Annotated in this window: 55 protein-coding genes (2 of these 55 cut by a window edge); 14 read left to right on the top strand and 41 right to left on the bottom strand. The window is 71.1% G+C overall.

The annotated features are described in order from the left end of the window. The 7 genes from AC3RX0_RS16450 to AC3RX0_RS16420 form a co-directional block, all read right to left on the bottom strand. Nucleotides 1-563 carry the 5' portion of a dienelactone hydrolase family protein gene (locus tag AC3RX0_RS16450; RefSeq protein WP_491507090.1) on the bottom strand. 190 nt of this gene lie to the left of the window's left edge, so only the first 563 of its 753 coding nucleotides appear in the window; its start codon is at nt 561-563; its stop codon lies beyond the left edge, outside the window. Between the two features lie 67 nt (nt 564-630). Beyond that, complete coding sequence (locus AC3RX0_RS16445) at nt 631-2,214, bottom strand: hypothetical protein (RefSeq protein WP_491507089.1); 1,584 nt, start codon at nt 2,212-2,214, stop codon at nt 631-633. Then, the gene (locus AC3RX0_RS16440; RefSeq protein WP_491507088.1) at nt 2,196-2,963 is read right to left on the bottom strand and encodes an ABC transporter ATP-binding protein; all 768 of its coding nucleotides are present in this window, start codon (nt 2,961-2,963) and stop codon (nt 2,196-2,198) included. Before AC3RX0_RS16440 ends, AC3RX0_RS16445 begins: the two co-directional genes overlap by 19 nt. Nucleotides 2,964-3,005: 42 nt before the next feature. Further along, nucleotides 3,006-5,567, bottom strand: a complete 2,562-nt coding sequence (gene pheT, locus AC3RX0_RS16435; RefSeq protein WP_491507087.1) for a phenylalanine--tRNA ligase subunit beta — start codon at nt 5,565-5,567, stop codon at nt 3,006-3,008. After that, nucleotides 5,567-6,652 (bottom strand): phenylalanine--tRNA ligase subunit alpha, encoded by a 1,086-nt coding sequence (gene pheS, locus AC3RX0_RS16430; RefSeq protein WP_491507086.1) that lies wholly within the window; start codon nt 6,650-6,652, stop codon nt 5,567-5,569. Before pheS ends, pheT begins: the two co-directional genes overlap by 1 nt. Beyond that, nucleotides 6,652-7,374, bottom strand: a complete 723-nt coding sequence (locus AC3RX0_RS16425; RefSeq protein WP_491507085.1) for a response regulator — start codon at nt 7,372-7,374, stop codon at nt 6,652-6,654. The genes pheS and AC3RX0_RS16425 overlap by 1 nt, the downstream gene beginning before the upstream one ends. Continuing rightward, nucleotides 7,371-9,020: a sensor histidine kinase gene (locus AC3RX0_RS16420; RefSeq protein WP_491507084.1), complete on the bottom strand. Its 1,650-nt coding sequence runs from the start codon at nt 9,018-9,020 to the stop codon at nt 7,371-7,373. The genes AC3RX0_RS16425 and AC3RX0_RS16420 overlap by 4 nt, the downstream gene beginning before the upstream one ends. 186 nt (nt 9,021-9,206) lie before the next feature. Between AC3RX0_RS16420 and AC3RX0_RS16415 the strand changes: the two genes are divergently transcribed. From AC3RX0_RS16415 to AC3RX0_RS16405, 3 genes are all read left to right on the top strand, one after another. After that, nucleotides 9,207-10,073: an ABC transporter ATP-binding protein gene (locus AC3RX0_RS16415; protein WP_491507083.1), complete on the top strand. Its 867-nt coding sequence runs from the start codon at nt 9,207-9,209 to the stop codon at nt 10,071-10,073. After that, complete coding sequence (locus tag AC3RX0_RS16410) at nt 10,070-11,017, top strand: ABC transporter permease (RefSeq protein ID WP_491507082.1); 948 nt, start codon at nt 10,070-10,072, stop codon at nt 11,015-11,017. Before AC3RX0_RS16415 ends, AC3RX0_RS16410 begins: the two co-directional genes overlap by 4 nt. An 80-nt stretch (nt 11,018-11,097) precedes the next feature. Next, nucleotides 11,098-12,198, top strand: a complete 1,101-nt coding sequence (locus tag AC3RX0_RS16405) for an ABC transporter substrate-binding protein (protein ID WP_491507081.1) — start codon at nt 11,098-11,100, stop codon at nt 12,196-12,198. An 86-nt stretch (nt 12,199-12,284) separates the two neighbouring features. Here the strand turns inward: AC3RX0_RS16405 and AC3RX0_RS16400 are convergent, their stop codons facing one another. The 8 genes from AC3RX0_RS16400 to infC all read right to left on the bottom strand — a co-directional run bounded on the left by AC3RX0_RS16400 (nt 12,285) and on the right by infC (nt 17,983). Next, the gene (locus tag AC3RX0_RS16400) at nt 12,285-13,196 is read right to left on the bottom strand and encodes an amino acid ABC transporter permease (protein WP_491507080.1); all 912 of its coding nucleotides are present in this window, start codon (nt 13,194-13,196) and stop codon (nt 12,285-12,287) included. Then, on the bottom strand, nt 13,193-13,876 hold the full coding sequence (locus tag AC3RX0_RS16395) for an amino acid ABC transporter permease (protein ID WP_491507079.1): 684 nt from the start codon (nt 13,874-13,876) through the stop codon (nt 13,193-13,195). The genes AC3RX0_RS16400 and AC3RX0_RS16395 overlap by 4 nt, the downstream gene beginning before the upstream one ends. A gap of 81 nt (nt 13,877-13,957) precedes the next feature. Beyond that, on the bottom strand, nt 13,958-14,863 hold the full coding sequence (locus tag AC3RX0_RS16390) for a glutamate ABC transporter substrate-binding protein (protein ID WP_491507078.1): 906 nt from the start codon (nt 14,861-14,863) through the stop codon (nt 13,958-13,960). A 27-nt stretch (nt 14,864-14,890) separates the two neighbouring features. Continuing rightward, on the bottom strand, nt 14,891-15,682 hold the full coding sequence (locus tag AC3RX0_RS16385) for an amino acid ABC transporter ATP-binding protein (protein ID WP_491507077.1): 792 nt from the start codon (nt 15,680-15,682) through the stop codon (nt 14,891-14,893). Between the two features lie 82 nt (nt 15,683-15,764). Next, the gene (locus AC3RX0_RS16380) at nt 15,765-16,568 is read right to left on the bottom strand and encodes a TrmH family RNA methyltransferase (protein WP_491507076.1); all 804 of its coding nucleotides are present in this window, start codon (nt 16,566-16,568) and stop codon (nt 15,765-15,767) included. 119 nt (nt 16,569-16,687) lie between these two features. Further along, nucleotides 16,688-17,068 carry a 50S ribosomal protein L20 gene (gene rplT, locus AC3RX0_RS16375; protein ID WP_491507075.1) on the bottom strand — a complete coding sequence of 127 codons (381 nt, stop codon included), beginning with the start codon at nt 17,066-17,068 and terminating at the stop codon, nt 16,688-16,690. Between the two features lie 31 nt (nt 17,069-17,099). Next, complete coding sequence (rpmI, locus tag AC3RX0_RS16370; protein WP_349721542.1) at nt 17,100-17,294, bottom strand: 50S ribosomal protein L35; 195 nt, start codon at nt 17,292-17,294, stop codon at nt 17,100-17,102. Nucleotides 17,295-17,362: 68 nt separating this feature from the next. After that, nucleotides 17,363-17,983: a translation initiation factor IF-3 gene (infC, locus tag AC3RX0_RS16365; RefSeq protein WP_491507105.1), complete on the bottom strand. Its 621-nt coding sequence runs from the start codon at nt 17,981-17,983 to the stop codon at nt 17,363-17,365. A 228-nt stretch (nt 17,984-18,211) separates the two neighbouring features. On the opposite strand from infC, the gene AC3RX0_RS16360 reads away from it, so the two are divergent. Next, entirely contained in the window at nt 18,212-18,607 is a 396-nt protein-coding gene (locus AC3RX0_RS16360) for a DUF1844 domain-containing protein (RefSeq protein WP_491507074.1), read from the top strand. Between the two features lie 253 nt (nt 18,608-18,860). Here AC3RX0_RS16360 and AC3RX0_RS16355 read toward each other — a convergent pair whose 3' ends face one another. Genes AC3RX0_RS16355 through AC3RX0_RS16330 form a run of 6 tightly spaced genes read right to left on the bottom strand, consistent with a single transcriptional unit; the run spans nt 18,861 to nt 23,184 of the window. Further along, a complete protein-coding gene (locus tag AC3RX0_RS16355) occupies nt 18,861-19,694 on the bottom strand; it encodes an SseB family protein (RefSeq protein ID WP_491507073.1) in 834 nt (277 codons plus the stop codon). After that, nucleotides 19,678-20,427: a bifunctional 1-(5-phosphoribosyl)-5-((5-phosphoribosylamino)methylideneamino)imidazole-4-carboxamide isomerase/phosphoribosylanthranilate isomerase PriA gene (gene priA, locus AC3RX0_RS16350; protein ID WP_491507072.1), complete on the bottom strand. Its 750-nt coding sequence runs from the start codon at nt 20,425-20,427 to the stop codon at nt 19,678-19,680. The genes AC3RX0_RS16355 and priA overlap by 17 nt, the downstream gene beginning before the upstream one ends. Before the next feature lie 4 nt (nt 20,428-20,431). After that, nucleotides 20,432-21,082, bottom strand: a complete 651-nt coding sequence (gene hisH / locus AC3RX0_RS16345) for an imidazole glycerol phosphate synthase subunit HisH (RefSeq protein ID WP_491507071.1) — start codon at nt 21,080-21,082, stop codon at nt 20,432-20,434. Then, nucleotides 21,079-21,687: an imidazoleglycerol-phosphate dehydratase HisB gene (gene hisB / locus AC3RX0_RS16340; protein ID WP_491507070.1), complete on the bottom strand. Its 609-nt coding sequence runs from the start codon at nt 21,685-21,687 to the stop codon at nt 21,079-21,081. Before hisB ends, hisH begins: the two co-directional genes overlap by 4 nt. Next, nucleotides 21,684-22,778 carry a histidinol-phosphate transaminase gene (locus tag AC3RX0_RS16335; protein ID WP_491507069.1) on the bottom strand — a complete coding sequence of 365 codons (1,095 nt, stop codon included), beginning with the start codon at nt 22,776-22,778 and terminating at the stop codon, nt 21,684-21,686. Before AC3RX0_RS16335 ends, hisB begins: the two co-directional genes overlap by 4 nt. Nucleotides 22,779-22,824: 46 nt before the next feature. After that, the gene (locus AC3RX0_RS16330; protein WP_491507068.1) at nt 22,825-23,184 is read right to left on the bottom strand and encodes a LysM peptidoglycan-binding domain-containing protein; all 360 of its coding nucleotides are present in this window, start codon (nt 23,182-23,184) and stop codon (nt 22,825-22,827) included. Nucleotides 23,185-23,544: 360 nt separating this feature from the next. Between AC3RX0_RS16330 and lexA the strand changes: the two genes are divergently transcribed. Then, on the top strand, nt 23,545-24,159 hold the full coding sequence (gene lexA, locus AC3RX0_RS16325) for a transcriptional repressor LexA (protein ID WP_491507104.1): 615 nt from the start codon (nt 23,545-23,547) through the stop codon (nt 24,157-24,159). 78 nt (nt 24,160-24,237) lie between these two features. Here the strand turns inward: lexA and metE are convergent, their stop codons facing one another. Both metE and AC3RX0_RS16315 read right to left on the bottom strand, forming a co-directional pair. After that, a complete protein-coding gene (gene metE, locus AC3RX0_RS16320) occupies nt 24,238-26,571 on the bottom strand; it encodes a 5-methyltetrahydropteroyltriglutamate--homocysteine S-methyltransferase (RefSeq protein ID WP_491507067.1) in 2,334 nt (777 codons plus the stop codon). Beyond that, nucleotides 26,568-27,551, bottom strand: a complete 984-nt coding sequence (locus AC3RX0_RS16315) for a methylenetetrahydrofolate reductase (protein WP_491507066.1) — start codon at nt 27,549-27,551, stop codon at nt 26,568-26,570. Before AC3RX0_RS16315 ends, metE begins: the two co-directional genes overlap by 4 nt. A 269-nt stretch (nt 27,552-27,820) precedes the next feature. Between AC3RX0_RS16315 and AC3RX0_RS16310 the strand changes: the two genes are divergently transcribed. Further along, nucleotides 27,821-29,725: a prolyl oligopeptidase family serine peptidase gene (locus AC3RX0_RS16310; RefSeq protein ID WP_491507065.1), complete on the top strand. Its 1,905-nt coding sequence runs from the start codon at nt 27,821-27,823 to the stop codon at nt 29,723-29,725. Between the two features lie 6 nt (nt 29,726-29,731). On the opposite strand, the gene hflX is transcribed toward AC3RX0_RS16310, so the two are convergent. Then, the gene (gene hflX / locus AC3RX0_RS16305) at nt 29,732-31,234 is read right to left on the bottom strand and encodes a GTPase HflX (RefSeq protein WP_491507064.1); all 1,503 of its coding nucleotides are present in this window, start codon (nt 31,232-31,234) and stop codon (nt 29,732-29,734) included. Nucleotides 31,235-31,287: 53 nt separating this feature from the next. Here hflX and AC3RX0_RS16300 point away from each other — a divergent pair, with 53 nt between their 5' ends. The 3 genes from AC3RX0_RS16300 to AC3RX0_RS16290 all read left to right on the top strand — a co-directional run bounded on the left by AC3RX0_RS16300 (nt 31,288) and on the right by AC3RX0_RS16290 (nt 33,238). Beyond that, nucleotides 31,288-31,929 carry a class I SAM-dependent methyltransferase gene (locus tag AC3RX0_RS16300; protein ID WP_491507063.1) on the top strand — a complete coding sequence of 214 codons (642 nt, stop codon included), beginning with the start codon at nt 31,288-31,290 and terminating at the stop codon, nt 31,927-31,929. Between the two features lie 87 nt (nt 31,930-32,016). Then, entirely contained in the window at nt 32,017-32,637 is a 621-nt protein-coding gene (locus AC3RX0_RS16295) for a ClpP family protease (protein WP_491507062.1), read from the top strand. Between the two features lies 1 nt (nt 32,638). Further along, nucleotides 32,639-33,238: a ClpP family protease gene (locus tag AC3RX0_RS16290; RefSeq protein ID WP_491507061.1), complete on the top strand. Its 600-nt coding sequence runs from the start codon at nt 32,639-32,641 to the stop codon at nt 33,236-33,238. Nucleotides 33,239-33,310: 72 nt separating this feature from the next. Here the strand turns inward: AC3RX0_RS16290 and AC3RX0_RS16285 are convergent, their stop codons facing one another. The 6 genes from AC3RX0_RS16285 to miaB all read right to left on the bottom strand — a co-directional run bounded on the left by AC3RX0_RS16285 (nt 33,311) and on the right by miaB (nt 38,317). Beyond that, nucleotides 33,311-33,688, bottom strand: coding sequence for a helix-turn-helix domain-containing protein (locus AC3RX0_RS16285; RefSeq protein WP_491507060.1), 378 nt, complete (start codon nt 33,686-33,688; stop codon nt 33,311-33,313). A 213-nt stretch (nt 33,689-33,901) separates the two neighbouring features. Then, nucleotides 33,902-34,765 carry a diaminopimelate epimerase gene (dapF, locus tag AC3RX0_RS16280; protein WP_491507059.1) on the bottom strand — a complete coding sequence of 288 codons (864 nt, stop codon included), beginning with the start codon at nt 34,763-34,765 and terminating at the stop codon, nt 33,902-33,904. A 41-nt stretch (nt 34,766-34,806) separates the two neighbouring features. Continuing rightward, complete coding sequence (locus tag AC3RX0_RS16275) at nt 34,807-35,232, bottom strand: GNAT family acetyltransferase (RefSeq protein WP_491507058.1); 426 nt, start codon at nt 35,230-35,232, stop codon at nt 34,807-34,809. Next, entirely contained in the window at nt 35,229-35,780 is a 552-nt protein-coding gene (locus AC3RX0_RS16270; protein WP_491507057.1) for a dihydrofolate reductase family protein, read from the bottom strand. Before AC3RX0_RS16270 ends, AC3RX0_RS16275 begins: the two co-directional genes overlap by 4 nt. Nucleotides 35,781-35,810: 30 nt before the next feature. Next, a complete protein-coding gene (gene miaA / locus AC3RX0_RS16265) occupies nt 35,811-36,767 on the bottom strand; it encodes a tRNA (adenosine(37)-N6)-dimethylallyltransferase MiaA (protein WP_491507056.1) in 957 nt (318 codons plus the stop codon). Next, complete coding sequence (miaB, locus tag AC3RX0_RS16260; RefSeq protein WP_491507055.1) at nt 36,764-38,317, bottom strand: tRNA (N6-isopentenyl adenosine(37)-C2)-methylthiotransferase MiaB; 1,554 nt, start codon at nt 38,315-38,317, stop codon at nt 36,764-36,766. The genes miaA and miaB overlap by 4 nt, the downstream gene beginning before the upstream one ends. 178 nt (nt 38,318-38,495) lie before the next feature. Between miaB and AC3RX0_RS16255 the strand changes: the two genes are divergently transcribed. Genes AC3RX0_RS16255 through AC3RX0_RS16235 form a run of 5 tightly spaced genes read left to right on the top strand, consistent with a single transcriptional unit; the run spans nt 38,496 to nt 44,639 of the window. After that, entirely contained in the window at nt 38,496-39,800 is a 1,305-nt protein-coding gene (locus AC3RX0_RS16255) for an efflux RND transporter periplasmic adaptor subunit (RefSeq protein WP_491507054.1), read from the top strand. Further along, nucleotides 39,797-40,501, top strand: a complete 705-nt coding sequence (locus AC3RX0_RS16250; protein WP_491507053.1) for an ABC transporter ATP-binding protein — start codon at nt 39,797-39,799, stop codon at nt 40,499-40,501. The genes AC3RX0_RS16255 and AC3RX0_RS16250 overlap by 4 nt, the downstream gene beginning before the upstream one ends. Beyond that, nucleotides 40,498-41,730, top strand: a complete 1,233-nt coding sequence (locus AC3RX0_RS16245) for an ABC transporter permease (protein ID WP_491507052.1) — start codon at nt 40,498-40,500, stop codon at nt 41,728-41,730. Before AC3RX0_RS16250 ends, AC3RX0_RS16245 begins: the two co-directional genes overlap by 4 nt. Nucleotides 41,731-41,758: 28 nt before the next feature. Then, nucleotides 41,759-42,721: a hypothetical protein gene (locus tag AC3RX0_RS16240; protein ID WP_491507051.1), complete on the top strand. Its 963-nt coding sequence runs from the start codon at nt 41,759-41,761 to the stop codon at nt 42,719-42,721. Beyond that, nucleotides 42,714-44,639, top strand: a complete 1,926-nt coding sequence (locus AC3RX0_RS16235; RefSeq protein WP_491507050.1) for an efflux RND transporter periplasmic adaptor subunit — start codon at nt 42,714-42,716, stop codon at nt 44,637-44,639. The genes AC3RX0_RS16240 and AC3RX0_RS16235 overlap by 8 nt, the downstream gene beginning before the upstream one ends. A 53-nt stretch (nt 44,640-44,692) precedes the next feature. Here the strand turns inward: AC3RX0_RS16235 and AC3RX0_RS16230 are convergent, their stop codons facing one another. The 11 genes from AC3RX0_RS16230 to AC3RX0_RS16180 all read right to left on the bottom strand — a co-directional run. Next, nucleotides 44,693-45,334 (bottom strand): regulatory protein RecX, encoded by a 642-nt coding sequence (locus AC3RX0_RS16230; RefSeq protein WP_491507049.1) that lies wholly within the window; start codon nt 45,332-45,334, stop codon nt 44,693-44,695. A gap of 2 nt (nt 45,335-45,336) precedes the next feature. After that, a complete protein-coding gene (gene recA / locus AC3RX0_RS16225) occupies nt 45,337-46,389 on the bottom strand; it encodes a recombinase RecA (RefSeq protein WP_491507048.1) in 1,053 nt (350 codons plus the stop codon). 288 nt (nt 46,390-46,677) lie between these two features. Further along, nucleotides 46,678-46,902: a DUF3046 domain-containing protein gene (locus tag AC3RX0_RS16220; protein ID WP_491507047.1), complete on the bottom strand. Its 225-nt coding sequence runs from the start codon at nt 46,900-46,902 to the stop codon at nt 46,678-46,680. A gap of 3 nt (nt 46,903-46,905) precedes the next feature. Continuing rightward, on the bottom strand, nt 46,906-47,214 hold the full coding sequence (locus AC3RX0_RS16215) for a helix-turn-helix domain-containing protein (protein ID WP_491507046.1): 309 nt from the start codon (nt 47,212-47,214) through the stop codon (nt 46,906-46,908). 155 nt (nt 47,215-47,369) lie between these two features. After that, nucleotides 47,370-47,855, bottom strand: a complete 486-nt coding sequence (locus tag AC3RX0_RS16210; RefSeq protein ID WP_491507045.1) for a CinA family protein — start codon at nt 47,853-47,855, stop codon at nt 47,370-47,372. Then, the gene (gene pgsA, locus AC3RX0_RS16205; RefSeq protein ID WP_491507044.1) at nt 47,852-48,418 is read right to left on the bottom strand and encodes a CDP-diacylglycerol--glycerol-3-phosphate 3-phosphatidyltransferase; all 567 of its coding nucleotides are present in this window, start codon (nt 48,416-48,418) and stop codon (nt 47,852-47,854) included. Before pgsA ends, AC3RX0_RS16210 begins: the two co-directional genes overlap by 4 nt. 21 nt (nt 48,419-48,439) lie before the next feature. Next, entirely contained in the window at nt 48,440-51,136 is a 2,697-nt protein-coding gene (locus tag AC3RX0_RS16200; protein ID WP_491507043.1) for an FtsK/SpoIIIE family DNA translocase, read from the bottom strand. A gap of 58 nt (nt 51,137-51,194) precedes the next feature. Beyond that, complete coding sequence (locus tag AC3RX0_RS16195; RefSeq protein WP_491507042.1) at nt 51,195-52,874, bottom strand: ribonuclease J; 1,680 nt, start codon at nt 52,872-52,874, stop codon at nt 51,195-51,197. Continuing rightward, nucleotides 52,871-53,848, bottom strand: coding sequence for a 4-hydroxy-tetrahydrodipicolinate synthase (gene dapA / locus AC3RX0_RS16190; protein WP_491507041.1), 978 nt, complete (start codon nt 53,846-53,848; stop codon nt 52,871-52,873). Before dapA ends, AC3RX0_RS16195 begins: the two co-directional genes overlap by 4 nt. Before the next feature lie 38 nt (nt 53,849-53,886). After that, nucleotides 53,887-54,645 carry an SDR family NAD(P)-dependent oxidoreductase gene (locus AC3RX0_RS16185; RefSeq protein ID WP_491507040.1) on the bottom strand — a complete coding sequence of 253 codons (759 nt, stop codon included), beginning with the start codon at nt 54,643-54,645 and terminating at the stop codon, nt 53,887-53,889. Nucleotides 54,646-54,891: 246 nt separating this feature from the next. Next, nucleotides 54,892-55,113: the 3' portion of a dihydrofolate reductase gene (locus AC3RX0_RS16180; RefSeq protein ID WP_491507039.1), read on the bottom strand. The gene runs 294 nt beyond the window's last position; only the last 222 of its 516 coding nucleotides appear in the window; its start codon lies beyond the right edge, outside the window; its stop codon occupies nt 54,892-54,894.

The following is a 55,113-nucleotide window of genomic DNA, read 5'->3' as shown; positions in this document are numbered from 1 at the left end:
AGCGCCGGGTCGTGACCGCCGTACAGCGCCAGCACCGGCGCGTGGATGCGGGCGATGCGCCCGGCATCGGGCGCGGTGCCGTAGAACGGGGCGACCGCGCGGATGCGGTCGTCGGCCGTGGCGAGCAGGAACGCGTAGGTGCCGCCGAAGCAGAAGCCCACGACGCCGATGCGGCCACCCACCCCCGGTTCGGCGGCGAGCCGGTCGACGGCGGAGCGCAGCGCGCCGACGGCCCAGTCCGCGTACTCGGGGGCCCGGATCGCGGCCAGCGCGTCGCGCATGCGCGGCTGCGCGGCGGTGCGCGCCTCTTCGTCGGCCGAGTTCATCAGTGCGAACAGCTCGCTGCCCAGCGACGGCTCGACGCCGCCGTGGCTGAGGATGTCGGGGGCGATCACCACATACCCTTCGCCCGCGAACCGGTCGGCGACCGAGACGATGTGGTCCGTCAGCCCCCAGATCTCGTGGACCACCACGAGCCCGCCGCGCGGCTCGCCGCTCGGACGGACGAGATGTGCGGCGAAGGTCTCGCCGTCGGGGGCGGTCAGCGTGACGGTGTCGGGCATGTCTTCACGGTACGCCCGCAACGGCACTCGGCGCGCAGCGACCGACGAGGCGATCGCCCGGCCCGCGTCAACGGGTTGGGAAGGCCTTGATGCGCTGCAACAGGGCGGGTCCCGTGCGCTCGAGGATGCGCCCGCCGACGAGCACTCCCCCGGTCATCGCCGCCGCCCCCAGCACGAGCGCGACGATCAGCGCGATCCATCCCAGCTCGCCCCTGTCCAGGAGCAGGCCGCTGGCCGCCAGGACGAGGGACGGAGCCGAGATCACGAGCACCGCGGCCATCACCACGAACACGAACAGGCCGTTGACGAACGTCTGGCCCGGCACGGTCTTGAACGGGCTGTCACCGGCACGGGCGACGGGCGAGACGACCAGCGCGGACGACACGGCCGACACCCCGTAGCCGGCCAGGACCAGCGCAAGCCCTGCGGCAAGGACCGCCGGCAGCGCGTGCCAGTCCTCTCCGACGGCGGCCGTGATCAACGCCACGGCGCAGACGGCCGGCACGCCGACGCACGCCGACGCCAGCATCCGGCCCAGCCGGTCCTGCCATCCGCGCACCCCGGCGGAGAGCACGGAGGCGAACGCCGTGCCGTCGTACGAGACGTCGGTGTAGCCGACGATCGACAGCACGAAGCCCACGACCACCGCCGAGGCGGCGAACATGAACCCGTCCGTCCCGCTCGTGAACACGAACAGGATCGGCAGCAGCGGCACGATGATGAGCTGGCGCAGATAGCGCGGGTCGCGCGTCCATGCCGTCAGCGAGCGGGCCCAGGTCGCTCCCACCCCGCCGGTCGGCATCAGCCCGAACAGCCCGAGCGAACCCGTCTTGACGGTGCGGGCGGCGCGGCGCGGCGGCGAGGCCGTGGCCGCCGCGAGCGCGCGCGACCACGCGAACCACAGCGCCCCCAGCGTCGCACAGGCGAGGGCGAGCTTCGCGAGCGCGGGAATCCAGGCGCCGAGTGCCAGATCCGCCGGCACGGCCCACGCCGCGCCCAGAGGCGTCCAGCCGAGCACGTCGGCGGCCTGCACGAGACGGTCGAGGGACGCCCCGGCGGTGTCGAGCACTCCGACGACGGCCGTGAGGATCGGGCCGGCGAAGACGACCAGCACGATCAGGACGGTCCCCAGGATCTCGCGACCGCGTCGCCCGGCCCCGAACCCTGCCGACAGAGTCGCCAGCAGGCGGCTGGCGACGACGCACGTGCACACGCCCAGGACGACGCCCGCGAGCGAGGCCGCCGCGGCCGCCGGCCACCGCATCCACAGCACCGCCGTGCCGAGCGCGGCGATCGAGGTGACGATGCCCGGAATGCCGGTGAGCCCGGTCGCCGCGAGCGCGACCATGGTCTGACGGGACGTGAGGGGGAACGGGGCGAGCTTGGCCGCGTCGACCGTCGCATCCGTCCCGGCGACCAGGACCGGCGCGACCACCCAGCCCAGGACCAGCGCCGACCCGCCCAGGATCGCCACCGTCCGCGCCTCGATCGGTCCCCGCAGCACGGCCAGCGCGATGAGCGCAGCGAGCACGACCATCAGCGCCCCCGCGGCCCACAGCATCCCGAACACGAACCCGACCAGCTGCCACGGATTGCGGCCGAGCGTCGTGAACAGGATCCGGTACCGGAGCCTCAGGACTGTCGCAACCATGCCGGCCCCACCCCGTCGTGCCGGCCGCCGACCAGGGAGATGAAACGCTCCTGCAGACTCGCCCCGGCGCGGACGTCGTCGACCGTGCCGGCGGCGAGCACCCGTCCGACCGCGAGGATCGCGACGTGATCGCACATGCGCTGGACGAGATCCATCGAATGGCTCGAGACGATCACCGACCCGCCGGATGCCGTGTAGCTGCGCAGCACGCCCTCGATGTTGGCCGCCGACACCGGATCGACGGATTCGAAGGGCTCATCGAGGACGAGAAGTCGCGGAGCGTGCACGAGCGCGCACGCCAGGGCCGCCTTCTTGGTCATCCCCGCCGAGTAGTCGGCGACGACCGTGCCCGCCGCCTCGCGCAGATCCATCATGTCGAGCAGGTCGGCGACGCGCGGAGCGATCTCGGGTCGCGGAATGCCGAACATCATCGCCGTGTACGTGATCAGCTGCTCGCCGGTGAGCCGATCGAACAGACGCACGCCGTCGGCGAGGTTGCCGATGATGCGCTTGGCGGCCGCGGGCGTGCGCCACACGTCGATGCCGTGCACGCTCACGCTGCCCGCATCGGGGCGCAGCAGCCCGGTGGCCATCGACAGGGTCGTCGTCTTGCCGGCGCCGTTCGGGCCGACCAGACCGAAGAACGACCCGGTCGGGACCTCCAGGTCGATGCCCGCGACCGCGACCTTGTCGCCGAATCGCTTGGTGAGTCCGCGGATCCGCAGGGCGGGTTCGGTCGAATCGGTCATCGCCACGAGCCTATCGGTGCGGGCGCCGAATCGACCGCCCCGTCAGTCGCGCAGTTTCGCGCCGAAGCGCTCGGCTGCGAGCTCGACCCCCTGCAGCTTGGCGTCGGTCGCCTCGGCCGCCGTCAGCGTCCGATCGGTCCCGCGGAACAGCAGCGCGAACGTCAGGCTCTTCGTGCCGTCCGGCACGCCCTGGCCCCGGTAGTCGTCGACGAGGTGCAGCGACTCGAGCAGCGATCCGCAGCCGTCGATGAGCGCCTGGCGCACGTCCCCTGCGGCGACCGCGAGCGGGACCACGAGCGACACGTCCTGCGTCGCCGGGGTCTGCGTCGAGAGGGATGCCGCGACCACGCGCGCGCCGGCGGCCGCCAGCAGCGCATCCAGGTCGAGCTCGGCGACGTAGACGCGACCATGCAGGTCGGCGTCGTCGGTCACCGACGGCAGCAGCTCGCCGACGTAGCCGACGACCTGGCGGCCGGCCGGCCCTTCGTCTCGGTCCGGCTGCCCCGGGCCTCGCTCAGCGACCTCGAGTCGGACGACGCCGGTGCGGCCCGGGTGCAGGGCCGCCCGCTGGGCCTGGGCGATCTCGACCGTCACGCCGGCGGCAGCGGCGATCACGCGGACCGCATCGATCGCATCGGCGAGCTCGACCGGCACCGCCGGCTGCCCGGGCTGTTTGGCGATCGCGTTGCCGGCGAACAGCACCGCGACGTGGCGCGGCTGCGGCGGGATCGCCGCGTCGAGCGCCGCGAGGGTCTCGTCGTCGGGGCGCTGCGCGAGCGGGGGCACGGTGGCCGTGCCGTAGTCGACGCCCGGCTCGGGCAGGAACACCGCGCCGAGCTCGAACAGCGCCAGGTCGGTGAACCCGCGCGACAGATTGCGGTGCGCGACCTGCAGCAGCCCCGGGATCAGCGAGCGCCGCAGGTACGGCGCCTGCCCGTCGAGGGGGTTCGCCAGCTTCATCGCGGGCAGCCCGGCACCGCTCGCCGACCCGTGCAGGTCGTTGTGCGCGGCGGTCGTGAACGGGAACGACGGCGTCTCGACCAGGCCCGCGGCCGCCAGTGCGTTCGCGACGCGTCGGCGTCCCTGCTGCTCGGCGGTCCAGCCGCGGCCGGACGGGGGCGTGGGCAGCACGGAGGGCACGCGGTCCAGGCCGTGGATGCGCGCGACCTCTTCGGCCAGCGTCCACTTGTCGGTGAGGTCCGGACGCCACGACGGCGGCGTGACCAGCCACTCGCCGCCCGCGTCGAACACGTCGCAGCCGATCGTCGTCAGCGCCCCCGACACCTCGGACTCGGCGTAGTCGACGCCGATGAGGCCCGCCGTGAACGGCTTCGGCAGCGCGATCGACTCGCGCTCGTACGAGGCGAACAGCGCCCCACCGACCTCGACGTCGAGCGTCCCGCCGGCGAGCTCGACCATCAGGTCCGCCACGCGCCGCGCGGCGACGAACGGGATGAGCGGGTCGACCCCGCGCTCGAACCGTCGCGACGCCTCGGACGGCAGCTTGTGACGGCGCGCGCTGCGTGCGATCGTGGTCGGGTCGAACGTCGCCGCCTCGATCAGGACGTTCGTGGTGGTCGCGCTCATCTCGGTGGCGGCACCGCCCATGACCCCGGCCAGGCCGATCGCCCCCGACCCGTCGGTGATGAGCAGGTCCTCGGGGTGCAGGTCGCGGGTCTGGTCGTCGAGCGTGGTGATCTTCTCGCCCGGCAGCGCCCGGCGTACGGTGATGCCGCCGGTGAGCTTGTCGAGGTCGTAGCCGTGCACCGGGTTGCCGAGCTCGAGCATGACGTAGTTCGTGATGTCGACGAGCACCGAGATCGAACGGATGCCGGCAAGCACCAGACGCGCGATCATCCACGGCGGCGTCGGGGCTGCGGCATCCACCCCCCGCACGATGCGTGCGACGAACTCGGTCGCGCCCACGTTGCCGCGGATGGGCGCAGCGTCCTCCACGGCGACGGCGAAGCCGGCCTCGGGCTGCTGCAGCTCGTCCCACAGGCGCTCGCCCGGGTCGCGGAAGGTGCCGCCGGTCGCGTGCGCGTACTCGCGGGCGACGCCGCGCAGGCTCAGGGCATAGCCGCGGTCGGGCGTCACGTTGATCTCGACGGCGACGTCGTCCAGCCCCAGCAGCGCGATCGCGTCGGCGCCGACGGGGGCGTCCAGGCCCAGGTCGACCAGGCGCAGGATGCCGGCGTGCTCGTCGCCGAGGCCCAGTTCTCGGGCCGACGCGATCATGCCGTCCGAGACATGCCCGTACGTCTTGCGCGCCGCGATCGGGAAGGGCCCGGGCAGCACGGCGCCCGGCAGGGTCACCACGACCTTGTCGCCGGCGACGAAGTTGTGCGCACCGCAGACGATGCCGCGCACTCCCCCGTTCGCTTCGCCGACGTCGACCTGGCACCAGTTGATGGTCTTGCCGTTGGACTGCGGCTCCGAGACGAACTCGATCACCTGACCGACCACGACCGGGCCGGTCACCTCGAAGCGGTGCACGTCCTCTTCTTCGAATCCGACCGACACCAGCGACGCCAGCACGTCCTCGGGCGTCGCATCCGGCGCCACATCCACGTATTCACGCAGCCACGAAAGCGGGACGCGCATCACACCACCATCCCGAACTGCTCGCTGAAACGGATATCGCCCTCGGCCATGTCACGCATGTCCTGCACGTCGCTGCGGAACATGAGCGCGCGCTCGATGCCGATGCCGAACGCGAAGCCGCTGTACACCTCGGGGTCGATTCCTGCCGCGCGCAGCACGTTGGGGTTGACCATGCCGCAGCCGCCCCACTCGATCCAGCGCGCCCCGCCCTTGAAGGTCGGGTGCCACAGGTCGAACTCGGCGCTCGGCTCGGTGAACGGGAAGTAGTTCGTGCGCATGCGGGTCTTCGCCTCGGCGCCGAACAGCTGCCGGGCGATGTGGTCGAGCGTGCCCTTCAGGTGCGCCATCGTGATGCCCTTGTCGACCACCAGGCCCTCGGCCTGCGTGAACACCGGCAGGTGGGTGGCGTCGTACTCGTCGGTGCGGAACACGCGCCCGGGCGAGATGACGTAGATCGGCAGGTCGCGGGTGAGCATCGCGCGCATCTGCACGGGGCTCGTCTGGGTGCGCAGCACGAGGTGACGCGCGACCGGGTCGACGTAGAACGTGTCCTGCATCTGACGGGCGGGGTGGTCCTCGTCGAGATTCAGCGCGTCGAAGTTGTACCACTCGTGCTCGAGCTCGGGTCCTTCGGCCACCTCCCAGCCCATGCCGATGAACAGGTCGCCGATCTGCTCCTGCAGCAGGGTGAGAGGATGCCGCGCCCCCACCCGCGATCGCTGCGCGATCGCGGTGACGTCCACCCGCTCGGCCTCGAGCCGGGCTGCCGTCTCGGCCGCCTCGAGCTCGCCCTCACGGGCCACGAGCGCCTGCGTGACCCGGCCCCGACCCTGCCCGATGAGCTTGCCGAACTGCGCCTTGTGCTCCGGAGGCACCTCGCGCATGCGCGCGTTCAGGCGCGCCAGGGGCGAGCCCTCGGCTGTGTGCGCGGCACGGGCGGCCTTCAGCTGCGCCGTATCGGTGGCGGCGGCGATGGCTGACAGCGCAGCCTGGACCGCGGCATCCACCGCCTCGGGGGAAATCTCGGAAACCTCGTCGGACACGAGAATCGAGTCTACCGGCGGGCGGGCGCCGCCCCGGATCATCACATGCCCGGGGCGCGCGGCCGGGAGTACCGATGCTCGGGCCGTCCGGCAGCCCCGTACCGCAGCTCGAGGCGCAGCAGCCCGCTCTGCTCGAGCTGCGTCAGGCATCGCTGCGCGGTGGCTCGACTGATCCCCACCGCTGCGGCGACCTCCAGCGCCGAGGCGCTGTCGCCGGTGCGGGCCACCGCCTCGTAGACCAGGCGCAGCGTGGGCGCGAGGCGGGCGCCCTCGACGGGGCGGCCCGGGGCGGCGGCGGGCCGGCGCATGCCGAAGATCCGGTCGATGTCGGCCTGGCTCGCCGCGCCGCTCAGCTGCGCCATCCGCGCCTGCGCATCGCGGAAGGCGACCAGTCGCGCCGCCAGATCGGCGAACTCGAACGGCTTCACGAGGTAGTTCACCGCCCCCAGCTGCAGGCTCGCGCGGACGGAGGCGACGTCGTTCGCCGCCGAGATCACCATCACGACGGGGGCGTCCGGCATGCCGAGCATCGTGCGGATCAGGTCGAGTCCGGTGCCGTCGGGCAGGTACAGGTCGAGCAGCACGAGGTCGGGTCGGTACCGGTCGATCAGGTCGAGCGCCTCGGCGGCGGTGTGCGCCTCGCCGACCGCCCGGAACCCGGCCACCTGGTCGACGAAGCCCGCGTTCACCGAGGCGACGCGGAAGTCGTCGTCGACCACGACCACGGTGAGAGGCGGGGCGCCGGATGCCCGTGGATCGCTCATGACCGTCCCTCCTGTGCTGCACGGCCCGCTGTCGCGGTGGGCACGGGTCCGCTCGCGGACGCCGGCCGCGGCAGCACGACGGTGAACACGGCGCCCGGTCCGGCCGAGACCGAGACGGTGCCGCCGGCGCGAACGGCCGCCGCATGCACGAGGGCGAGACCGAGCCCGCTGTGCGACGAGAATCCGCCGGATTTGGTGGTGTAGCCGCTCTCGAAGATGCGGGCGGCGGCCGCCGGCGTGACGCCGGGCCCGCTGTCGGCGACGCGCACGGTGACGCGATCCACCGTCTCGACGATGCCCACCTCGACCCGACGCGGGACAGGGGTGTCGGCGACCGCGTCGAAGGCGTTGTCGACGAGGTTGCCGACGATCGTGGTCAACGCCTGCACGCGTTCGGGCGCCTCGCCGAGGACGGTGTCGGGAGAGATCGTGAAGCGGATGCCGCGCTCGCCCGCTTCGGCGGCCTTGCCGAGCAGGAGCCCGATGATGTGCGGCGCGGCGATGTGGGCGCGCAGCGTCTCGTCCAGGTCGGCGCTGGTGCCGCGGATCTCGTGGACGTAGCTGAGCGCCTGGGGCAGCCGCCCGAGCTCGAGCAGCCCGGCGATCGCATGGATGCGGTTGGCGAACTCGTGCTGCTGGGCGCGCAGTGACTCGGTGAGGCTGCGCGTGCCGGTCAGCTCGCTGGTGAGCGCTTCGAACTCCGTGCGGTCGCGCAGCGTGATCACGGCGCCGTGCGGACGCCCGCCGAGCACCACCGGCATCCGGTTCACGACGAGCCGTCGGTCATCGGTCACGATGATCTCGTCCTCCAGCCCGCTGGTCGCCGTCAGGGCTTCGCGCAGCGGCCCCTCTTCGAGGACCTCTTCGATCCGACGGCCGGAAGCCACGAACGGCAGCCCGAGCAGCCGCTGGGCCTCGTCGTTGACGACGCTGATCCGGCCGCCCGGGTCGACGGCGATCACGCCCTCCCGGATCCCGTGCAGGGTGGCCTCGCGCTCCTGCAGCAGCCGGGCGATCTCGTCGAGCTCGAGCCCGAAGGTGCGCCGCTTCATCCGCCGTGCGAGCAGCCATGACGCGATCGCGCCGATGACCAGGGCGATGGACAGCCACAGCGCATACGCGGGCAGCTCGTCGACGAGCTCGGTGGACACCGAGCTCTCCTGCAGCCCGACCGAGATCTCGCCCGCCATTCGTCCGTCGGGTCCGTACAGCGGGACTCGTGCGTTGGCGGTCGGTCCGGTCGAGCCGTTGTCCTGCCGCAGGTGGACCTTCCCGTCGACGGTGACGACCCGCTCGCTCACCTTCTTGCCGATCAGGGCCGGGTTCGGATGCGAGTGCCGCACTCCGTCCATGTCGATCGCGACGACATAGGAGGCGCCCGTCTGCGCCATCGTCGTCTTGGCGAGGTCCTGCACCGTCGTGGCGCACCCCGGCTCCTCGGTCTGCATGCACTGCCGGATGCTCGGCACCCCCGCGAACGTCAACGCGATGGAGGCGGCCCGGGACTGGTAGTCGTGATCGATGTTCGTCCGGGCCTCGCGCGCGAACAGAGCGAACCCGACCAGCATCGTGATGGTCAGGATCACGATCTGTGCCAAGAAGATCTGGCTCGAGATCTTGCGCAGGGGGTGCAGGCGAACGGTCATCCTGCGCTGATTGTGGGGACTCGCACGGCAGAAAGCAAGACGAGCAGAACGCGCAGAACGCCGGTAACGCGCACAACCAGGCCATAGCGCACAACCGCGCGCCCGACCGGCGCCGGCCTCTACCGTCGCTGCATACCGCACAGCTGCACCGACGCCGGCGCGGCGAAGACAGAGAGGTCAGCAGAGATGGATGCCGTCACCCACCGGACAGGTGCCCCACCCGCCGACGCGAATGCGCCGCGCAGCGACGAGTCCGCCCGCATCGAGATCACCGGGCTGACCAAGCGCTTCCTCACCCCGAAGGGCGAGCCGTTCACCGCCATCGAGGACGTGAACCTGACGATCGAGCCGGGCCAGTTCTGCGCCATCGTCGGACCGACCGGGTGCGGCAAGTCCACCACGCTCGGCCAGGTGTCGGGACTCGAGAAGCCGAGCGCCGGCCGGGTGCTCGTCGGCGGCCATCCCGTGGACGGGATCACGCCAGGCGTCAGCTACATGTTCCAGGGCGACTCGCTGTTCCCGTGGAAGACGGTGCTCGCGAACGTCTCGGTCGGCCCGGTGCTCATCGGCATGCGCAAGCGCGAGGCGACCGACCTGGCGCGGGACTGGCTGCGCCGGGTCGGCCTGGCGGGCTTCGAGGACCGCTACCCGCACCAGCTGTCGGGCGGCATGCGCAAACGCGTCGCGATGGCGGCCGCGCTCATCAACGAACCGCGCATCCTGCTGATGGACGAGCCGTTCGGCGCGCTCGACGTGCAGACGAAGGCCATCATGCAGTCCGAGCTCCTGCAGCTGTGGGAGCAGCTGCGCCCCTCGGTGCTGTTCATCACGCACGACCTCGACGAGGCCGTCGCGCTGTCGGACCGGGTCGCGATCATGACCTCCAGCCCGGGTTGCATCAAGGACGTCTTCGACATCGACCTGCCGCGCCCGCGCGGCAACGTCCAGGACCTGCGGCACGAGCAGCGCTTCGTCGAGCTGCAGAGCAGGATCTGGGAGTCCCTGCGCGACGAGGTCACCCGCGCCTACACCCGGACGGCGGTGGCAGCATGACCAGCTTCCTGTCCACCCCGCCCGAGGCCGACGTCTACGACGGACTGCCGTACGGCTCCAGCGACCCGCACGCCCTATTCCGGCCCGAGAGCGAGGCAGAGCTGCAGGCGAAGGGGCGCCGACAGCGCTCCCGCCGCCGCGCGTGGGTCTGGGTCGGCCGCGTCGTCGTCTTCATCGCGTTCTTCGGCGGCTGGCAGCTGCTCGCCTCGATCAAGCTCCCGGGTGCGAAGTACGCGATCGTCGACCCGTTCTTCTTCGGCAAGCCGACCGGGATCGTCGACAGCCTGGTGAAGCTGTTCACCCAGGGGACGGCGTTCGGCACCATCTGGGAGAACCTCTGGGTCACGGTGCAGGAGGCGCTGCTGGGTCTCGCGCTGGGAACGGTGATCGGCATCATCGTCGGCATCCTGCTCGGCAGCAACGCCTACCTCGCGAGCGTCGCGGGACCGTACATCAAGATCGTCAACGCCATCCCCCGCATCGTGCTGGGGTCGATCTTCATCGTGGCGTTCGGGCTCGGCCTGCCGGCGAAGGTGCTCCTGGCCGCCGTGCTGGTCTTCTTCGCGGTCTTCTTCAATGCCTTCCAAGGGGTGCGCGAGGTCAACCCCGACCTCGTCGCGAACGTGCGGGTGCTCGGGGCATCGCCCCTGCAGGTGGCCCGCCACGTGACGATCCCATCGGCGATGACCTGGATCATCGCGAGCCTGCACACCGCGTTCGGCTTCGCCATCATCGGCGCGCTGGTCGCCGAGATCCTCGGCGCGACACGCGGCATGGGCCTGATCATCAGCCAGGCGCAGGGCAACTTCGACCCCGACACCGTCTGGGCCTGCATGATCATCATCGCCGCATTCACCCTCATCTGCGAGTACCTGATCACGCTGCTGGAAGGCGGGCTGCTGCGCTGGCGGCCCCCCTCGCGTGCCGAGGCGGCATCCGTCTGACGCTGCTGACCCTCAATACCCCACCTCCATACCCCCACCAAGGAAACGCCGAAGTCCTCGGCACATCGAAAGGAACACTCATGAACAAGCGCCTCTTGGGCGTCGTCGCGGTCGGAGCACTGGCGCTCGGCCTCGCCGCCTGCAGCACCGGCGGGGCCGGCAGCGGCGGCAACGGCTCGGCCGCGGTGGCCGCCGCCAAGTCCATGCCGAAGGTCACGATCATGGTCGGCGGCATCGACAAGCAGATCTACTTGCCCTACCAGCTCGCCCAGAGCCTCGGGTTCTACAAGAAGTACGGCGTGGACGTGACGCTGTCCACCGAGCAGAACGGCGGCGTCGGCGCCGAGGACGCCATGGCCTCCGGCCAGGTCGACTTCGCCGGCGCGTGGTACATCCACACGTTCGACTTCCAGAGCAAGGGCAAGGACGTCATCAACGTCGTGCAGCTCTCCGGGGCCCCCGGCGAACGCGAGATGTGCAACCCGAAGGCCGGGGTGCACTCCGGAGCCGACTTCAAGGGCAAGAACATGGGCGTCACCGACCTCGGCAGCGGCACCGACGAGCTCACGCAGTTCATCGCCAAGCAGGGCGGCGTCTCGCACTCGCAGTACCACACCGTCGCCGCCGGCGCCGGCACCACCGCCATCGCCGCGATCCGGCAGGGCACGGCGGACTGCGTGATGACCACCCAGCCCACGGTGGGCGCCATGACCAGCCAGGGCATCGCCACCTCGGCCATCGACCTGGCGACGACGGCGGGCGCCACCAAGGCGCTCGGCGGCGCCTGGCCCGCCGCGGGCCTGCTCGGCCGGGCGGACTGGGTCGCGTCGCACAAGGACGCCACTCAGCGAGTCGTGACGGCGCTGGTGGCCACCATGCACTGGATCGCCGACCACACCGCCGCCGACATCGCCAATAAGCTGCCTCAGCAGTTCGTGCAGAACGCGACCATCACCAAGCAGCAGTACATCGCCGGGCTGACCACCGACAAGGGCCAGTTCCTTCCCGACGGCATCATGCCCGCCGGCGGGCCCAAGGTGATCGCCGCGATGGAGAAGGCCCTGGGCACCGACATCTCGAACGTGAAGATCGCCGACACCTTCACGCAGAGCTATGCCGAGGCCGCGAACAAGCAGCTGGGCACGTCGATCACGACGACGCCCGCGGGCGCGGACGGCTGACCGGAGCGCAAAGCCGGAACGGGCCGTGCGACCAAGGTCGCACGGCCCGTTCCGTCTGTCACAGCGCCGCTGTCACAGCGCCTCTGTCACAGCGAGGTGCCGTCGAGCGAACCCGCGGCACCGCCGCGCAGCGCGATCGTCTCGGTCGCCGTCGCCGAGCCGTCGCCGCCGTCACCCCGGTTGATGCGGAGCTTGACCGACCGGCGGGTGCGGCGCTGCACGCGGTACGCGACGTACGACAGCAGCAGACACAGCACGACGTAGATGCCACCGCCGACGATGGCCGTCGGCACCAGCGGCGTGCCGAACGGCACCTGGCCGCCCAGCAGCTGGATGTAGTGCAGCAGTTCGGGGTAGGTGATGATGAACCCGAGCGCGGTGTCCTTCAGCGCGACCACGAGCTGCGAGATGATGACCGGCATCATGGCGCGGATCGCCTGCGGCATGAGGATGAGGCGCATGACGGCGTTCTTGCGCAGCCCGATGGCGTAGCCGGCCTCCTTCTGCCCGCGCGGCAGCGCCTCGACGCCGGCGCGCAGCGCCTCGGCGAGCACCGAGCCGTTGTAGGCGATGAGGGCGACCACCACGGCCCAGTACGGGTCCACCCGGATGTCGGCGACGGGCAGCCCGTAGTACAGCAGCATCATGAAGATCAGCACCGGGATCGCCCGCAGGATCTCGACGATCCAGCCGACCGGGACGCGCACCCAGGCGTGGTCCGACAGCCGCCCGATGGACAGGATGAACCCGAGCGCCAGAGCGCCGATGGCCGCGACCACGAACGCTGCGAGGGTCGCGCCCAGCCCTTCGAGCAGGAGCAGCCAGGGACGGGTATAGGTGAAGATCGACCACTTCTGGGCGTCGAACTGGCCGGTGTCGATGAGGCGCCAGACGGCCAGGCCGAGCACAGCGAGCACCACGAGGACCGTGATCACGCCGAGGATCAGGTTGCGCAGCCGCGCGCGCGGACCGGGGACGTCGTACAGGACGGAGCTCATCGCTCGACCTTCCACTTCTTCTCGAGCGCCCGTTGCAGCCAGGCCAGCAGCAGCACCAGGACGACGAAGATCAGCGCGATCAGGATCAGCGTGAGCAGCAGGTTCTCGCCCGACATCATCGTCTGCAGCAGATTGGTGTTGCGACCGGGCTCACGGATCTCGCTGAGGTACAGGGCCACGGAGCCGAGGTTGAGCACCGAGAAGCCGGCGGCGACGGTGGTGTTCTTCAGCAGGGCGATGAACACGCTCACCATGGGCGGGATCACCGAGCGGAACGCCTGCGGCAGCACCACCAGCGACATCACCTGCCCGAAGCCGAGACCGAGGGCGCGGGCGGCTTCGGCCTGCCCGACGGGCACCGTGTTCACACCGGAGCGGATCGTCTCGGCGACGTACGTCGCGGTGTACACGCCCAGGGCCGTGGTGGCCAGGGCGAGGGAGTTCATGCGCGGCCCGACCAGGATCGGGATGCAGAAGGCGAAGAAGAACATCACCAGCGTGAGCGGGGTGTTCCGGATCCAGTTGACGTACACGGCGCCCACCGCTCGCGCGATCGGCACCGGCGACACGCGCATCGTGCCCACGATGATGCCCAGGACGAGCGCGATGATCCCGCCGGCGACGAACAGGATCAGCGTTCCCTGGATGGCTTGCAGCCACAGTCTCGCGATGGGATCCACCGTTTCTCACTTCCTGCCGAGACGAACGAGCACAGACAGCGGTCGCGGACGGGCCGTGCAGCCCGCCCGCGACCGATCAGGTCAGCCGACCGCGTCGACCTTGGGCTGCTCGGCCTTCACGCCCGACTTGCCCAGGTTGTTGTCGAAGATCTTCTGCCAGATCTCGTGACCATCCGTCAGCGTGTTGTTGAAGAACGTCTGCAGACCGGTGTCGCCCTTGGCGATGCCGATGCCGTAGCGCTCCTCGCTGAACACGTCGCCGACGGTCTTCAGCTTGGTCGGGTCCTGCGCGGCGTAGCCGAGGAGGATCGCCTCGTCGGTCGTCACCGCGTCGACCTGACCCTGCAGCAGCGCCTGGACGCACTTGGAGTAGGTGTCGTACTCCTTGGTCTGAGCCTTCGTCTCGTCCTTGATCCGCTGGATCGAGGTCGAGCCGGTGGCCGAGCACACCACGTCGTCCGGGGTGAGCGAGTCCTTGCCCGTGATCTTGTCGTTGTCCTTGGCCACCAGCAGGCCCTGGCCGGTGACGAAGTAGGGACCCGCGAACGAGATCTGCTCCTTGCGCTTGTCGGTGATCGAGTAGGTGCCGACGTAGAAGTCGATGTCACCGTTCACGATCGCCTGCTCGCGGTTGGCCGATGCGATCGGCTTGAAGTCGATCTTGTCCTCGCCGTAGCCGAGGGATGCCGCCATCCAGCGCGCGATGTCGATGTCGAAGCCGCTGCGCTTGTTCGTGGTGGCGTCCAGGTAGCCGAGGCCGGGCTGATCCTCCTTGACGCCGATGGTCACCTTGTCGGCCTTCTGGATGCGCTCGAAGGTCGGGCTGTTGGGAACCGACACGTCCTTCGCGACGGTCCACGGCGTGCTGGAGCCGCCGCCGTTGCCGTTGCCGCCGGTGTCACCGGGGGTGCCGCTGTTGCAGGCGGTGAGCGCGAGCAGTGCTGCGGCCGCCACGCTCAGGCTCGCGATGATGCGGGTCTTTCGCATGTGTCTCTCTCTTTCGTGCGGGTCGGGTCAGTGCGTGAGGAGCTTCGAGAGGAAGTCCTTGGCACGGCCCGACTGGGGGTTCGTGAAGAAGTCTTCGGGGGTGGACTGCTCGACGATCTGCCCGTCGGCCATGAAGACGACGCGATCGGCGGCCTTGCGGGCGAAGCCCATCTCGTGGGTGACGACGATCATCGTCATGCCGTCCTGCGCGAGGCCGACCATGACGTCGAGCACCTCGTTGATCATCTCGGGGTCCAGCGCGCTGGTCGGCTCGTCGAACAGCATGACCTTGGGGTTCATCGCCAGAGCGCGCGCGATGGCGACGCGCTGCTGCTGGCCGCCCGACAGCTGCGCCGGCAGCTTGTCGGCCTGCTGGCCGACGCCCACGCGGTCCAGCAGGATCCGCGCCTGCTTCTCGGCATCCGCCTTCTTCATCTTGCGAACCTTGATCGGGCCCAGCGTGACGTTGTCGAGGATCGTCAGGTGCGAGAACAGGTTGAACGACTGGAACACCATGCCGACGTCGCTGCGCAGCTGGGCGAGTCCCTTGCCCTCTTTCGGCAGCTCCTTGCCGTCGATCGCGATGGTGCCGGAGGTGATCGTCTCGAGACGGTTGATCGTGCGGCACAGGGTCGACTTGCCCGACCCGGACGGGCCGATCACGACGACGACCTCGCCGCGGTTGACGGTCAGATCGATGTCCTTCAGCGCCTGGAAGTCGCCGTAGTGCTTCTGCACGTTCTCGATCACGACCAGCGGGTCGCCCCGCCGAACGCTGATGTTCGAGGTCGGCGGCGCCGCATCATCGGGGTGAGTCATGCAGTACAGCTTATGGACTGGATGCACGAACCATGTACACGACCCGTGAGTCTTAACTGATCCGTGACCCAGCGTGTCGGCGTCACGACGCGCGGTGCGCAAACGCCGTCTCGTACAGGCACACGCTGGCCGCGGTCGCGAGGTTGAGCGATTCGGCACGGCCGTAGATCGGCAGGCGCAGCGCGGAATCGGCGAGGGCGAGCGCGTCGTCGTCGAGTCCGCGCGCCTCGTTCCCGAACAGCCACGCCGTCGGCCGCGCGAGGGTGCCGTCCTGACGGGCGACCAGCAGGTCCCCGCCCTTCACGTCGGCCGCGATGACGTGCAGGCCCGCTCCGCGCGCCGCATCGACGACGTCCGTGAGCTCGCCGCCGAGGGCGATGGGCACGTGGAAGAGGGATCCCGTCGTCGAGCGGACGACCTTGGGATTGTACGGATCGACGGTCCGGCCGGTGAGGATCACGGCATCCGCCCCTGCCGCGTCGGCGGCACGGACGATGGTGCCGAGATTGCCGGGGTCGCGCACCTGCTCGCAGATGGCGATGAGGCGGGGGGATGCCGCGAACACGTCGCGCACGGATGTCGGGAACTGCCGGGCCACCGCGATGACGCCCTGCGGGGTCACGGTGTCGGCCATAGCCTCGAGCACGTGCTCGCTCGTGTAGACGATCTCGATCCCGGCGTCGGCGGCGTGCGCGCCCAGGTCCGTGTGCCTGGCCGCTGCGGTCGGCGTCGCGAACAGCTCGACGATCCCATCCGGGCGGTAGGTCAGCGCCTCGCGGACGGCCTGCGGCCCCTCGAGCAGGAACAATCCCGTCTCGTCGCGGACCCGGCGCTTGGACAGCTTGGCCACGGCGCGCACACGCGCAGAGCGGGGGTTCTCCAGCACGCGTTCAGTCTAGGGGCGGCGGACCTGCGGCCGGTGTCGCGGCATCCACCCGCGCAGCGGGCATCGCATGCGAAAGGGCGCCCCTCCGGGTGGAGGGACGCCCTTTCGGGAAGATCAGCTCACGCCTTGGGGGCGTTCACGTTCTCGGGCAGCGCCTTCTTCGCGGTCTCGACCAGCGAGGCGAACGTGCCGGGCTCGTTCACCGCCAGCTCGGCGAGCATGCGACGGTCCACCTGCACGCCGGCAAGGCCCAGGCCCTGCATGAAGCGGTTGTAGGTGAGGCCGTTCTGGCGGCTCGCGGCGTTGATGCGCTGGATCCACAGGCGACGGAAGTCGCCCTTGCGCTTGCGACGGTCGCGGTACGCGTAGACGAGCGAGTGGGTGACCTGCTCCTTCGCCTTGCGGTACAGACGCGAACGCTGGCCCCGGTAACCCGAGGCGCGCTCGAGGATGACGCGACGCTTCTTCTGGGCGTTGACGGCCCGCTTGACTCTAGCCATTTCGTTTCGTTCCTAACGTGCAGTCGGGTCGTCAGCGCCCGAGGAGCTTCTTGACGTTCTTCGCGTTGGCGGGCGAGATCGTCTCGTCCTTGTTCAGCCGGCGGGTGCGGCGGCTGGACTTGACCTCGAGGTTGTGGCGCATGCCCGACTGCTGCTTCATGATCTTTCCGCTGCCGGTGACCTTGAAGCGCTTCTTGGCGCCGGAGTTCGTCTTCTGCTTCGGCATTTCTCTTCCTTCGTTGTGCATCCCGCGATGCGGGAATGGTCATCCCGCGGAGCGGGAGCATGTGGGGCCTATTCGGCGTCCGCCGTGGGAGCCTCTTCGGTCGCCGTCGCGCTCTTGGCCTGGCGTGCCGCCTCCTTGTTGGCGGCGCGCTGGGCGTTCTGCTCGGTCTTGACCTCGGACTTGTTCTTGTGCGGAGCGATCACCATCACCATGTTGCGGCCGTCGATACGCGGGTTCGACTCGACGGTGCCGAACTCGGCGACGTCCTCGGCGAAGCGCTTGAGCAGGCGCACGCCCAGCTCGGGACGGGACTGCTCGCGACCGCGGAACAGGATCATCGCCTTCACCTTGTCGCCGCCCTTGAGGAACCCCTCGGCGCGCTTGCGCTTGGTGTCGTAGTCGTGGCCCTCGATCTTCAGGCGGAAGCGAACCTCTTTGAGGATCGTGTTGGCCTGGTTGCGACGGGCCTCCTTGGCCTTCTGCGCAGCCTCGTACTTGAACTTGCCGTAGTCCATGATCTTGACCACGGGAGGCTTGGAGTTGGGCGCGACCTCGACGAGATCGAGGTCTGCCTCTTGAGCCAGACGCTGCGCAACCTGGATGGCGACGACGCCGACCTGTTCGCCGTTCGGCCCGACGAGTCGGACCTCGGGAACGCGGATGCGCTCGTTGGTGCGGGGATCGCTGATGCGGAACTCCTCTTTCGTGCGGGTGGGGATCCGCGACGCGTCTGCGCCGCGGGAGGCACACGCCACCCGCACGGTGCGTGGTGCACCGGCTCCGCACCCTGGCTGCCGGCGAACCGACGGAGTGCAACGACCCGGTAGCCTGGAACGGCAAGCGCGGGTGGGATGTGATCCTCTTTCGAACCAGGGCAGAAGACCCCGGAACCCGCCCAGTCTAGCAGAGAGTGCACCGTGACCACGATTCCGTCCGAGTTCGACCAGGATGCCGCGCGCCAGGCGCGCTGGGAAGAGCAGGAGCGCGCCGCAGCCGCGGCAACCCGCGACATCGCGGACGTGCCTGCCGTGGAGGTCATCACGACGACCGCCGTTCACCTGATGAGCGCCGCCGCCGTGAAGCTGGGCCTCGCCGACGAGCCGGAGCGGCAGCTCGACCTCGACGAGGCGCGCAAGCTCATCAACGCCCTCGCCGGACTCATCACGGCCGGATCCCCCGAGATCAGCAGCGCCCACGCCGCGCCGCTGCGCGACGGTCTGCGCTCGCTGCAGCTCGCGTTCCGCGAGGCATCCGCCATCCCCGACCCGATCGGCAAGGGCCCGGGCGAGAAGTGGACCGGCCCGGTCAGCTGACCGTCGCCGGTCGCTCTGACCGACCGCTCTTGCCCGTGTTCGCCCATGCTGACGTTCAGTCGTCACATCTGACGACCCCGCCGCGGGCGGACCGGTGACAGGTGACGACTCAGCGCAGCGTCCGCTGTGCCCAGGCGCGAGCTGAACTCGAGCCGTGCCGTACGCCAGGAGGTCACGCGCGGGCGCGTTTCTCAGGCGAGGATGCCGCGCACAGGCGTGGTCTCGCGGATCGAGACCAGGGTCAGCTCCGGCGTCAGGCCGAGCGGGCCAGCTTGACGCTGAGGGAGTCGACCAGAGTCGCGATGCGGTCGTCGGCCGCCCAGCGCGCGGCCAGGCGCGACAGCACGGCGTCCAGCGCCGCCTGGTCGAGGCCCTCGACGAGCGTGAGGCGCACGATCAGCTCGGGTCCGCGCAGGCGTCCTTCGGGGTCGCCGGGAGCCACCTGCAGGTCGAGCACCGCGAGCTCGCGCCCGATGCTCTCCTGCAGGCCGGCGTACACGTCCGGGCTGCGATAGCTGGGCTCCCACGGGATCTGCTGTCCGATGGCCCACACGGCGGGGCGGCGCAGCACGTGCTCGGTGGGCGAGCCCGGGTCGATCACGATGAGGTCGGTGTCGTCGTCGGCCGCCGCCAGTGCGGTGCGGATGCCCTCGACCGGCACCGGGCGGGCCGCGGCATCCCATCGCCCCATGGTCTGGACCGACGTGAACACCGGCAGCACGCGTCGTCCGTCGGGGGCGGCCACCGTCACGATCGACAGCTCCTGGGTCTTGTCGACCGCGAGCCCGGTCGGACCCACGCCCTCGTCGCCCTTCTCGGCGACCAGCGGGATCAGCAGACGAGCGGTGCGGTACGCCTCGACGATCGCGACCGGGTCGCCGTGGCCGGCCTGGAAGGCCGTCAGGGCGGCCAGCAGCGCCGGATCGGCCGTGCCGTCGTCGCCCGAGTGCGGATTGGCGTGGAAACTGCGTCCCGCCCAGGGCACGCCTGCGGAGTCGGCGGCGTTGGCCGCGCGTACAGAGTCGTCGGCGTTCGCCGCGTCGCCCGCGTGCGCGCCGTGGTCGCAGCCGTCAGTCCCGAGCGACATCCAGCGCCTCAGCCAGAGTGAAGGCACCCGCATACAGCGCCTTGCCGACGATCGCTCCCTCGACGCCGAGGGGCACGAGCTCGCGCAGCGCGATGATGTCGTCCAGGCTCGAGACACCGCCCGAGGCGACGACCGGTTTCGGCGTGCGGGCGGTGATCTGGCGCAGCAGGTCGAGGTTCGGACCGCGCAGGGTGCCGTCCTTGGTGACGTCGGTGACGACGTAGCGGCTGCAGCCGGCGTCTTCGAGTCGGTCGAGCACCGTCCACAGGTCGCCGCCGTCGCGGGTCCAGCCGCGGGCGGCCAGGGTCGTGCCGCGCACGTCGAGCCCGACCGCGATCGCGTCGCCGTAGCGGCCGATCACGTTCGCGGCCCACTCCGGGTTCTCCAGCGCCGCCGTGCCGAGGTTGATGCGGGTGGCGCCCGACTCGAGCGCGGCCTCGAGCGAGGCGTCGTCGCGGATGCCGCCGGACAGCTCGACCTGCACGCCCTTGACCTGCTTGATCACGCGGCGCAGCACGCCGGTGTTGCTGCCCCGGCCGAACGCGGCGTCGAGGTCCACCAGGTGGATCCAGTCCGCACCCTGCTTGACCCACTGCTGCGCGGCCTCGACCGGGTCGCCGTAGTCGGTCTCGCTGCCCGCCTCTCCCTGCGTCAGGCGGACGGCCTTGCCGTCGGCGACGTCGATCGCAGGCAGGAGGACGAGCTCGGGCGTGGCGGCGAATTCACTGGGCACGAGGTCACAGGGTAGCCCCGCCCAGCCCTTCGATCCAATTGGACAGCAATCTGATGCCCGCCTCGCCCGACTTCTCGGGGTGGAACTGGGTGGCCGCGAGGGGTCCGTTCTCGACGGCGGCCAGGAACGGCGCCCCGTAATCGCACCAGGTCAGCACGGGGGCGGCGAACGGCTCCTGCGGTTCGAGCGTCCACTGCTGCGCACCGTAGGAGTGCACGAAATAGAACCGCTCGGCCTCGATGCCGGCGAACAGGCGCGAGTCTGCGCCGGGGCGCACGGTGTTCCAGCCCATGTGCGGCAGCACCGGGGCGTCCAGCTCGGTGACCGCTCCCGGCCACTCCCCCAGCCCCTCGGTGTCGACGCCGCGCTCGACGCCCTGTTCGAACATGATCTGCATGCCCACGCAGATGCCCAGCACGGGCCGACCGCCGGCCAGGCGCCGGTCGATCAGCTCGTCGCCGCGGATCTCGCGCAGCGCCTGCATGACGGCGGTGAACGCCCCGACCCCCGGGACGACCAGACCGTCGGCGTCCATCACCAGGCCGCGGTCGGCGGTCAGGCGCGCATCGGCGCCCGCGGCGTCGAGGGCCTTGACCGCCGAGTGGACGTTGCCCGAGCCGTAGTCGAGGACGGCGACCAGGGGCCGGTCGCTCACAGGGCGCCCTTCGTGCTGGGGATGCCCTGCACCTGCGGGTCGAGCGCCTTGGCCTGACGGAACGCCCGCGCGAACGCCTTGAACTCGGCCTCGGCGATGTGGTGCGGGTCGCGCCCGCTGATCAGGCGCACGTGCGTGGTCAGCGCGGCGTGGAACGAGATCGCCTCGAACGAATGGCGCACCATCGATCCGGTGAAATGCCCGCCGATGAGGTGGAACTCGAACCCGGCCGGCTCGCCGCCGTGCACGAGATAAGGTCGCCCGCTGATGTCGACGACCGCCTGTGCGAGGGCCTCGTCGAGCGGCACGAGCGCGTCGCCGTAGCGCGAGATGCCGGACTTGTCGCCCAGAGCCTCGCCGATCGCCTGGCCGAGCACGATCGAGACGTCTTCGACGGTGTGGTGCACGTCGATGTCGGTGTCACCCGAGGCGCGCACGGTCAGATCCGTCAGCGAGTGCTTGGCGAATGCCGTGAGCAGGTGGTCGAAGAAGGGGACGCTCGTATCGATGCGGCTGGTGCCCGTGCCGTCGAGGTCCAGGTGCAGCTCGACCGACGATTCGCTCGTCGTGCGGGTGCGGGAGGCCATGCGGGCGGGGCTGGTCATGAGCCCGATTCTACTGACGCGAGGGCATCGAGGAACGCGCTGGTCTCGGCCTCGGTACCGGCCGTGACGCGCAGGCTGCCGGGCAGTCCGACGTCGCGGATCAGCACCCCGCGGTCGTACAGCGCCTGCCACGTCGAGGCCGGGTCGGCGACCCCGGCGAACAGCACGAAGTTCGTCCACGACTCGTGCGGGTCGTAGCCGAGCGCGGCGAGCGTCGCTGAGATGCGGTCGCGCTGCACGACGATCTCGTCGACCGCGCGCAGCATCGTGCTCGCGTGCCGCAGGGCGGCGGATGCCGCGGCCTGGGTGATCGCGCTCAGGTGATACGGCAGACGCACCAGCCGCAGGGCGTCGATCACCGCCGGGTCGGCGGCGAGGTAGCCGACGCGCGCTCCCGCGAACGCGAACGCCTTGCTCATCGTGCGGGAGACGACCATGCGCTCCCGATCGGGCAGCAGCGTCAGCGCGGACTTCTCGTCGCGCGGGGCGAACTCCCAGTAGGCCTCGTCGACGATCACGATCCCGCGGGCTTCGGCGTAGACGGCGTCGATGACCTCGAGCGACAGCGGGGTGCCGGTGGGATTGTTCGGCGAGCAGAGGAACACCACGTCGGGGTCGGCCTCGGCGACCTGCGCGGCCGCGTCCTCGGGGGTGATCGTGAAATCGTGCCCGCGCGACCCGGCGACCCAGTCCGCACCGGTGCCCCGGGTCAGCAGCGGGTACATCGAGTACGTGGGGGCGAAGCCGAACGCCGTCCGCCCGGGACCTGCGAACGCCTGCAGCAGGTGCTGCAGCACCTCGTTCGAGCCGTTGCCCGCCCACATCTGGTCACGTGTCAGCCCGTGACCCAGGTATTCGGCGAAACCCTCGCGCAGGTGCGTGAACTCACGATCCGGGTAGCGGTTCACATCACGCAGCGCCAGCGCGATCGCGTCGACGATGTCGTCCGAGACCTCTTTGGGGATCGGATGCGTGTTCTCGTTGACGTTCAGCGCCACCGGCAGCGCGGCCTGGGGCGCACCATACGGCATCAGCCCCCGCAGGTCGTCACGAAGGGGCAGATCTTCAAGGCGCGGGCTCACGGTTCCCATCGTAGAGCGCGGCAGGCGCGTGGTTTCAGGCCCCGACCCGCCGCTCTCACCGCGCCGGTGCGTACTCGGCCGGGATGGCGATCTGCTCGCCCGGCGACAGCGTGACGCCGTCGAGGGCGTTCAGTCGCACGATCGCGTCGACGACGTCGCGGGGATCGGCGCCCGGAGCGACGGTCTGGGCGATCGACCACAGCGAATCGCCCGGCTCGACCGTCACTGTGGAGAAGCTGCCGGCGGGGGCCCCGGCATCCTTCGATGCGAGAGCCGCACCCCCGCTCACGACCGCCATGCCGACGGCCACCGCCAGCGGGACCGCCACGAGCGCGGCCAGCACGCGGCGCCCGCGAATCGTCAACCGCAGACGGGTCTGGGCCGGAACGTGCGATGCCATTGCGATGCCGGACATTGGTCCTCCTGTTCGGACGAGACGTTCGGGAACCGTGCTCGGCTGGGAGCATCGCCACCGAATCTCTCTTCCAAAGTTATCTTCGATTGATTAGACTGTCAAGAGGCACCCGGATCGGAGATCTTCGAAGGCGACACGCCCACGCGCTGGCCTCGATTCGTCTTCTCACCGGATACCGTTTCGATGAGGACACCCCATCACCGACCTCCGACATTCGAAGACGCTGCCCCGGGCGGCAGGACGGGAGCTGACATGAGCGATGTGAACCACGGCGACGCGGGCCAGGACGCGGCGGCGGTCGCCGACGGCCCGAGGCCCCGTCGGCAGACGCGGCGGCGCAAGAGCCTGAGCGACAAGCAGATGGCGATCCTCGAGGTGATCCAGCGGTCGATCACCCGGTACGGCTACCCGCCGAGCATGCGCGAGATCGGCGACGCCGTCGGGCTCAAGTCGCTGTCGAGCGTGACCCACCAGCTCAACCAGCTCGAGCTGAGCGGCTACCTGCGACGCGACGCGGGCAAGACCCGTGCGATGGAGATCCTCATCGACCTGCCCGGCTCGTCGGCCGAGAACCCGGCCGAAACGGCGCCCGCGGTCGGTGACGCGGCACTGGTGCCGCTGGTCGGTCACATCGCAGCGGGTGTGCCGATCACCGCCGAGCAGCAGGTCGAAGAGATCTTCCCGCTCCCCCGGCAGCTGGTGGGCAAGGGCGAGCTGTTCATGCTCAAGGTGCAGGGCGAGTCGATGATCGATGCTGCCATCTGCGACGGCGACTGGGTCGTCGTGCGCGCACAGAACACAGCGGTCAACGGCGAGATCGTGGCCGCGATGCTCGACGGCGAGGCCACGGTCAAGACCTTCCGCCAGCGCGACGGGCACACCTGGCTGCTCCCCCGCAACTCGGCGTTCGAGCCGATCCTCGGCGACGAGGCCGTCGTCCTGGGCAAGGTCGTGGCGGTGCTGCGCGCGGTCTGATCCCGCAGCGCCCCCTCCTCGTACAACGCGGTGGGCCCGGCCGGAATGCTCCGGCCGGGCCCACCGCGTTTGGGCGCCCTACGCGCGGGAGAGCGCCTCCTGTGCCGCGCGCACGCGCTGTGTCGCCTCGACGAGATTGCGCAGCGACGCCACGGTCTCGGGGTACGCGCGTGTCTTCAGCCCGCAGTCCGGGTTCACCCATACTTGGCGCAGCGGCAGCTCGGCGGCCGCCCGCTCGAGCAGCTGCGTGAGCTCGTCGACCGATGGCACGCGCGGCGAGTGGATGTCGTAGACGCCCGGCCCGATGCCGTGGGCGAAGCCCGACGACGCGATGTCGCCGATGACCTCGCCGCGGCTGCGCGCCGCCTCGATCGAGGTGACGTCGGCGTCCAGGGCGGCGATCGCGTCGATCACGACCGCGAACTCCGAGTAGCACAGGTGCGTGTGCACCTGTGTGGCCTCGGCCGCACCCGCCGTCGCGAGGCGGAACGACCCCACCGACCAGTCGAGGTACGCCGGCTGAGCGGCCTGCTTGAGCGGCAGCAGCTCGCGCAGGGCCGGCTCGTCGACCTGGATGATGGCGATGCCCGCGGCCTCGAGATCCGCGATCTCGTCGCGCAGCGCCAGTGCGACCTGGTTCGCCGTCTGGCCCAGCGGCTGGTCGTCGCGCACGAACGACCACGCGAGGATCGTCACGGGCCCGGTGAGCATGCCCTTGACGGGCTTCGAGGTCAGCGACTGCGCGTACTGCGACCAGGCCACCGTGATCGGCGCGGGCCGCGAGACGTCGCCCCACAGGATCGAGGGCCGGGTGGCGCGCGACCCGTACGACTGCACCCAGCCGTTGCGGGTCACCGCGAACCCGTCCAGGTTCTCGGCGAAGTACTGCACCATGTCGTTGCGCTCGGGCTCGCCGTGCACCAGCACGTCCAGCCCCAGCTCCTCCTGCAGGCCGATCACGCTCGTGATCTCCAAGCGCAGCACGTCCTCGTAGTCCGCCGTGCTCAGCTTGCCACGGTCGTGCTCGGCGCGAGCGCGGCGGATGTCGCCGGTCTGCGGGAACGATCCGATCGTGGTGGTGGGCAGCACCGGCAGCCCGAGTGCGGCCTCCTGCGCCGCGACGCGCGCCGCATAGTCCCCGCGGGTGAAGGCCTCGGCGGTGAGGGCCGCCTCGCGCTCACGAACCTGCCCGTCGCGCACGCCCGGCGCCTCACGACGGTCGGCGAGGGCAGTGGATGCCGCAGCCACCTCGGCCTCGATCGCCGCGCGACCGCGGACCAGACCGGTGGCCAGGGCGGCGACCTGTCCCACCTTCTGGTCGGCGAACGCGAGCCACGATGCCAGCCGCGCGTCGAGGTCGGGTTCATCGGCGACGTCGTGCGGCACGTGCTGCAGCGAGGTCGTCGTGCCGGCGGCGACCGCCTTCGCGCCGAGGACCCGCAGCCGTTCAAGCCTGTCCCATGCGCCCTGCAGGTCGCCGCGCCAGATGTTGCGGCCGTCGATCACACCGCCCACGAGCACCTTGTCGGAAAGGCCCGGGACGGCAGCGGGCACGTCGCCGCGCACGAGGTCGATCGCGATCGCCTCGATCGGCGCGGCCGCCAGCGCCGCCCACGCCTGGTCCGACAGCTGCGCGTAGCCCGCCGCCACGACGATCCGAGGCCGGTCCGCGACGTCGCCCAGCACGGCGTACGCGTGCTCGGCGGCCGCGGCGAGCTCTGCCGCCGGGACGGGCAGGCTCTCGCTGACCAGGGCCGGCTCGTCCAGCTGCACCCAGTCGGCGCCGGCCGCACGCAGGTCCGCCAGCAGCCGGACGTAGACGGGCAGGACGTCGTCGAGCCGCGACAGCGGCGAGAAGTCTTCGGGCGCGGCATCCGACGCCTTCGACAGGGCCAGCAGGGTCACCGGTCCCACCACGACGGGGCGGGTCGTGTAGCCGTCTGCGCGGGCCTCGGCGATCTGGCGTACGAAGCGGTCGCTCGAGAGCGCGAACACCGTCTCGGGACCGATCTCGGGCACCAGGTAGTGGTAGTTCGTGTCGAACCACTTGGTCATCTCCAGCGGCGCGCGCTCGCCCTCGCCGCGCGCGGCGGTGAAGTACGCGCCCAGGCCGATCGTGCCGTCGGCCTCGCGCAGGTCGGCGAACCGCTCGGGCAGCGCACCCACGGCGGCCGCGGCATCCAGCACCTGGTCGTAGTACGAGAACGACTCGGGTATCGACGAATCGTCGGCGCCGAGACCGAGCTCGTGCAGCCGGTCCCGGGTCGCGCGGCGCAGCTCGACGGCGGTGCGCTCGAGCTCGTCGGCGTCGATCCGGCCGGCCCAGTGCGCCTCGACGGCGCGCTTGAGCTCACGCCGGCGGCCGATGCGGGGGTAGCCGAGGATGGTCCCGGCGGGGAAGGCGGTGGTCATCGTGCGATCTCCTTGTCGGTGGTGGTGAGGATGCCGGCCTCGCGCAGGACTGCGAGCACCGTGTCATGGCTGTTGAAGGCGTAGAGATGGATGCCGGGGGCACCCCCGGCGACGACGTCGGCCGCCAGCCGCGCGGCGTAGCCGATGCCGAACGCGCGCTGGGCGTCGGCGTCCGGCTCGACCTGCAGTGCGATCTCGAGCTCGGCGGGCACTTCCTCCCCGGTGAGCTCGAGCACGCGCTGCAGGCGGCCGGGCGAGGTGATGGGCATGATCCCGGGCAGGATCGGGATCACGACGCCGGCGGCGCGACAGCGGTCGACGAACCCGAGGTAGTCGTCGGCATGGAAGAACAGCTGCGTGATCGCGAAGGTGGCGCCGGCGGCCTGCTTGGCCAGCAGCGCGTCGATGTGCTCGCGGGCGTGCCGCGAACGCGGATGCCCGTTCGGGAAGGCGGCGACGGCGATCTCGACATCCTCGCGGCGGTCCACCCGCGCGGCGCCGGGCAGCCCGGGGATGCCGGACTCGACGTACGGGGCGCGCTCGGCCTGCACCCGGTCGATCAGCTGCACGAGCTGCGCCGAGCTCTCCAGGTCGCCCAGGAACGCGTCGTCCTCCCCGAACCCCGCCGGCGGGTCGCCGCGCAGGGCGAGGAAGCTGCGGATGCCGGCGTCGAGGAATTCGCGGATCAGGGTCGCCGCGCCCGCGTACGTGTTGCCGACGCAGGTCAGGTGTGCGAGCGGCTCGACGTCCCTGCCGGCGAGGGCGCTGCGCTCGCGGATGCGTCGCAGCACCTCGAGCGAGCGCCCGCCGGTCGACCCTCCGGCGCCGTACGTGACGGAGATGAAGCGGGGGCCGGCCGCGGCCAGGCGATCGATCGTCTCGTCCAGCGCAACCGCCGCTCCGTCGCTGCGCGGCGGGTACAGCTCGAACGAGAACGGCACCGTCGAGGACGTGCGCTGCAGGTCGTCGGCGAGGGACATGACGGGCTCTCCTGTATCCGATGGCAAGGACGACGGCCGGGCGGCCGCGACCCGCGCACGGACGTGCGCGGGGGAATCGCGGGCGGGTGCCGGGCTCGGCTGTCGCTCCTGCCCGGACTGCCCGGGCGACGATGGGACCACGGTAGGCGCACCGGGCACGGCCGGCCACCTGCCGTGACGTAGTGTTGCGAGGTCCCTATGGCCGCAGGGATAGGGGCGAAGGCACCGGTCGGGGTGTGCGCGTCGGTGCCTGCGGCTAGCGTGGAGGGATGCCACAGACCCTCCCGTACGGATCCTGGCCCTCGCCGATCACGGCGCAGCTCGCGGCCGCGTCGGCCCCGCGTCTGGACGGCGCCCGGTTCGTCGGCGACGATGTCTGGTGGGGCGAGTCCGTGCCCGCCGAGGGCGGCCGGATGACGGTGCGCTCGCGCCGCGCCGGCGTGCTGCTGCCGGCGCCGTGGAACCTCGCCTCGCGCGTGCACGAGTACGGCGGCGGTGCGTGGACGGCCTCGGGCGACGGGCGCCTGTTCTTCGTCGAGAAGACCGATCAGTGCGTGTGGGAGTTCGCGCCCGGCGGCGCACCGCGCCGGCTCACCCCGCCCGGCGCCGGCGAGCGCTACGGCGGTCTGGACTGGCAGCACGGGCAGCTGCTGGCGGTGCGCGAGACGCACACGGGCGCGGGTGCGCCGGTACGCGACATCGTCGAGATCGTGCCGGGCGAACAGCCTCAGGTGGTCTCGCTCGCCGCCGGCACCGACTTCGTCGCGCACCCCGCCCTCTCGGCCGACGGCGCCCGCCTGGCGTGGATCGGCTGGGATCACCCCGACATGCCGTGGGACCGCACGCGACTGCGGGTGCGACGCCTGGGCGACCACGGCGACGCCGTCACGATCGCCGGCGGCGACTCCGCGCCGGTGCAGCCGGTGTGGGTGGGCGAGGACGAGCTGCTTTACGCGGACGACGCCACCGGCCGATGGAACCTGCAGCGCGTGCGCGTGGACGCCGACCTCGACCGGGTCGCAGTCGCCCCGGCCGACGCCGACACGGGCGGGCCGGTATGGGTGCTGGGCATGCGCTGGTTCCGCCCGCTCGCGGATGGGCGGATCGTCGCAGTGCGCACGAACGGGGCGGACCAGGTCGTGGTGATCGATCCGGCCACCGGCGCGGCATCGCCCCTACCGCTCGACGCGACCGCGAACGTCTCGATCGCGGACACGTCGGGCACGCGCGTCGTGCTCACCGCCTCCGGCGTCACGGGCCCGCCGGCGGTCTGGCTGGTCGACCTGGATCACCCCGACGACGCCGAGCGCCTGAACGACGGCGCGCTCGCGTGGGGAGCCGAATGGATGCCGCAGCCGGTCGCCGTGACATTCGACGGCCCGCACGGCCCGGTGCACGCATTCGACTATCCGCCGCGCAATCCCGATGCCGTCGCCCCCGCCGGCGAGCTGCCGCCGTACGTCGTGCTGGTGCACGGCGGGCCGACCTCGCACACCGCTCCCGCGGCGGCGGCGAAGACCGCGTACCTGACCAGCCGCGGCATCGGCGTGCTCGACGTCAACTACGGCGGCTCGACCGGCTACGGACGCGCGTACCGGGAGCGGCTGCGCGGGATGTGGGGCGTCGTGGACGTCGACGATGTGGCGGCTGCCGCATCGGGCCTCGCCGCGGCCGGGCGGGCGGACCCCGCGCGCCTGGCGATCGAGGGCGGTTCGGCGGGCGGCTGGACGGTGCTGGCCGCGCTCACCGACACCGATGTGTTCGCCGCGGGCATCTCGCGCTACGGCGTGGGCGACGCCCGAGCGCTGGCCGCCGACACGCACGACTTCGAGTCGCGGTACCTGGACGGCCTGATCGGCCCTCTGCCCGAGGCCGAGCCGGTCTACCTGGAGCGCTCACCGCTGTCGCACCCGGAACGCTTCCGCGTGCCGGTGCTGCTGCTGCAGGGCGCCGAGGACCCGGTCGTGCCACCCGCGCAGGCAGAGGCGATCCGCGACGCCCTGGCCGATCGGGGCGTGCCGCACGCGTATGTGCTCTACCCGGGCGAGGCGCACGGGTTCCGCGGCACCGACACGGTGATCGACGTGCTGCAGAAGGAGCTCGCGTTCCTGGGCGCCGTGTTCGGCTTCATCCCCGACGGCGTGCCGCCGCTCGCCCTGTCGACCGGTCGTTGAGCGGGGTCAGACGCGGTACGGCGCCAGCTGCGCCGCCAGGTGCTCGCCGACGTGCGCGTGCAGCAGCGTGCCGCCCGGCTCGTGGGTCTGCGCGACGATGATGCCCGACTCGTGCGCGGCCGCCACCAGATCGCCCCGGTCGTAGGGCACCAGCGCGGTGACCTCGACCGCCGGCATCGGCAGCGTCTGCTCGATCCTCGCGCGCAGCTCGTCGACGCCCTCGCCGGTGCGGCTGGACACGAACAGCGCGTCGGGCTCGAGGCCGCGCAGCACCAGCCGGGTGTCGTCCGTGACCAGGTCGGCCTTGTTGAACACGACGATCTCGGGGATGTCGCGGCCGCCCACGTCGCCGATCACGTCGCGCACGGTGGCCAGCTGGGCGGCCGGATCCGGGTGCGCGGCGTCCACGACGTGCACGACCACGTCCGCGTCGGCGACCTCCTCGAGCGTCGAGCGGAACGCCTCGACGAGCTGGTGCGGAAGATTGCGCACGAATCCGACCGTGTCGGTGAGCGTGTACACGCGCCCGTCGGCCGCCTCGGACCGGCGGACCGTGGCATCCAGCGTCGCGAACAGCGCGTTCTCGACGAGCACCCCGGCGCTGGTCAGCCGATTGAGCAGGCTCGACTTGCCCGCGTTCGTGTAGCCGGCGATGGCCACCGACGGCACGGTGTGCCGCTTGCGCTCGGCGCGCTTGGCCTCGCGTGCGGGAGCGAAGTCCTTGATCTGCCGGCGCAGCAGCGCCATGCGGGTGCGGATGCGGCGCCGGTCCAGCTCGATCTTGGTCTCACCGGGTCCCCGTGAGCCCATGCCCGCGCCGCCGGCGCCGACCTGGCCGCCCGCCTGACGGCTCATCGAGTCGCCCCAGCCGCGCAGTCGCGGCAGCAGGTACTCGAGCTGGGCGAGCTCGACCTGCGCCTTGCCCTCGCGGCTCTTGGCGTGCTGGCTGAAGATGTCGAGGATCACGGTCGTGCGGTCGATCACCTTGACCTTCACGACATCCTCCAGCGCACGGCGCTGGCTGGGCGCGAGCTCGGTGTCGGCGATCACGGTGTCGGCGCCCAGCGCGGCCACCGCGTCGCGAAGCTCCTGCGCCTTGCCGCGCCCGACGTAGGTCGCGGGGTCGGGATGCGGGCGCCGCTGCAGCAGTCCGTCGAGCACGACCGCTCCCGCCGTCTCGGCCAGTGCGGCGAGCTCGCGCAGCGAGTTCTCGGCGTCTTCGTTCGCGCCCTGCGGGTGCACGCCCACCAGCACCACGTTCTCGAGGCGCAGCTGGCGGTACTCGACCTCGGTGACGTCCTCGAGCTCGGTGGACAGTCCCTGCACCCTGCGCAGGGCCGCGCGCTCCTCGCGATCCCACTGCTCGCCGTTGAATGCGCCGTCGGCGTCACCGCCGGCCGCGGTCGCGGCATCCTGCAGTGCCTGCGCCGCACCGAACACGCGGACACCCGAGTGCGCATCCGCGCGCGCGAGCACGCGGTCGACGGGGTCGGAACTCGTCTCTTCCATTCGTAGAACTCTAGCCTGGGGCACGCGCCCTCCTTCCGCTACGCTGAAGCATCATGGGCAGTGACCACTACTTCAGCGCGTCTCCTGCCAGTGCCGAGAACCTCCGCCGCATCCCCGTGCGACTGGCGGGTCGCGATGTGGAGATCACGACTGCCGGAGGGGTGTTCAGTCCGGATCGCTTGGATGCCGGAACCCAGGTACTGCTCGCGAACACGCCGCCGCCCCCGCCCGGGGGCGACATCCTCGATCTCGGCTGCGGATGGGGCCCCATCTCGCTCAGCATCGCGCTCGACTCCCCTCATGCCACGGTGTGGGCGGTGGACGTGAACGAGCGTGCGCTGGATCTGGTGCGCCGCAACGCCGAGGCTCTCGGTCTCGACAACATCAACGCCGTCACGCCCGACGATGTTCCCGACGGCGTCGTGTTCCGCGGCATCCGCTCCAACCCGCCGATCCGCGTGGGCAAGAGTGTGCTGCACGACATGCTGCTGCGGTGGGTTCCGCGCCTGGACGAGCGCAGCGACGGCTGGTTCGTCGTGCAGCGCAACCTCGGCTCGGACTCGCTGCAGCGGTGGCTGGCCGCGACCCTCGACGAGACGTTCAGCGTGCACAGGGCCGCGACCGCGCGCGGATACCGCGTGCTGAAGGTGCGCCACCACGGCACACCCGCGACCGACGCGATCCGCCTGCCCTGAGCCGCCCCGTACCGGCGTCTGCCGTCGGCGGATCCGCCCGAGGCGGATCCGGGCCCGCGCCGGCCGGCGGTGTCGCAGGCTGTGGGCATGACCGAAGACATCCCCCGCCACCTGTTCGACACCGAGACGCGGCGTTCGCTGTACGCCCGCCGGGTCCTGGTGCTCGACGGCCCGCTCGACGACGACAACGGCGTGCTGCTGATGACCCAGCTGCTGGCCCTGGCCGCCGAGGGCGATCGCGCCGACATCACGCTGTGGATCCACTCCCCGGGCGGCTCGGTGCCCGCCATGCTCGCCATCCGCGACCTGATGCGCACCGTGCCGTGCGACGTCGCCACCGTCGCGTTCGGGCTGGCCTGCAGCGCAGGACAGTTCCTGCTGTCGGCGGGCACGCCCGGCAAGCGCCGTGCGCTGCCGCACAGCCGCATCCTCCTGCACCAGGGCTCGGCCGGCATCGGCGGATCCGCCGTCGACGTCGAACTGCAGGCCGCCGACCTGCGCCAGACCCGCGACACGGTGCTCGGGCTCATCGCCGACGACACCGGCCAGCCGCTCGAGCGCGTGTTCGAGGACTCTCTGCACGACCGCTGGTTCAGCGCCGACGAGGCGCTCTCCTACGGCTTCATCGACGAGATCACGACGTCGTTCCCCGCCATCCTCCCGCACGCCGCCCGGCGCGCGGTCGGCCTCGCCACGCAAGGAGCCTGACATGGCACAGTTCCTCATCCCCAACGTGATCGCCGAGTCCCCGCGCGGCGACCGCGTCATGGACGTCTACTCGCAGCTGCTGACCGAACGCGTCATCTACCTGGGCACACCCCTGGACGCCGACGTCGCCAACGCCCTGGTCGCACAGCTGCTGCACCTGGACGCGCAGGGCGGCGAGCGCGACATCCAGCTGTACATCAACTGCGCGGGCGGAGACCCCAGTGCGATGCTCGCCGTGTACGACACGATGCGCTTCGTGCGCAGCGACATCGCCACGTTCTGCGTCGGCGAGGCGGTCGCCGTCGGGGCGGTGCTGCTGGCCGCCGGCACGCCGGGCAAGCGCGCCGCCCTGCCGCACGCCCGGGTCATTCTGCACCAGCCGGCCGCGCAGGGCCGCGGGGCGGTGCCGGATCTGATCCTGCAGGCCGACGAGGTCGTCCGCGTGCGTGGTGAGATCGAGCGGATCCTGGCCGTTCACACCGGGCAGACCGTCGAACGCCTGCGCACCGACACCGACCACGACCTCGTGCTCACCGCCGACGGGGCGAAGCAGTACGGCCTCGTCGACCAGGTCATCGCCGAGCGGGCGCTCGCGGCCTGAGCCGGTGGGCCGGCGCGGCCGGCGCGTTCAGACGCGTCAGACGGTGTCGGGCGTCAGATGCGTCAGGCAGTGTCAGGCGGCCAGCGCGTACGCGGCGCGGACGGTCGCCGCGGCCGGCATCGGCGCCGGGGCCATCCGGTCGGCGACGCCCAGAGTGAGGTCGAGCAGGGTCAGGCCGAGGGCGCCGGCCACCGCGGCGAGCATCTCGCTGGAGGGCTCCTTCATGCCGCGCTCGATCTCGGACAGGTACTGCGGCGAGATGCCCGCGCGGCGCGACGTCTCGACCAGCGTCTCGTCGCGGTCGGTGCGCTGTTCGCGCAGCACCTCGCCGACCATCTCGCGCCACAGCGGTTCGGGCGCATGCGGCCTGCCACGCTCCGCAGGCGGGGTGGATGCCGCGGCTGCGGCGGCCGGGGCTGTCGGTGATGCCGGGACGGCGGTGTCGGTCATGGCCACATGGTAGGCACGCTGCGGCTCGCGGCACACCGCGATCCGCTCTCAGCGGACGGGATGATCCCGAAGGGCGGGAACTTCCCGTTCACACCGCCCGCCCGCCCCAACGCCGTCCGAGTCGCCCGCGCCCGGTGGCAACGGCAGACCGGCAGGTCCTACCTGCGGGGCGCACCACGGCCGAGCGGTGGCTGCGGCGCGATCGAAACGGGCTCACGCGAGGGTGATCGTGCCCGAGTAGACGAGCGTGGCGGGCCCCGACAGAAACACGTGGCCGCCGTCCACGCGCACGCCGAGCCGCCCGCCGGGCACGTCGACGATCCAGCGATCGGGCGCGGCTTCGCCGGCCCACTCCCGCACGGCGAGGGCGGATGCCGCGACCCCGGTGCCGCAGCTGAGCGTCTCGCCCACACCGCGCTCGAACACGCGCATGCGGATCGCGCCGACACCGCCGGCGACCAGGGGGTCGGCGGGCACGACGAATTCGACGTTCGCGCCGGCGGCCGGTTGCGGCTCGAGGATGGGAGCTGTGTGCAGGTCGAGGTGATCGAGCTCGGCCGCCGAAGAGACCGCCACGACCACGTGCGGGTTGCCGACGTCCACACCCTGGCCGGGGCGGGCGACCTCCAGTCCTCGGGCGCGTACCAGCGTGTCGCCCTGCTCGGTGCGGAACGGGCCGAGGTCGACCTCGTAGCCCAGGTCGCTGCGGGTCATCCGCAGCACGCCGTTGCGCGTGCCGATGCGGATCGCGCCGTCGGCGTCGAGCTGTGCGAGCTCGGTCGCCAGCAGATAGTGCAGGTAGACCCGGATGCCGTTGCCGCACATCTCGGCGACGGAGCCGTCGGCGTTGCGATAGTCCATGAACCACTCGGCGCCGGCGGCCGCGGCATCCTGTCCGTCCTCGACGGCGCTCGCACGCACCACCCGCAGCAATCCGTCGGCACCCACGCCGAAGTGCCGGTCGCACAGGGCGGCGACCTGATCGTCGGACAGGGCGAGGTCGCCGTCGACGTCGGCCACGACGACGAAGTCGTTGCCGGTGCCGTGGCCCTTGGTGAACGCGAGAGAGGTGGACATCGCGTCCATCCTAGGGTCGCCGGCGCCCGTCCGCTGCGGTATCAGGCGTCGGCGATCAGCCGCTTGCCGGTCATCGCGATCTCGAACCGCTCGTAGCCGACGGCGTCGTAGAAGCCCAGCACGTCCTCGTTGCCCACCCGCACCATGAGCTCGACCTTGGGGCAGCCCATCGCGGTGAGAAGCCGCTCGGCCTCGTGCACGAGCGCGCGGGCGATGCCCTCGCCGCGACGGGCCGGCGCGGTGGCGAGGTAGTACAGCCAGCCGCGGTGACCGTCGTACCCGGCCATCACCGATCCCACCACCGATTCGTCGTCGACCGCCACCAGGAACAGTTCGGGCTGCACGGTGAGCTTGCGCTCGATGTCGCGGTACGGGTCGTTCCACGGGCGCGTCAGCCCGGTCGCGCGCCAGAGCGAGACGACGGGCTCGGTGTCGGAGGTGCGGAAGGCGCGGATCGAGACGGTCATCCCGCGATCCTGCCGGCTGCCGCGTCGCCGGACGCAATCCGGTAGCGCCCGCACAGGAAGGCGCGGTTGCGGGCGACATCGACCAGTTCGAGGTCGAGTGCGCGGGGCAGCAGCGGTGCGCCGGCGCCCAGGGTCACGGGCGCGAACTGCACCCAGATCTCGTCGAGCAGTCCCGCGTCGGCGAACTGGCCCGCCAGGCCTCCCCCGCCCACGACCCACAGGTCGCGCCCGGCCGCGGCATCCGTCATCTGCGCGTGCACTGCCCGCACGTCACCGGACGCGAAGCGCACGTCGGCACCGTCCCGGCGCGGCAGCGAGCGGTGCGTGAGCACCCAGCTGGGCTGGGCGTACTCCCAGCCCCCGCTGTGCGCGAGGACCCACTCGTACGTCGACGCGCCCATCGCGAGCGCCCCGATCGTGTCGATGAACGGGCCGTAGCCCATCGGGCCGTCGACGTCGACGTCCTGTCTCAGCAGCCAATCGAGCCCGTGTTCGGGCGTCGCGATGAATCCGTCGAGGCTCGATGCGGTATAGAAGATCGTGGTCACGCGGCCATCATGCCGCGCACCTCCGACATCTCACTCGTGCAGCAACGCGGCGGCATCCGTCGCCGGCGCGACCCATTCGACGCCGCCGTAGCGCTTGAACCACGACACCTGCCGCCGCGCGTAGCGCCGGGTCAGCGCCTGGGTCTCGGCGATCGCCTCGGCCCGGCTGCGCTCCCCGCGCAGCTGCGCGAGCGCCTGCGCGTACCCGATGGCCCGCGGCGCCGTCGTGCCGCGCTCGAGTCCGGCCGCGCGCAGGCGCTCGACCTCGTCGAGCAGGCCGCCTCGCCACATGTCCTCGACGCGGGCGTCCAGCCGCGGCACGAGTTCGGCGCGATCGAGGTGCACCCCGACGACACGGGTGTCGGGATGCCACAGCACGGGCTCGTCGGGCAGGACCGCCCCGTGCGTGGCCTCGCCCTGCGCAAGCACTTCGAGCGCACGGACGATGCGCCGCCCGTTGCGCGGGTCGATCCGGGCCGCCGTGGCGGCGTCGGCGTCACGGAGCCGGGCGAACAGCACCGCAGGGCCGAGCGCGTCGAGCTCCGCCTCGAGCGCTGCGCGCACGGTGTCGTCGCGGGGCGGAAAACGGAAGTCGTACAGCACGCTCGACACGTACAGCCCCGACCCGCCGACGAGGATGGCGTCGGCGCCCTGGCCGTGGATCGCCGCGATCACTGCGCGCGCCTCGTGCTGGTAGCGGGCGACGGCCGCGTCCTCGGTGACCTCGAGCACGTCGAACAGGTGGTGCGGGATGCCGCGCCGCTGGGCAGCGGGCAGCTTGGCGGTGCCGACATCCATCCCGCGATACAGCTGCATGGCGTCGGCGTTGACGATCTCGGCGGGCGTGCCCGACGCGGTCAGCGCCTCGGCCAGGTCGAGCGAGAGCGCGGTCTTGCCGGTGCCGGTGGCGCCGACGACCGCCCAGAGGCGGCGTTTCGACTCGCTGCGCGGTCCGTGAGCGAGCGAAGCGAGACGAAGGGCGCTCAACGACCTGTGGGGCCGAGGCCGATCGTCGGCATGCCGAGCGACACGGTGCCGCCGGTCGCGCCGCCGTGCGACGGAACCGCGCAGCTGTCGGCCTGGCCCCGCTCCCACGCATCACCGGCGCGCGTGCGGCGGATGCGCAGCGGCGCACCGTCGGCCGAGTCCGCGAGCAGGTGGAAGGGTGCAGCGTGCGTGATCTGCACGGTCACCATGTCGCCGGGCCGCGGCAGATCCGAACCCGCGGGCACCTCGAAATGCACGAGCCGGTTGTCGCGCGCGCGTCCCGTGAGTCGGTGGGTCTCGGCATCCTTCTTGCCCTCGCCCGTCGACACGAGCACCTCGACCTCGCGACCCAGCTGCTTCTCGTTCTCTTCGAGCGAGATCCGCTCCTGCAGGGCGATGAGGCGCTCGTACCGCTCCTGCACGACCTGCTTGGGCACCTGGTCGGCCATGATCGCGGCCGGCGTTCCCTCGCGGATCGAGTATTGGAACGTGAACGCGCTCGAGAAGCGGGCCTGCTCGACGACGCGCATCGTCTCTTCGAAGTCCTCGTCGGTCTCGCCGGGGAACCCGACGATGATGTCGGTCGTGATGGCCGCGTCGGGCATCTTGGCGCGGACGCGGTCGAGGATGCCGAGGAACTTGGCGCTGCGGTACGAGCGGCGCATCGCGCGCAGCACGGCATCGCTGCCCGACTGCAGCGGCATGTGCAGCTGCGGCATGACGTTGGGCGTCTCGGCCATCGCGTCGATCACGTCGTCGGTGAACATCGCGGGGTGCGGGCTCGTGAACCGCACCCGCTCGAGCCCCTCGATATCGCCCGCGGCGCGCAGCAGCTTCGCGAACGCCTGCCGGTCGCCGAACTCGACGCCGTAGGAGTTGACGTTCTGGCCGAGCAGGGTCACCTCGATCGCGCCGTCGTCGACGAGCAGGCGGATCTCGCTGAGGATGTCGCCGGGGCGGCGGTCCTTCTCCTTGCCGCGCAGGCTCGGCACGATGCAGAACGTGCAGGTGTTGTTGCAGCCGACCGAGATCGACACCCACCCGCTGTAGGCGCTGTCGCGCTTGGTCGGCAGGGTCGAGGGGAACACCTCGAGCGCCTCGAGGATCTCGAGCTCGGCCTCGCCGTTGTGCCGGGCGCGCTCGAGCAGGCCCGGCAGCGAGCCCATGTTGTGCGTGCCGAAGACGACGTCGACCCACGGCGCCTTGTCGAGCACGGCCTGCTTGTCCATCTGCGCCAGACACCCGCCCACGGCGATCTGCATGCCGTCGTGCACGTCCTTCTTGCTCTTCAGGTGCCCCAGCGTGCCGTACAGCTTGCCGGCGGCGTTGTCGCGCACCGCGCACGTGTTGATCACGACGACGTCGGGGTCCTGCCCCTCGGCCGCGCGGATGTAGCCGGCGCTCTCGAGCGAGCCGGCCAGCCGCTCGGAATCGTGCACGTTCATCTGGCAGCCGAACGTGCGGACCTCGTAGGTGCGGGCGCGCCCGGAGTCGTCGAGCGCGGCGGGCGACGGCGCGATGATCGTCGGGGCGGATGAGGGCGAAGACATGATCTGAACATTCTACGAGCCGCCGCCGGGGCAGGGGCGCCCGGCGGCGCCTGCCGCCACGGGACGTGCAGCGCGGGCAGATCGCCTTCAAAGCCGTTTCATCGGCTCTCGACGCCGTTCCCATCACCGGCGCTTCTACCGTTGTCGCCGTTCGACGACGCGCAGAGGAGCCGTACCCATGAGAGCGGGCTTGTTCTTCCGATCCGTTCCCCGATGGACGTGGGTGACGGCCGGCACGGCCGGGCTGGCGGCCGTTGCCCTGTCCGCGTGGACATTCGGCGTCGTCGTGCCCGGCCAGTCGGTCCAGGCGGTGGTGTTCACCCGCACCGCGACCGCGTCGCTGCGGACGATGGAGCAGACGGTCTCGGCCACCGGGACCGCAGCTCCGGCGGTGCAGGACGACGTCGACTTCGCCGTTGCCGGCACCGTCACCGCGGTGGAGGTGAAAGCCGGCGACACGGTCAAGAAGGGGCAGGTGCTGGCGAGGGTCGACACCGTGCAGCTGAACGCATCGCTGCTGAACGCCGAGGCGACGCTCGCGCAGGCGCGGGCGACACTGTCGTCGGCGCAGAGCCAGGACGACGGTTCGGCGGCCGCGACCGCACGGGTCGCCGCAGCCTCCGCCTCGGTCGACGCCGCGAGCCAGGCCGTGACGCAGGCGAAGGACGCGATGACGGATGCGACGCTTCTCGCCCCGGCAGCGGGCCTGCTGACGGCGGTGACCGTCGCCGTCGGCGATCGGGTGTCGGGCACGGGCGGCTCCGGTTCCGGATCGGGAACGGGCGCGGGGACGGGCTCGGGCGCCGGCTCCGGCGGAAACGGCGGTGCGTCGGCGCAGGCCTCGTCGTCGACCTCGGCGAGCGCCGCGTTCACGATCGTGGGGACCTCGTCGTGGAGCGTCGACGTCTCGGTCGGCGAGACCGACATCTCGCACGTGTCGAAGGGCGAGCAGGTCGAGCTGAGCACCACCGACGGCGCGGCATACTACGGTCTGGTCACCCAGGTCGGCCTGATCCCCTCCACCACGTCGGGGGCCGCCCAATACCCCGTGACGATCGCGGTCACCGGCCCCGGCAAAGGACTGTTCGACGGCGTGTCGCTGACCGCCGCGATCGTCTACCAGCGGCGCACCGACGTGCTCGCCGTGCCGTCCGCGGCCGTCTCCACGACCTCGGGCAAGAGCACCGTGACCGTCGAGGGCTCCGGCGGCCGACACACCGTCACCCCGGTGACCGTGGGCGAGGTCGCCGGGGGCTACACCGAGATCACGAAGGGCCTGAAGGAGGGCGCGACGGTGGTGGTGGCATCCTTCACCCCCGGCGCCGGGCGCACCGGCAGCACGACCGGCCGCGGCGGGACCTTCACCGGCCGGTTCCCGGGCGGGTTCGGCGGGACGTTCACCGGCGGCGGCTTCACCGGCGGCTTCGGCGGCACCGGCGGGCGGGGCGGGCAGACGCAGAACGCCCAGGGCGGCGGGCGATGAGCACGGTGCCGGTCATCGCGCTGACCGACGCGCGCAAGACGTATCGCACCGGCGACATCGAGGTCGAGGCGCTGCGCGGCATCGATCTGACCGTCACCGCCGGCGAGTACCTGGCGATCATGGGCCCGTCCGGTTCGGGCAAGTCCACGCTGATGAACATCCTCGGGTGTCTGGACGTGCTCACCGGCGGCTCGTATCGGCTCGGCGGCGAGGACGTCGAGAGCCTCGGCGAGGCGGCCCTGGCCCGGGTGCGCAACCGGCAGATCGGGTTCGTGTTCCAGCAGTTCCATCTGCTGCCCAGCCTGTCGGCGCTGCGCAACGTCGAGCTGCCGATGATCTACGGGCAGGTCGACAAGGCGGAACGGCGGGGCCGCGCGACGGCGGCCCTCGAACGCGTGGGCCTGGGCGACCGGATGGCCCATAAGCCCGGCGAGCTCTCGGGCGGCCAGCAGCAGCGCGCGGCCGTGGCGCGCGCGCTGGCCGGCGACCCCACGATGATCCTCGCCGACGAGCCGACCGGCAACCTCGACTCGGGCTCGACCGCAGAGGTGCTCGAGCTGTTCGACGAACTGCACGCGGCGGGCCGCACGATCGTGCTCATCACGCACGAGCACGACGTCGCGGCGCACGCCCGCCGCATCGTGACGGTGCGCGACGGCCGCGTCGTGTCGGACGCGCAGAGAGAGGATGCCGCGGCATGAACTGGGCAGAGACCCTGGCCACCTCGTGGCATGCGATCCGTACGCACGCGCTGCGGTCGCTGCTGACGGTGCTCGGCATCCTCGTCGGCATCGCCGCCGTCGTCGTCACCGTCGGCCTGGGCCTCGGCACGCAGAAGGACGTCAGCGCCCAGATCAGCGCCCTGGGCAGCGACCTGCTCATCGTCTCGCCCGGTTCGAGCACCAGCACCGGCGGGATCCGCGGCGGGTTCGGGTCCGCGGACACGCTGACGGCGGCGGATGCCACAGCCAGCGCATCCGAGATCGCAGCCCCGGACGTGGCATCCGTCGCACCCGAGAAGTCGGCCTCACTGGCCCTGACCGCAGGCACGGCGAATTGGACGACGACGGTCACCGGCACCACCACCGCCTGGCCGGGCGTGCGCTCGCGCACACCGCAGCAGGGCTCGTTCTTCACGACGGCGCAGTACGACGCGAACGCCCACGTCGTCGTGCTCGGGCCGCAGACCGCCGACGAGCTGTTCGGGACGTCCGCGGTCGTCGGCCAGTCCGTGACGATCGGCGGGACGTCCTTCCAGGTCATCGGCGTGCTCGCATCGGCCGGTGCCAGCACCTCCACCGATCTCGACGACATCGCCGTCATCCCCCTGTCGACGGCGGCCAGCACCGTCATGGGCGGCACGAACGCCGACGCTGTCTCACGCATCTACGTGAAGGCCGCCTCGGACCGGGTGCTCTCGGCCGCCTTGCAGGAGGTGACGGCCGTCATCATGCATCTGCACGGCATCACGAACACAGCTGACGCCGACTTCACCGTGTCGAGCCAGAGCGCGCTGGTGAGCACGGCGACCTCGATCTACCGGACGCTGACGATCCTGCTCACGGGCATCGCCGCGCTCTCGCTGCTGGTCGGGGGGATCGGAGTGATGAACATCATGCTCGTCTCGGTCTCGGAGCGCACCCGCGAGATCGGCCTGCGGAAGGCGCTCGGCGCGCCACCGGGTGCGATCCGGCGCCAGTTCCTCGCCGAGGCGGCCATCCTGGGTCTGTCCGGCGGCGTGCTCGGCGTGCTCGTGGGCGTGGTCACCACGTGGCTGCTGCCCGCGCTGATCGGCAGCTCGGTGATCGCATCGGTTCCCACGATCGTGCTCGCCCTCGTGGTCTCGGTCGCGATCGGCCTCGTCTTCGGCGTATACCCCGCCACGCGTGCGGCACGCCTCACCCCCATCGACGCGCTGCGCAGCCAGTAGCGCGCGGCAAGAACGAAAGGCCCACGTCATGCGAGATGCACACCGCGCACCCGCCCGCCTGCGCCGCCGAGTCGGCATCGCGGGCCTGGTCGCCGCCGGCATCGTGACCGCGCTCGCCCTCGCCGGCTGCTCGGCCGTCTCGTCCACGACCGCCACGACGCCCCTGCCGAGCGCATCGGCCGGCACCGGGCGGCAGGGCTTCGGAGCAGGCCGGGGCGGCGGAACCGGTCGAGGCGGGATCTTCGGCCTGATCGCGGCCGAGACGGCCGACGTCCTGCAGGTGCAGGGCGACGGCATGCAGACGGCCGTGTCGTACACCGCGAAGACCACGATCCGGCGCACCGAGAAGGTCGCCGCCTCGACCATCGCCGTGGGCGACTGCGTCGTCGCCGTCACGCCGCAGAAGGCCGCGGCCGCGACGTCGATCACCGTCACCGCGGCATCCTCGGCGGGCACGTGCACGCTCGGATTCGGCGCAGGGCCGGGTGGACGCCAGGGCGCGTTCCCCCGCCCGTCGGCCCCGCCCCAGGCGCCCTCGGGCGGGGCGCCGCAGCCGCGCGCGTCCAGATCACCGGGCGTGTTCGGGCGGATCGCCATCGGAAGAGTGACCGCCGCCAGCGCGACCGCACTGACCGTGCAGACCACGACACCGTCGCAGACCACGACGACCACGAGAGTCACGCTGGGTGCATCGACCGTGATCACCGCGACGGTGGATGCCACGGCCGCGGCGATCAAGGTCGGCATGTGCGTGCGCGCCACCGGGAAGGCCGACGACAAGGGCGGGTTCGCCGCGACGGCGCTGACGCTGTCGGATGCCGCAGCCGACGGCACGTGCACGCAGGGGTTCGGCGGACGCGGCTTCGGCGGCTTCGGCGGCGGCAACGGCGGATCCGGGTCGCACTCGGGGTCGGACGGCGGGTCCGGGTCGAGCGGGACCGGAGCCGTGTCCGCGCCCCGCCAGAGCACGGGAAGCACGACGAATGGCTGACACACCGGCGATGGGCCGGCGGCGCACGGGAGCGCTGCTGGCGGCGATGCGACGACGCACCGTCGTCGCGATCGGCGTCGTGGCCGTGGTGCTCGTGGCGGTCGGCGGGACCGCGGTGTTCGCCGCCACGCGGGGCGCGAGCGATCGCTACCGCGTCGCCGAGGCGACGTTCGCTGATGTCGCACAGACCCTGGATCTGACCGGACAGGTCGCTTCGGCAGACAGCGTCGCTGTCGCGTTCCAGGTCTCGGGCACCGTCCAGAGGGTGCTCGCCACGCAGGGCGAGAAGGTGGCCGCCGGCCAGAAGCTCGCCACGCTCGACGCGACCGCGCTGAACGCGGAGGTGACCGCGGCGCAGAATGCCGTGGCCGCCGCGAAGCAGCAGCTCGCCGACGATCTCGCGGCGCAGAGCACCGGCGGCACGAGCAGCAGCAGCGCTGCCTCGCGGGCAAGCGGCGGCCTCTCGGGCAGGACGGGAAGCGCCGGTACCGGTCACGGATCGTCGGCGGCGGGCGGCGGGTCGGGATCATCGGGCACGCACTCGGGCCCCACGGGATCGCGCCCCGGCTCGTCCGGGTCGGGCACCTCCGGCGACGGCGCGTCGTCCGGCTCCGCGAACCCAGCCGTCGCCGACGCCGAGAAGGCGGTAGCCACTGCGCAGGACGCACTCCTGGCCCAGTACGCGACGACCGCCGCCGCCGAGCAGTCCTCATCGGCTGCGGCGACCGCCGCTCAGACGGCCTGTGCGCCGTTCCTCGCCGCCGATGTGGCATCCGGCACGGCCTCTCCCTCCCCTTCCGCCTCGCCCTCGCCGTCTCCCACCGACGCCTCGAACGCGACGGCGGGCACCGTGGCCGACACGCAGACGCTGCTCACCGCCTGTCAGGGTGCGGTGACGACGGCGCTGGGCGCGCAGACGTCGACGGCGGCCGCGCAGAAGGATCTGCAGGCGAAGGCCTCAGTGCTCAACACCGCCGTCGCCGCGCTGCAGAGGACCCTGCAGAAGAGCGCGGACGCGCGCCCAGCGGTGTTCGAGGGCGCCGGCGTAACCGCCGGGGTGCAGACGGCGTCGTTCGTCCGCACAGCCGTCGGCGAGAGTTCGGCGGCCAACGGAGGCGGCTCCGCTTCCGCGACGAGCGGGACCGGCACCATCACGGCGGCGCAGATCCTCTCCGACAGAGCGCAGGTCGACAGCGCACAGGCGCAGGTGTCGGTGGCCGAGCAGGACCGTGGGTTCGCGACCCTGACCAGCCCCATCGCGGGCACGGTCGTCGCGATCGGCCTGACCGCCGGAAGCGGCGTCGCAGCCGGGTCCGCGACGGCCGCGGTCACCGTGCAGGGCACCGGCGGCTTCTCGGTCACCGCCACCGTCCCCCTCGCGCAGATCGGCGAGGTGGCGACCGGGCAGAAGGCCTCGATCGTGCTGCCGGCGTTCGGCAGGACGTATGCGGGAACCGTCTCGACGATCGGCCTGCTCGATGTGTCGCAGAACTCGACGCCCGCCTACCAGGTGACGCTGGCGTTCGACGCCACCGGCGACGCCCCTCGGATCGGCGCGACCGCGCAGGCCTCGGTCACGGTGGCGACGGCGCACCACGTGCTCACTGTGCCGTCGTCGGCGGTCACGATCGCCGGCGCGAACGCCAGCGTGCTCGTGCTGGACAAGGGCCAGCCGCTCCGCACATCCGTCACCCTCGGTGCGATGGGCGCCGCACGGATCGAGATCACGAAGGGACTCACCGCCGGCCAGCAGGTGGTGCTCGCCGATCTCGACCAGCAGCCGTCCAGCGGCACGACGGGACTGGGCGTACTGCGGGGCGGAACCGCCGGGCTGCGCCGCGAACTGGGCTTAGGGGGCGGCCCTGGTACGGGCTTCACCGGCGGTGCCGGCTCGGGCGGTGGCGGCTCGGGCGGGTGATGCGCAGAGCGGGGCCCGCCATCGACGCTGCGATCGCCGGCGCCGTTGCGGCGTCAGAGCTCGTCGAGCGCCTGCCGAGCGGCGTCCAGCGCCGCAGACCCGTACCCGCGCCGCGCGAGCTGGCCGGCAAGGCGCCTCAGGGCGACATCGCGTTCGAGACCGTGCATCGACCGCGCCTTCTGCCGCGCGAACTCGAGAGCCCGCTCGGCGTCGTCGTCGGGAAGCGCCGCCAGTGCGGCATCGATCACATCCCGTGGGATGCGGCGCTTGGCCAGACTCTGCGCGATGACCGTACGCCCCTGCCCCTTGCGCTCGGCGGCGCTGCGGACGAGCTGCTCGGCCAGCGCCCCGTCGTCGAGATATCCGCGGCGCACGAACGCGTGCACCAGCGCATCGACTTCATGGGACTCGAGATCGCGCTCGGCGATCACCGCCCGTGCTTCGGACTGCGACAGCTGCCGTGTGCGCAGCTTTCGCAGCAGATTCCGCTCCGCGATCTCGCGCTCGATCTGCGCGCATTCGTCGATGTCACCGGCGGCGTCATCGTCGTCGTAGCCGTCGTCGTCATCCCAGGTGGTGTGCCAGGCCTCGGCATCCGAGGCCGGCGGCGTCGCACGGCCGGCCCGCTTGGCATCGCCGAACAGCGGGATCACGGGGGCGAGCCGATCACGGCCGCCCCCGTTGTCGCCGGCCATGATCAGGCGGAGACCTTCTGCGGCGCCGCCTCTTCGGCGACCGCCTCGACGGCCTTCGGCACGCCGATGCCCAGCTTCACCTTGATCTTGGATTCGATGTCGGCCGCGACATCCGCATTCTTGATGAGGAAGTTGCGCGCGTTCTCTTTGCCCTGGCCGAGCTGCTCGCCGTCGTACGTGTACCACGCGCCCGACTTCTTGACGATGCCGTGCTCGACGCCGAAGTCGATGAGGCTGCCTTCGCGGGAGATTCCCACGCCGTACAGGATGTCGAACTCCGCCTGCTTGAACGGCGGAGCCATCTTGTTCTTGACCACCTTCACGCGGGTGCGGTTGCCGACCGCGTCGGAGCCGTCCTTCAGCGTCTCGATGCGGCGGATGTCCAACCGCACCGATGCGTAGAACTTCAGTGCCTTTCCACCCGCGGTGGTCTCGGGCGAGCCGAAGAAGACGCCGATCTTCTCGCGCAGCTGGTTGATGAAGATCGCCGTTGTCTTGGTCTGGTTCAGGCCACCGGTGAGCTTGCGCAGCGCCTGCGACATGAGGCGGGCCTGCAGGCCGACGTGCGAATCGCCCATCTCGCCTTCGATCTCGGCGCGGGGCACGAGAGCCGCCACCGAGTCGATCACGACGAGGTCGATGGCCCCGGAGCGGATCAGCATGTCGGCGATCTCGAGCGCCTGCTCACCCGTGTCGGGCTGCGACACGAGCAGCTGGTCGATGTCGACGCCGAGCTTCTTGGCGTAGTCCGGGTCGAGCGCGTGCTCGGCGTCGATGAACGCGGCGATCCCGCCGGCGCGCTGGACGTTCGCGATCGCGTGCAGTGTGAGCGTCGTCTTACCCGACGACTCGGGACCGTAGATCTCGATGATGCGTCCCCGAGGCAGGCCGCCCACGCCGAGAGCGACGTCGAGGGCGATCGACCCGGTGGGGATGACCTCGACCGGAGCGCGCTCGTCGCTGCCGAGTCGCATCACCGAGCCCTTTCCGAACTGCCGGTCGATCTGGGCGAGAGCCGATTCGAGGGCTTTCTCGCGGTCAGCGGGAGTGGGCATGACGTGCTCCTTACACAATCGGTGTCCGTCGCCTGTAGGCTGTCGCGCTCCGCAACCGGGGTTCTGCGGGACGGTCCCGAAGATCCGGCGAACGGATGCTGCGACAAGGCGGAGGTGTCGTTCGACGTTGTTCACAGTACGAGCGGGTTCCGACATCCTCTGCCGACCACCGCCGCATCCGGGGACAATCGCCTTCACGCACCTGCTGTGCAGGAGCCTACGCGCTCCTCGAACGCATCTTCGACGACACGCCGTGGACATTCGTCCGGCATGTGGATGCGAAAACGCTCAGGACCGCCGGGGCTCGAGCCGCCCCACACCGTGCCGGCGCGAGACGGGCACGTCCGTCTCGGCGCACAGCGCAAGCCATACCTCACGCGGCGCAATGCCCGCCTCCAGTGCCTGCGACGCCGTGCGATCACCGAGCGTCGGCAGAACCAGATCGTTCACCAGTGCTGCAGAACGGCCGCCGAACTCTGCTTCGACGGCCCGATGGAATTCGCTGCGACGCACGCGTCAGCGCAGAGACAGCTCGGGTCCGACCTCGGCGACGAGGTCGTCGGGAACGACGTCGGGGAACGAAGGCACGCCTTCGAGCACCGAGATGCGGTCGCTCACTTCGCGCATGATCGTCGAGATGGGGACGTCCAGGGCGTCAGCCACCGACGCGAGGATCTCGCTCGATGCCTCTTTCTGCCCGCGCTCCACCTCGCTGAGGTAACCGAGCGCGACGCTGGCGCGTCCCGCGACCTGCCGGAGGGTATGGCCCTTCTGCTGGCGGAAGTCGCGAAGCACATCGCCGATCTCTTGACGTACCAGGATCATTTCGGGCCCCTCCTCACCGTGATTCCCTCGTTGCCGGGTGCATAAGAGTACAACACCCGTGGTGGTCACACTAATCCCACGTTCTTGGGAATAGTTGGGAATCGCCGAATGCAACCGATCTGTGACGACGGATGTTCCCGACGCGTCGTCCCGGGTCAGAGAGCGTCGATCGCGGCGCGCAGCGCGCGTGCCACCGCACCGTGCCGGATCCGGTCGCGGTCCCCCTCCAGCACGACCGAGACGACCTGCGTCCGCTCGGGGGTCGCGATGCCGATGTGCACCGTCCCCACCGGCTGCCCGTCGGGTGAGGTGGGTCCGGCGATCCCGGTCGTCGCGATGCCGACGTCGGCGGATCCGTCAGCCGGGCCGGTGACCGCGCGGACGCCTTCGGCCATCTGCCGTGCGACGTCGGGATGCACCGGTCCGTGGGCGGCCAGGAGACCGGCATCCACCCCCAGGATCCTGTGCTTCAGATCCGTCGCATACGCGACGACGCCCCCGCGCACCCACGCCGAGGCCCCGGGCACGTCGATGAGGGATGCCACGACCAGACCGCCGGTGAGCGACTCGGCCACCCCGACCGTCCACCCCCGGGCGGCGAGCCGTGTCAACAGTTCGCGGGCGTCGTCGGAGGTCGTCACGATCGACCCGTCCGCCGCCCCCGCACTTCACTGACGAGGTAATCGATGCCGCTGGCGATCGTGAGCACCACTGCGATCGTCATCGTGACGATGTCCACCCACCGGACCCCGTCCCCGACCAGGGCGGCCAGAGGCAGCAGGGCGAGCGTCAGCGCGACCGCCTGCGCGACGGTCTTGAGCTTGCCCATCCAGGCGGCGGCGAGCACGTGATCGCTGACGACCGCGAACCGATACACGGTGATGCCGACCTCGCGCACGAGCACGACGATCGTGATCCACCACGGCAGCTCGCCGAGGATCGACAGGCCCACGAACGCGCAGCCTGTCAGTGCCTTGTCGGCGATGGGATCGAGGATCTTGCCCAGGTCCGTGACGATGTCGTTCCGGCGGGCGAGATACCCGTCGACGCCGTCCGTGGCGATCGCGACGACGAACAGCACGGCCGACCACCAGCGCAGCGGGCCGTCTGCACCGGCGTCGGCGAGCAGCATCCACAGGAACACCGGTGCGCACAGGATCCGCACGCCCGTGATCGTGTTGGGGAGCTGGCGGGGAATCGTCACGGCTTCAGTATCCCAGCAGCCTCACTCACGGCCGGTGAGACCCCAGGCGTCCTCGTCGTCGTCTCCGTCGACCACCGGAAGACCCTCGTACTGCGCCTCGATCGGGTCGCCGCTGTAGGGCTCGGCCGGGGCGGCCGACGCGGCCGGAGCCGGCGGCTCCTCTCCGCGCAGGCGTGCGAGCACCTCGGGCAGCTGCTCGGGCGTCACCAGCACGTCGCGCGCCTTGGACCCCTCGGAGGGGCCGACGATCTCGCGCGACTCGAGCAGGTCCATGAGACGACCCGCCTTGGCGAAGCCGACCCGCAGCTTGCGCTGCAGCATCGAGGTCGAGCCGAACTGCGTCGACACGATCTGCTCGGCGGCAGCCAGCAGCAGTTCGAGGTCGTCCCCGATGTCGGCGTCGACCTCTTTCCTCTGCACCACGGCCTGCACATCGGCGCGGTATTCGGGCCGCGCCTGTCCCGTCACGTGCTTGACGACCCGCTCGATCTCGGGCTCGCTGACCCAGGCACCCTGCACACGCAGCGGCTTGGAGGCGCCCATCGGCAGGAACAGCGCGTCGCCCTGCCCGATCAGCCGGTCGGCGCCGGGCTGGTCGAGGATGACGCGCGAGTCGGTGACGCTCGTGACCGCGAACGCGAGCCGCGAGGGCACGTTCGCCTTGATCAGACCGGTCACCACGTCGACCGAGGGCCGCTGGGTGGCCAGCACCAGATGGATGCCGCTGGCCCGCGCCAGCTGGGTGATGCGCACGATCGAGTCCTCGACATCGCGCGGGGCGACCATCATGAGGTCGGCGAGCTCGTCGACGACGACCAGCAGATACGGGTACGGCTTCAGCACGCGCTCGCTGCCCGGGGGCAGCTGGATCTGGTCGGCGATGACGGCCTTGTTGAAGTCGTCGATGTGGCGGAATCCGAACGACGCGAGGTCGTCGTACCGCATGTCCATCTCCTTCACGACCCACTGCAGCGCCTCGGCGGCCTTCTTCGGGTTCGTGATGATGGGCGTGATCAGGTGCGGCACGCCCGTGTAGCTGGTCAGTTCGACGCGCTTGGGGTCGATCAGCACCATCCGCACCTCGCTGGGCTTGGCGCGCATCAGCAGGCTCGTGATCATCGAGTTGACGAAGCTCGACTTGCCCGAGCCGGTGGAGCCGGCCACCAGCAGGTGGGGCATCTTCGCGAGGTTCGCCACGACGTAGCCGCCGCCGACGTCCTTGCCCACTCCGATCGTCATCGGGTGCTTGGCCTTGGCGGCCGCCTCGGACCGCAGGATGTCACCGAGCGTGACGATCTCGCGGTCGGTGTTCGGGATCTCGACGCCGATCGCGCTCTTGCCGGGGATCGGCGCAAGGATGCGGACCTCGTTGGATGCCACGGCGTAGGCGATGTTGTTCGTCAGCGCGGTGATCCGCTCGACCTTGACACCAGAACCGAGCTCGATCTCGTACTGTGTCACGGTCGGACCCCGCGAGAAGCCGGTGACGCGCGCATCGACCTTGAACTGCTGGAAGACGCCCGAGATCGCGGCGACCACCTTGTCGTTGGCCTCGGAGCGCGTCTTGCCCGGCTCGCCCGCGGCCAGGGTCTGCGTGGACGGCAGCTGGTACGGCGTCGACGGCACCGCGCGGTCGCCCGATCTGCCGATGCCGGTCAGGCCAGGCAGCGGCTCGCCGACCGGTCCGGTGTCGTTGTCGTCCTCGAGTGCGGTGGCCGCCGCCGCGACCCGCCGCTGGGCACCGGCGAGCACGGACGGCGAGATCACCTCGGTCGCGGCATCCGGAACCACCACCGGCGTGCTCGGCGAGATCGCCTGCTCGAAGCCGCCGTGGTCGTCGCCCGGCGTCAGCAGCTCGGTCAGCGCATCCACACCGACCTCGGCGTCCACGTCCTTCTCGCGCCCGGTCTTGTTGCGCCGCCACCACGGGAGCTTGTCGTCGCCGTCGGACTCCTCGGCCGGCATCACCGCCGTCGATCCGGTCGCCTCGTCGCCCGGCACCGCGCGCTCGGCGCCGAACATCCACGCGTACAGGTCGCCGAGGCGGCGGCCGATGCGGTTCGGCGGCGTGCGGGTGATGATCAGCACCGACAGCGCGGTCAGCAGCGCCAGCACGGCGGTGGCGCCGACCTGGGTCAGATAGCTGAGGGGCTCGCCCAGCATCCAGCCGAACAGGCCGCCGGCGGCGCTCAGCGCAGGCAGACCGTCCTTCGGGTTCGGGCGTCCGCCGTAGACATGGCAGAAGCCGGCGATCGACACGATGAACAGCACGAAGCCGATGCCGATGCGCCCGTTGTCGTGCACCGAGGCCGGATGGCGGAACAGCCAGCCTGCGAGCAGGATCAGCAGCACCGGCAGGATGAACGCCACCCGGCCGATCAGTCCGCCCACCGTGAAGGCGTCGATGTTCATCGCGACCGGGTTGCCGATGAAGAACCACTCGTCGACGGCGCCGGCGACGGCCAGCAGCACGATCAGCAGCGGGAAGCCGTCGCGCCGCTGCTCCTTCTCGAGGGTCTCGGGCCCGAATGCCCGGAACAGGCCGCCGACGATGTGCGCGAGCCCGAGCCACATCCGGACGATCGCGGACGGCCGGTCGGGCTCGCCCACGTAGCGCCTCGGGGCCGGCGCAGGCTTCTTGGCGCGCACCGGCGCCTCTTTCGCACGCGACGACGAGCTCTTCGCGGGCGTGCGCTTGCTCGTGGTGCTCCTGGCCATTGCTCCACGGTATCGCGGGCGGCCGACGCCGGCCCGGAACGACGCGGGTTTCGGGAGGCTACGCCTCGATCACCAAGGGCACGATCATCGGGCGTCGGCGCAGCTTCTGGTTGACCCAGCGGCCGATCGTACGGCGCACGATCTGCGACAGCGCGTGGTTGTCGCGCACGCCGTTGCCGGCCGCCTCGCGCAGGGCGGTGACGATCTTGGGCACCACGTCGTCGAACACCGAGTCGTCCTCGGCGACGCCGCGCGCGTGGATCTCGGGGCCCGAGATGATGTGCCCGGTGGACGAGTCGACCACGACGATCACCGAGATGAAGCCCTCTTCGCCGAGGATCCGACGGTCCTTGAGGTCGGCGTCGGTGATCTCGCCCACCGTCGAGCCGTCCACATAGACGAAGCCGAGGTCCAGCTGGCCGACGACCTTCGCGAGTCCGTCGCGCAGATCCACCACGGTGCCGTTCTCGCCGAGGATCGTGCGCTCGGCCGGCACTCCGGTGTCCTGCGCAAGCTGCGCGTTGGCCCGGAGGTGGCGGTGCTCGCCGTGGATCGGCATGACGTTGCCGGGGCCCACGATGTTGTAGCAGTAAAGCAGCTCGCCCGCCGCCGCGTGCCCCGACACGTGCACCTTCGCGTTGCCCTTGTGCACCACGTTCGCGCCGAGCTTGGTCAGGCCGTCGATCACGCGGTAGACCGCGTTCTCGTTGCCGGGGATGAGGCTGGATGCCAGGATCACGGTGTCGCCGGGTCCCGGCTCGATCGCGTGGTCGAGGTTGGCCATGCGCGAGAGCACGGCCATGGGCTCGCCCTGCGACCCGGTGGACATGTAGACGATCTGGTCGTCGGGCAGGTCCTTGGCCTTCTTGTAGTCGATCAGCACGCCCTCGGGCACGTTCAGGTACCCGAGCTGCTCGGCGATCGTCATGTTGCGCACCATGCTGCGGCCGAGGAACGCGACCCGGCGGCCGTGCGCGTGCGCGGCGTCGATGACCTGCTGCACGCGGTGCACGTGGCTCGAGAAGCTCGCGACGATCACCCGGCGCGGCGCCTTGCCGATCACCTGGTCGAGCACGGGCCCGATCGAGCGCTCCAGCGCGGTGAAGCCCGGGACATCGGCGTTGGTCGAGTCGACCAGGAACAGGTCGACGCCCTCTTCACCCAGCCGGGCGAACGCGCGCAGGTCGGTCAGGCGGCCATCCAGCGGCAGCTGGTCCATCTTGAAGTCGCCGGTGGCCAGCGCCAGGCCCGCAGGAGTGCGGATCGCGACGGCGAGCGCGTCGGGGATCGAATGATTCACCGACACGAACTCGAGGTCGAACGGGCCCACCGTCTCGCGCTGGCCCTCCTTCACGGTGAGCGTGAAGGCCTTGATGCGGTGCTCCTTGAGCTTGGCCTCGACGAGGGCGAGTGTGAGGCCCGAGCCGATGAGCGGGATGTCGCCCTTGAGCTTGAGCAGGTAGGGCACGGCGCCGATGTGGTCCTCGTGGCCGTGCGTGAGCACGACGGCGACGATGTCGTCGAGCCGGTCGCGGATGGGCTCGAAGTCGGGGAGGATCAGGTCGACGCCCGGCTGGTTCTCTTCGGGGAACAGCACGCCGCAGTCGACGATGAGCAGCTTGCCCTCGTACTCGAACACGGTCATGTTGCGGCCGACCTCGCCCAGGCCCCCCAGCGGGACGATCCGGAGGGTGCCGGGCTCGAGCGCCGGCGGATCGAAGATCTGCTCCGCGATCATCGGGTGGTCCCCGAGACCTTCGGCAGCGCTCCGCCGGCGGCGGCGTTGCGGTCGGGCCGGAAGTTCGAGAAGTCGACGCCCGGCACATCGGTGACCAGCGCCAGCTCGTCCTCGATCTTGGCGGCCTCCCACTCCTCCGGGCCGACCAGGGGCAGGCGCACGCGAGGGCTGGAGATGCGGCCGAGGCCGTGCAGCACGTACTTCGTGGACACCGTGCCGGGCACGTGCGTCATGAGGGCGCGCACGAGGGGCTCGAGCTTCTTGTGGGCCTCGGTCGCCGCAGCCAGGTCGCCTCGGTTCACGGCATCCACGATCGTCCGATACGGCTGGGCGGCGACGTTCGCGGTGACGCCGACGAGTCCCGTGGCGCCGATCGCGAGGTGCGGCAGCACGTTGGAGTCGTCGCCGGAGAAGTACATCAGGTCGGTCTGGTTCAGCACCCGCGAGACCTCACTGAAGTTCCCCTTCGCGTCCTTGACGGCCAGGATGTTCGGGTGCTTGGCCAGGCGCAGGATCGTCTCGTAGGCGATCGGCACGCCGGTGCGGCCGGGGATGTCGTAGAGGATGACCGGCAGGTCGGTCGCATCGGCGATGAGCCGGAAGTGGGTGAGGATGCCGGCCTGGGTCGGCTTGTTGTAGTACGGCGTGACGACCATGATGCCGTCGGCGCCCGCCTTCTCGCTCGCCTTGTAGAGCTCGATCGCGTGCGCCGTCTCGTTCGAACCGCCGCCGGTGATGATCTTCGCCCGGCCCGCTGCGACGTCCTTGCCCACCTCGACGAGCCGGATCTTCTCGGCGTCGGTCAGGGTGCTGGTCTCACCCGTGGTGCCGGTGACCACGATGCCGTCGGCACCCGCGGTGATCACATCGTCCATGTGCTTGGAGACCGCGGGCCAATCGACTTCGCCGTCCGCCGTCATCGGCGTGACGAGCGCCACCAGAACCTGTCCGAAAGGATTGCCCGCGTGCGTCATGATCTCAAGGGTATCGGTTCGCACCGGCCCGATGTCGCCTACCTTCCGCGCTGGCCGAGCCGAGCCGTGAGCCGGTCCGGCAGGAGCCGGACGACGCGGGCGACGAGCTTGTAGCGCAGCGACGGCACCGAGACCGCGCGACCGCGGGCGAGGTCACGGAGCGACTCGCGGACCACGGTCGCGGCATCCAGCCACATCCAGCCCGCGATGCCCTCCTGACCGGGCGGAAGTCCGAGCCGCTCGTGGAAGTTCGTGTGCACGAACCCGGGGCACACGGCCGTCACGGTCACGCCGCGCGGCGCGTACGTCACGTTGGCCCAGCGGCAGAACGACACCAGCCACTGCTTCGCGGCGCCGTATGTCGACCGGGGCATGAACGCCGCGATCGAGGCGACCGTGAGGATGCGCCCGTGCCCGCGGGCCAGCATCGAGCCGAGTGCGGCGTGGATGAGCCGCAGTGCGACCTCGTCGTGCAGGCGCAGGTGGCGCACCTCGACCTCGACGTCGTTGCGCTCGAACGCGAGCGGCAGGCCGTGCCCGGCGTTGCTCACCAGGATCTCGACCGGCCGCTGCGGGTCGGTCAGCCGCGCCACGACACCGGAGATGCCGTCGGCCTCGAGCAGGTCGGCCGCGAGGACCTCTGCCTGGCGCCCGCGGGAGCGCACCTGGGCGGCCACGGCCTCCAGCGCATCCCGATCGCGGGCCACCAGCACGACGTCGGCGCCCCGGTCGGCCAGCTGCCGCGCGTATTCCGCCCCGAGCCCCGAGCTCGCCCCAGTCACCAGCGCCGTCACCATGTCGCCACCCTACGCGCCCTGGATGCCGCGGCATCGCCCGTTCAGAACTCATCAAATCGGTGGCCGAAAACGCCGGAACAGGGCGAAAAGGGCCTCCCCGAGGGAGGGAATGGCTGAGTTCTGAACGCGGCGCGGCCGAGACGGACGCGCGGATCGGTCCGGATTACGCGCGCGGATGCCCGAATCTCCGGAGTTCTGCACGCGCACCGCGCCAAGGTGCGTGGTCGGCGCGCCGAAGGCGCGGGGTCAGCGCGTGTAGCGCGTGAACCGGTAGCGGACGCCGGTGCGGGAGGTGTGCCACGCGGGCGGAGCGGGGTCGGATGCCACGGCCCGCCATCCGGAGATGTCCGGCGCTGTGGTGTCACCGGCGACGTCGAGGTCGAGATCGGTGACCTCGAGCACGTCGGCGCGGATGATCACCTCGCGGAAGACCTGGCCGCCGCCGATGACCCAGATGAGGTCGCCCGC

The organism is Microbacterium sp. W1-4-2 (assembly GCF_058349885.2).
Note: the sequence above shows the minus strand (reverse complement) of the source record. Positions and strands in the feature narration are given on the sequence as shown.

What these genes read in the sequence shown, in the direction of transcription:
- AC3RX0_RS16445 (WP_491507089.1), bottom strand. Translation starts at nt 2,214, where the DNA reads ATGGTTGCGACAGTCCTGAGGCTCCGGTACCGGATCCTGTTCACGACG.
- AC3RX0_RS16440 (WP_491507088.1), bottom strand. Translation starts at nt 2,963, where the DNA reads ATGACCGATTCGACCGAACCCGCCCTGCGGATCCGCGGACTCACCAAG.
- pheT (WP_491507087.1), bottom strand. Translation starts at nt 5,567, where the DNA reads ATGCGCGTCCCGCTTTCGTGGCTGCGTGAATACGTGGATGTGGCGCCG.
- pheS (WP_491507086.1), bottom strand. Translation starts at nt 6,652, where the DNA reads ATGATCCGGGGCGGCGCCCGCCCGCCGGTAGACTCGATTCTCGTGTCC.
- AC3RX0_RS16425 (WP_491507085.1), bottom strand. Translation starts at nt 7,374, where the DNA reads ATGAGCGATCCACGGGCATCCGGCGCCCCGCCTCTCACCGTGGTCGTG.
- AC3RX0_RS16420 (WP_491507084.1), bottom strand. Translation starts at nt 9,020, where the DNA reads ATGACCGTTCGCCTGCACCCCCTGCGCAAGATCTCGAGCCAGATCTTC.
- AC3RX0_RS16415 (WP_491507083.1), top strand. Translation starts at nt 9,207, where the DNA reads ATGGATGCCGTCACCCACCGGACAGGTGCCCCACCCGCCGACGCGAAT.
- AC3RX0_RS16410 (WP_491507082.1), top strand. Translation starts at nt 10,070, where the DNA reads ATGACCAGCTTCCTGTCCACCCCGCCCGAGGCCGACGTCTACGACGGA.
- AC3RX0_RS16405 (WP_491507081.1), top strand. Translation starts at nt 11,098, where the DNA reads ATGAACAAGCGCCTCTTGGGCGTCGTCGCGGTCGGAGCACTGGCGCTC.
- AC3RX0_RS16400 (WP_491507080.1), bottom strand. Translation starts at nt 13,196, where the DNA reads ATGAGCTCCGTCCTGTACGACGTCCCCGGTCCGCGCGCGCGGCTGCGC.
- AC3RX0_RS16390 (WP_491507078.1), bottom strand. Translation starts at nt 14,863, where the DNA reads ATGCGAAAGACCCGCATCATCGCGAGCCTGAGCGTGGCGGCCGCAGCA.
- AC3RX0_RS16385 (WP_491507077.1), bottom strand. Translation starts at nt 15,682, where the DNA reads ATGACTCACCCCGATGATGCGGCGCCGCCGACCTCGAACATCAGCGTT.
- rplT (WP_491507075.1), bottom strand. Translation starts at nt 17,068, where the DNA reads ATGGCTAGAGTCAAGCGGGCCGTCAACGCCCAGAAGAAGCGTCGCGTC.
- rpmI (WP_349721542.1), bottom strand. Translation starts at nt 17,294, where the DNA reads ATGCCGAAGCAGAAGACGAACTCCGGCGCCAAGAAGCGCTTCAAGGTC.
- AC3RX0_RS16355 (WP_491507073.1), bottom strand. Translation starts at nt 19,694, where the DNA reads ATGTCGCTCGGGACTGACGGCTGCGACCACGGCGCGCACGCGGGCGAC.
- hisB (WP_491507070.1), bottom strand. Translation starts at nt 21,687, where the DNA reads ATGACCAGCCCCGCCCGCATGGCCTCCCGCACCCGCACGACGAGCGAA.
- AC3RX0_RS16335 (WP_491507069.1), bottom strand. Translation starts at nt 22,778, where the DNA reads ATGGGAACCGTGAGCCCGCGCCTTGAAGATCTGCCCCTTCGTGACGAC.
- AC3RX0_RS16330 (WP_491507068.1), bottom strand. Translation starts at nt 23,184, where the DNA reads ATGTCCGGCATCGCAATGGCATCGCACGTTCCGGCCCAGACCCGTCTG.
- lexA (WP_491507104.1), top strand. Translation starts at nt 23,545, where the DNA reads ATGGCGATCCTCGAGGTGATCCAGCGGTCGATCACCCGGTACGGCTAC.
- metE (WP_491507067.1), bottom strand. Translation starts at nt 26,571, where the DNA reads ATGACCACCGCCTTCCCCGCCGGGACCATCCTCGGCTACCCCCGCATC.
- AC3RX0_RS16315 (WP_491507066.1), bottom strand. Translation starts at nt 27,551, where the DNA reads ATGTCCCTCGCCGACGACCTGCAGCGCACGTCCTCGACGGTGCCGTTC.
- AC3RX0_RS16310 (WP_491507065.1), top strand. Translation starts at nt 27,821, where the DNA reads ATGCCACAGACCCTCCCGTACGGATCCTGGCCCTCGCCGATCACGGCG.
- hflX (WP_491507064.1), bottom strand. Translation starts at nt 31,234, where the DNA reads ATGGAAGAGACGAGTTCCGACCCCGTCGACCGCGTGCTCGCGCGCGCG.
- AC3RX0_RS16300 (WP_491507063.1), top strand. Translation starts at nt 31,288, where the DNA reads ATGGGCAGTGACCACTACTTCAGCGCGTCTCCTGCCAGTGCCGAGAAC.
- AC3RX0_RS16295 (WP_491507062.1), top strand. Translation starts at nt 32,017, where the DNA reads ATGACCGAAGACATCCCCCGCCACCTGTTCGACACCGAGACGCGGCGT.
- AC3RX0_RS16290 (WP_491507061.1), top strand. Translation starts at nt 32,639, where the DNA reads ATGGCACAGTTCCTCATCCCCAACGTGATCGCCGAGTCCCCGCGCGGC.
- AC3RX0_RS16285 (WP_491507060.1), bottom strand. Translation starts at nt 33,688, where the DNA reads ATGACCGACACCGCCGTCCCGGCATCACCGACAGCCCCGGCCGCCGCA.
- dapF (WP_491507059.1), bottom strand. Translation starts at nt 34,765, where the DNA reads ATGTCCACCTCTCTCGCGTTCACCAAGGGCCACGGCACCGGCAACGAC.
- AC3RX0_RS16275 (WP_491507058.1), bottom strand. Translation starts at nt 35,232, where the DNA reads ATGACCGTCTCGATCCGCGCCTTCCGCACCTCCGACACCGAGCCCGTC.
- miaB (WP_491507055.1), bottom strand. Translation starts at nt 38,317, where the DNA reads ATGTCTTCGCCCTCATCCGCCCCGACGATCATCGCGCCGTCGCCCGCC.
- AC3RX0_RS16255 (WP_491507054.1), top strand. Translation starts at nt 38,496, where the DNA reads ATGAGAGCGGGCTTGTTCTTCCGATCCGTTCCCCGATGGACGTGGGTG.
- AC3RX0_RS16250 (WP_491507053.1), top strand. Translation starts at nt 39,797, where the DNA reads ATGAGCACGGTGCCGGTCATCGCGCTGACCGACGCGCGCAAGACGTAT.
- AC3RX0_RS16245 (WP_491507052.1), top strand. Translation starts at nt 40,498, where the DNA reads ATGAACTGGGCAGAGACCCTGGCCACCTCGTGGCATGCGATCCGTACG.
- AC3RX0_RS16240 (WP_491507051.1), top strand. Translation starts at nt 41,759, where the DNA reads ATGCGAGATGCACACCGCGCACCCGCCCGCCTGCGCCGCCGAGTCGGC.
- AC3RX0_RS16235 (WP_491507050.1), top strand. Translation starts at nt 42,714, where the DNA reads ATGGCTGACACACCGGCGATGGGCCGGCGGCGCACGGGAGCGCTGCTG.
- AC3RX0_RS16230 (WP_491507049.1), bottom strand. Translation starts at nt 45,334, where the DNA reads ATGGCCGGCGACAACGGGGGCGGCCGTGATCGGCTCGCCCCCGTGATC.
- recA (WP_491507048.1), bottom strand. Translation starts at nt 46,389, where the DNA reads ATGCCCACTCCCGCTGACCGCGAGAAAGCCCTCGAATCGGCTCTCGCC.
- AC3RX0_RS16215 (WP_491507046.1), bottom strand. Translation starts at nt 47,214, where the DNA reads ATGATCCTGGTACGTCAAGAGATCGGCGATGTGCTTCGCGACTTCCGC.
- AC3RX0_RS16200 (WP_491507043.1), bottom strand. Translation starts at nt 51,136, where the DNA reads ATGGCCAGGAGCACCACGAGCAAGCGCACGCCCGCGAAGAGCTCGTCG.
- AC3RX0_RS16195 (WP_491507042.1), bottom strand. Translation starts at nt 52,874, where the DNA reads ATGATCGCGGAGCAGATCTTCGATCCGCCGGCGCTCGAGCCCGGCACC.
- dapA (WP_491507041.1), bottom strand. Translation starts at nt 53,848, where the DNA reads ATGACGCACGCGGGCAATCCTTTCGGACAGGTTCTGGTGGCGCTCGTC.
- AC3RX0_RS16185 (WP_491507040.1), bottom strand. Translation starts at nt 54,645, where the DNA reads ATGGTGACGGCGCTGGTGACTGGGGCGAGCTCGGGGCTCGGGGCGGAA.